This is a genomic window from Streptosporangium minutum, assembly GCF_002149035.1.
Taxonomy (GTDB): Bacteria; Actinomycetota; Actinomycetes; order Streptosporangiales; family Streptosporangiaceae; genus Streptosporangium; species Streptosporangium minutum.
In genome coordinates this window covers 1-43054 of the sequence record NZ_NGFP01000046.1, presented here as the reverse complement: position 1 = coordinate 43054, position 43054 = coordinate 1, and the positions used below count along the sequence as shown (strand labels likewise).

Below are 43054 nucleotides of genomic sequence, written 5' to 3'. Positions count from 1 at the left end.
CTCCCGTACGGCCTCCACCCGGTCGTCGGCCACCAGCGCGATCGCCGACCCGCCGAACCCGCCGCCGGTCATCCGCGCCCCCCTGGCCCCGCCCCGGACCGCCGACTCCACGGCCACGTCCAGCTCGGGGCAGGACACCTCGTACTGGTCGCGCAGCGACAGGTGGGAGGCGTTCAGCAGGGCTCCGATCTCCCGCACGGCCCCGGCCCGCAGCAGTCCGATCAGCGCCTCCACCCGGTGGTTCTCGGTCACCACGTGCTGGGTGCGCCTGCGCTCGTCGCCGCTGAGCCTGCCGAGGGCGCCCGCCAGGTCGGTGACGTCGCGCAGCGCGTCCACTCCCAGGTGCTTGGCGGCGTTCTCGCAGTCCTGACGGCGCCGGGCGTACTGCCCGTCGGCGAGCTCGTGGTGGACCCCGGTGTTGATGATCAGCAGTTGGAGGCCGTGCTGGGCCAGGTCGAACGGGATGGTCCTGGTGCCGAGGCTCCGGCAGTCCATGAACAGGGCCTTCCCCTCCTCCCCGAGGGCCGAGGCGGCCTGGTCCATGATCCCGCACGGCATGCCCACGAAGTCGTTCTCGGCCCGCTGCGCGGCGAGGGCGATCTCCATCCTGGTGAGGCCCAGGCCGTACAGCTCGTTGAGCGCCGTCCCGACCACCACCTCCAGCGCCGCGCTCGACGACAGCCCCGCCCCCTGCGGCACGTCTCCGTCGATCACCAGATCCGCGCCCCTGACCGGGTGGCCCGCCTCGCGGAGCACCCAGAACACGCCGACGGCGTATCGCGCCCAGCCCTCGGCCCGGTCGAGGATCTCGACGGTCTGCGGCTCGCCCGCCTGGAGCGACCGCAGCCGGACGACGTCGTCCTCGCGCGGCGCGACCGCCGCGGTGACCCCCCACGGCACCGCGAACGGCAGCACGAACCCGTCGTTGTAGTCGGTGTGCTCGCCGATGAGGTTGACCCGCCCCGGAGCGTGCCACACCCCCTCGGGCTCCACGCCGAACGTCTCACGAAAAGCTTCAATAACGCGCATGATCCAACACTCCTCAACAACGTCCCCTCGTAGGTTAGCGAGTCGGCGGAACGCCGGTTCCGCCGTCGAAGGTCACATCTTGAACGCGTACCGCCCGGTGGATGTGCGAACAGGGCCGACCTTTGGTTGAATGCGGCAGTACGGCGTGCGCACGAGGGGCGGTAGCTCAGCCGGTTAGAGCAGGGGACTCATAATCCCTGGGTCGCGGGTTCGAGTCCCGCCCGCCCTACCTCTCGTGATCACACGAAAAGCGCCCTCGACCTGCATGTTCGCGGTCGGGGGCGCTTTCGTCATGTCGGGCTGTCCACGGTTGCCACTGATCGTTCGCGGTCGGCCGTGCCGAATGCCACGGTGTACTTCAACTACGTGACCGACCACGCCTGACCTGAAACCCAGCTCTGATCGTCGTGTCATCAGCCAAGGAGACGAGTGATCGACCACGGTCACTCACGACCGGCCCGACGCCCACGTCCACGCTCCCACGAGCCGTGATCCATGCACTTCACGAGCTGATGTCGTGACCGAGTGAGCAGGACATCACGCAAGGGTCGATCACGTGGCGGCTATGCCCCCGATTCAGATCGACTTCACCCAGGACCGGGCTTCATCGGCGGGCATCGCGAGTTCGTTCTGGACGAGAAGTACGGCCGCCTCCTCCTGGCCCCGGACTTTGAGCTGTCGTACGCGGCCGACGATGTCCATGGCTCTCATTGGATCCGTGTACTTCAGCACACGGCGTTGCCTCAACATCTTGATCAGTGAAACCACGAAGAAGACAAGTAAACAGATGAAAAGTCCGATGAAGAGGGCAATGGACAGGGCGGTGAGCACGGTTCCAAGCACTGGATGATCATAGGGTTCGGCTCATCTTCTTTCGATGGCCCGTTGCACTTCCAGTTGCGGTCCGAAGCCGTTCCAAGCGGCTCGAGACGGCCCGTCGCGGGGTGGGTGGCATCTGTCTCCGTTGCCGTAGACGATCTAGGATGGGCGCCTCCTTCCATGATGAAGCGGCGGCACTCTTGCTTCCATTACCGCAGATCCCCCCGCGCTGGGGGACACCCCTGTTGACCCTGGCGGCTCTGGCGGCACCCGCATCGCGTACCGTCTGGTGGTACTTCCCAGAAGGGCTGACTTACACAACGGAAGGATTCACCTGCCCCCTCAGCGCCGAGCCGTACGTCTTCCAGGACATCGGCTGGCTGATAGAGACCAACTGGCGGACCATTTCCGCGGAGTTGAACGGCTGGCCCACCGTCGTGATGGCGCTTGGCTTGAGTGCGGTTCTCGCCCTTCGCGGGAGATGGAGCACGATCGCCGGCTGGGTGACGGCGGTACTGTTCGTGGTGATCGCCGTGGTGTTCACGATCCCCTTCGCAATCGAGATCGTCACCGATGAATGCCGGGAAACGCTTCATTTCGGCGGATGGGACATCGTCAAGACCGGGCCGATCATGCACTATCTGGCCGGCGCAGTGCTGGTCGTATTCCTGTCGTTGCTTCGGCGTGATGAGACGGACCGCTATGCCTCGGTGAGGAGGACGCCGGGTCCGATTGAATGGAGCTCATGACGGCTCATGATGTGGCCCGGCTGTTGCCCGGCATCCCGGTGCTCCGCGGCTTGTGCCGGTCCATGGCGGTGCTGGAAGCGATCCTGAGCCCGGAATGGTCCAGCCGCCACCACTCCTTCGACGCGGGCTGGGGCCCCGGGGAGGAGATGGCCTCGATGCGGAACGGGTCGGGAGACGAATACTCCATCGTCTTTTCGACGGCGGGCGCGTACATCCGCGGTTTCGATCACGAGGCGGTGATGAGCCCGTACGGGAACGACGGGCCGTGGCAGGGGGTGCTCGACTCGGTCCCCGAGCTCTTCCGTCACTGTGTGGAGGGGCCCGCGTTCTGCGATGGGGACGGCATGCCGGTCGTGACCGCCTGCCTGTGGCGCGAGACCGGCGACGACCGCTGGCGGGTGGGCGAGATCGACACCATGAAGGACCTCGCCGAAGACCTCGCGACATCCCGGTATCCATCCGATGTCGGCTGAGAAGCGGACGGTCCAGTTGTTGCGCTGCCGGACAGTTGCCGAATTGTTTTTATGGGTTATTTAAAGAGGCGCGAGCTTGACCGTGGTATTCCTTCGTCGCGTCTTGACCGAAGTTCGGAAAGATCGACATAGTCGGGTGAATGACGTATGAGGAACTGGCCTTCGGGGATGGTGACCCGGACCGGGAGCCGTGGTTGCGCTCCTGGGTGGCGGCGCATGTCAGGCTGCTGATCGTGTCGCTGGCAGTGGCCGGCCTGGCCGGCGCCGGCGGCTGGTACCTGTACGAGCGATCCTGGCTGCCCCAGCCTCCGCCGGATATCGCGCTCTCACCGTCATTCGAGTTCAAAGTGGTCATGTGCGGGTGCGATGGCATGGGTGCGGCGACCGTCGAGCAACGGCAGGAGACCGAGGCCATGCTCCGGGCGATGCCCCAGGTGACCTCGGTCGAGGTGTGGAGCGGCCAGGAGCTGGCTGACCAGTGGCGCAGAAGCCACAGAGGGATCGGGGACACCGAACGGGCGCAGCTTGCGTCGTCCCGCTTCGGCGACGTCCTGCATGGCGTGCTCCGGCGCGCTGAGGACTTCCCCGTCATCGTCGAGAGGATGAAGTCGGCGCCGAGGGTCTCCACCGTGTCGCGGTCGGGGGTGAACTTCTGGGCGGGCAAGGCCGAGGCCCGGATCTCCCTGTGCGGGCAGGATTTCATCTCCCAGAACGCACCCGAGTGCCGGCGGAGCAAGCGCGCGGGTGCGACGGGGACGGTCACCGAGGAGGAGAAGGCGGCTGTCGTCGCCCGGCTGCGGGACCTGCCCGGAGTGGAGACGATTTACTTCCAGGACCCCGGCCACGCCCTGAAACTCGTGAAGCTCTCCTATCCGGACTACAAGCCGGATGGGCCCTTGCCGGGTTCTTTCTATGTCAAGTTCTCCGATCCGGCCCTCGCCCGTGCGATCACCCCCGCCATCGAGCCGTTGCCCGGCGTCCGGACGGTGGAGCCGGTCCTGCCGAAGGAATGACGGACCCGGGTGACGGTGAGAGGTTTTCAGCGTGATCTGGTGTGGAATCCCGGGCGTTCACGCCCGGGAGGAAACGACAGCGCGGGAGGGCCGCCAAGGCTTGAGCGGTGTGGTGACCGGTAGGCCGTCGAGCGGCTCAGCCCGGACGCTTCTGGTTTTCGATGTACTCCTTGATGATCGGTAGGGGTGCGCCGCCGCAGGAGGCGGCGAAGTACGACGGTGACCAAAAATGGCCGCCCCACAGGTACGTGCGGACGTGAGCGGGTACTCCTTGCGCAGTAGCCGGGCAGACACGCCCTTGAGCTGTTCACCAGCGTCGAGAGGGCGACCTTGGGTGGGTAGTGCACGAGCAGGTGCACGTGATCCTCCTCGCCGTTGAACTCGACAAGCTGGGCGCCGAGGCTGCCGCACACCTCGATCGTGATGTCTTTGCAGTGGCGCAGCGGTTCGCCGGTGAAGGCCCCGCACCGATACCTGGAGGTGAAGACCGAATGCGCGTGCAGCGTGTGGACAACGGTTCGGCCCCGGCGGAGGTCGGAGTCGGGTTCCCATCACGATGACATAGACCAAAGGATAGTGTGGGCGATGTGAAGCTGGTGGTGCGGGTGAGACTCCTGCCGACGCCTGAGCAGGCGGCGGCGCTGGAGGCGACTCTGCGCGCGGTCAACGACGCGGCCACCTGGGTGGCGGCGCTCGCCCACAGCCAGCGGGTGTTTCGCAATTACGACCTGCGCAAGCACGCCTACGGGCAGATCAAGGACAACTACGGGCTGGCGGCTCAGGCCGCGCAGCACGTCATCAAGAAGGTCACCGACGCCTACGCCACGCTGCACGCCAATCTCCGCAACGGACAGGTGGGCAGGCCCGGCTCCGCGCGGCGCGAGCGGGCCCTGGCCACGCCGATTGTCTTTCGCCCCAGCGCGGCCCAGCCGTTCGACGACCGCTGTCTGTCCTGGCAGATGGATGCGCGGACGGTGAGCATCTGGACCACGCGCGGGCGGATGAAGAGCGTGGCGTTCACCGCCTCGGCCGATCAGCTCACGACGTTGGCCGCCTACCGCAAGGGCGAATCGGACCTGGTATACCGCGATGGCAGGTGGTTTCTCATCGCCACCTGCGATATTCCCGACCGGCCGGTCGGCGCCCCGGACGGATTTTTGGGGGTGGATTTGGGGATCGCCAACCTCGCGACCACCAGTGGCGGGGTTCGCCACAGTGGCAAGGGTCTGAACGCGGTCCGCCACCGTCACCGCGAGCTACGCCGCCGCCTGCAGGCCAAGCAGACCAGGTCCGCGAAACGGCTGCTGAAGAAACGCCGCCGCAAGGAAGCGCGTTTCGCCGCGAACACCAACCACACCATCGCCAAACGCATCGTGACCGAGGTGACACGCACCGGGCAGGGGATCGCCCTGGAAGATCTCCAGGGCATCCGCGACCGGGTACGGCTCCGTAAGCCCCAGCGGGTCACGCTGCATTCGTGGAGCTTCCACCAGCTCGGCCGGTTCATTGCCTACAAGGCGGCCCGTGCCGGTGTCGCCGTGGTCTACGTGGACCCGGCCTACACCTCGCGAGGCTGCTCGGCCTGCGGGCACGTGGACAAGAAGAACCGGCCCGACCAGGAAACCTTTCTCTGTACGTCGTGCGGCTTCGCTGAGCACGCCGACGTCAACGCAGCTCGTAACATCGCCGCACGCGGTGTCACAAGCTGGGCAGTGAGTCACGCTGCCTGACGCGGACCAAACCGTCGAAGCCACCGACGGCGAGGAGCTGCAAGCTCAGTCCTTCAGGGCTGAGAAGCTGACAGCTGACGGGCCATCGGCGCGCGAACGGCCTGCGCGCGAATGGCCTGCGCGCGAACGGCCTGCGGGCGGCGCCGACGGGACGCCGCGCGACCGGGCGGTCAGGTGTCGATCAGCCGCTGGATCGAGTCCCCGTATCGGGCGACGACCGCGCTCCGGTCGGCCGCGAGCAGAACAGGGTCCTGCACCACATGCATGCTGGTGAGCAGCCCGCCGAGCTGCGCGGCGATCAGATGGGCGCGCAGCTCGGCGTCGCCGCCCTCCAGGCGCCGGACGAGAGGCTCGGCGAAGACGTTCTCGATCGTTTCCCGCAGGGTCCGCTGCACCTCCCCCCGGTCCGAGGCCCGGAACAGGGCGGCGAGAGCGGTCACGGCCAAGGCGCCCGGCCTGGATGACGGCAGGCACACCACGTGCTCCACGATCGCTCGGCCCATGCCTTCCAGCGGGCCCTCCATGACTTTGATCGCCGGCAGGTCGACCGTCATCGCCTCCAGGAACAGCTGTTCCTTGGACCCGAAGTGACGGATGACGAGGGCCGCGTCGACCCCCGCGCGGGCGGCGACGGCCCGTATGCCGACGGCGTCGAAGCCCTCGTTGCGGAAGAGCTCGTGCGCGGCGTCGTGGATGGCCTTCCGGGTCACCGCCGCCGGCTGCCGGGGCCTGACTGCGCGCAGGCGTGTGGTCATGGTGGACGTGCTCCTCGGCGGGGGCGGATCGGTGGGGTCGGGACGATAAGTCATCATAGATGACCTACGCTGGTCATCAATGTTGACAAAGCCCGCGGTCAGCCGCGGGAGGAGTGGGGGAGCAGTCCATGGATCGCCTGAAGGACAAGGTCGCGATCATCACCGGCGCGGGCAGTGGGATCGGCCTGGCCGCGGCGGAGCTGATGAGCCGCGAGGGCGCCCGCGTCCTCGTGGCGGATTACGACGCCGCATCGGCCGAGAGTGCCGCCGGCGCCATCGTCGAGGCGGGTGGCCAGGCGGTGCCGTGCACGGTGGACGTCACGGACGACACGTCCGTGGGCGACATGGTGGAAGCGGCCGTGCGCGAGTTCGGACGGCTGGACGTGCTCTGCAACCACGTGGGCGGGACGGACCCGCGCAAGGACCTGGACCTGCTCCGCCTCGACATGGAGGAGTTCGGCCGGGCCGTCGACCTCAACGTCCGCTCCACCCTGACGGGCTCCCGGCACGCCGTCCCGCACATGATCCGGGCGGGCGGTGGCTCGATCGTCAACACCGCCTCGGTGGCCGGCCTGGTCGGCGACGTACTTCAGATCTCCTACGGAGCGGTGAAGGCGGCGGTCATCAACATCACCAAGTCCATCGCCGTCCAGTACGGCCCGCAGGGCATCCGCTGCAACGCGGTGGCCCCGGGAGCGATCATGACCCCGGCGCTTATGGACAATCTTCCCGCCGAGGTGATCGAGGCGCTGAAGGGATACAACGCGCTTCCCTATCTCGGCGCTCCCGAGGACATCGGCTACACCATGGTCTTTCTCGCCTCCGACGAATCCCGCTATCTGACCGGACAGCTTCTGGTGGTGGACGGAGGAATGACCAGCCAGTCTCCCGCCGTTCCCGGACGCCGCGCGATGCTCCCGACGGCATGACACCTCTCCGCCGGATCACTCCCGGTCCGGGGATCACTCCCGGTCCGCGGATCAGGCATGATCCGCGAGAAAGGACGTGGACGAGTAAGTCCCAAGTCGTTTTCGGGCATCAGCAGTGCGGGGCTCGGCGAGCAAGGCCCTCGGGGGCGGTCATCTCATCCGCGGTATCGCTCACACGGCCGGTATCAGGAATTCCGTGCCTGTGCGACGGTGGCAGTCATCCGGCGGCTGTTCTCCACCCGCTGTCCGAAGCGCGCGGGCAGCGAGTTCGAGAAGCTTTCCGACCGGTCCACGCTGATGGAATCCCCGGAAATCGATGTCGCCCCACCGGCGCCACCGCCGATGGTTTCACCTCTTACGTCTCCAGAGCTTGCCCGTCGCCAGGTCGAGGTAGTAGACATGCTCGCTCATGGAGCCGCGGACCAAGAAGGGGCCCTGCTTCGACCAGCCGAGGCCGAGGCCGAGGAAGTCGTCGCCGGGGAACACGGGAACGACGCCGGACACGCGCCTGCCGGTCTCCGGGTCGAAGGTCTCGACACGCATCTCATGACCTCGGATGACCACCAGGCGCCTTCCGTCCGGCCGGAGGTGGTACGTGTCCTCGGGCGCGTCCTTGATCTTCCTGAGGGGAAGGCTCATCCGTGTCTTTCCCCGGTGGTCGAGCACGAGCACCCGAGAGGCCGTCGTGACCACGATCCCGCTCTTGTTGAGATCGTGGACCTGTCGAGCGCCCGGGATCGACACCGTGGTCCAGGTCGTGGTGTCGGTGATCTGCGTGCCGTCCCTGACCAGGCTGACATACCTGTTCTGGCCGGCGAACGCGGGCGCGGGCACCTCGGTGTCGGCCAGGCGGCCGGTGAGGTGATGGACGCCCTCGGAGTCCTGGTACACCATGCGGCGATCGCGCTTGTCCAGGTAGACGACGGCCTTCTTGTCGGGGCTGCGCACGAACGGCGCCCGCTGGGGTGCCCCGCCCTTCCTGATGATGTACGGCGCGGCCTGCGGGAACGGCTCCCCGTTCACCAGCCACGACCGGCAGGGGTCGTCCATCTGGTCGAACCACGGGCAGGTGGGCTCCTTGTATTTCTTCACCGTGGTGAACACGGCCCTGTGCTCCGGGAACGACGTGGGCATCGAGTATTCGGGCAGTCCGCGCTGTGGTGGCTGCCCGGGAGTGAGCAGCGCGCCCGACAGCACGATCGCGGTTCCCGAGAGGTAGAGGGTCCGTGCCGACCATCGGCGGATGGCCAGTTCGGCCCGGGTCGTGTCATCCGATGCTTCGGGTGCGGGCCGGGCGGCCAGGTTCCGGACGGCAAGCGGTACGGCCGCCGCCACGGCGATCACGATGACGGCATGGGCCAAGCGCGCCGGAGTGACGCCCTGGTCGGTCAGCAGATAGCCGCCCGCCACCACGGCGCCGCCCAGACCGAGCAGCCATGCCCCCCGATAGATCCGCGCGTCGTCGTGGGCATGCGACACCGGGGCCGGCAGCCGTACGTCGCGGAAGACGGAGACGGCACACCAGCCCAGGACCAGATAGAACGGGTCATCGGTGAAGCACGCCAGGGGGGCGGCGACGGTGAGGGCGATCAGCCGCCACCGGCGCAGGCCCGCGAAGTGGTCGATGACCTGGCGGGCGTTGGCCGCTGTGACGGAAAGGTCAGTCAGTGTGGCGAACCTGGTGAGCCGCTCGCCCGTGACCGGCACGGCCGCTGCCAGCACGGTGACCACGGCGGCTACCCAGAAGATCAGCGGGGGTATCGTCACGAAGTGCCACCATATATGGTTCTAGATCGTGAGTTCGGGCGATATATGGCAGCAATTCGGCGTCGCCACGTGGCGCGCCCCGCATGGGCGATCGCTGTTATCGGTCGTGGTGTCCAGTTGCCTTTCGCTGGTGGTTATCGCGGCGTCCCTGTGGTGGTCAGGGGCGATAATCCCGCACATCCACTGGGATCCCGACGGTTTCTTCCTCCGAACCGAGGTGGACGAGAATGGCGTCCTATCCGCCGGCTTGCCCATCGAGCTTGAAAACGAGGGGATGGCCTCCTTCACCCTCACCGGTATCTCGGCGGAAATACCGGGCCTCCTCTTGCTCCCCGCCGACGAGGCGAAAAAGGAACATCCCGTGATCACCGTGGAAAGCGGTGTCATGAAGACCCTGAAGGCGCGCATCGTCATCACCGACTGCGCGGCGGTGCCACACGAGCCCCAGCCGGTCACTTTCACCTACAGAACCTGGATGGGCTCCGGGTCGGCGGAGGTGACGTGGGACTCATGGTGGCTGGAAGGACCCGAGGGAAGACTTCCGGTCGCCTGGCAGCGAGGTCTCGCCGGCAAGATCTGCAATGACGCGGTGAGCCCGGATTGGCCCTGACAGTCAGCTCGTCCGTGGACAACGGCACACCTGGAAGGCTGAGGCGCGTGCGGCCCGTCACAAAGATCGCCACCGGTTTCGTCTTCGCCTTCGGAGCGCTCCGGTTCAATGGCTTCGACCTGCTGCTCAACCCCGTCGGCTGGCTCGTGTGCGTGTCGGGGCTGTCCCAGCTGCAGCGATCCGCCGACGGCCCGTTCAGCCGGGCCAGATCCTCCGCCATCGTCATGGTCTGCGTCTCGCTCGTCGCGATGGTTTCGCCCGGCGAGCGATCGGACTACCCCCTGATGGTTCTCCTCGTCAAGCATGTGATCGACATCGCCGACACGGCCGGTGCCCTGATCGCCGTCTGGCTGACCGTCGACGCCGTCATCAGAAGGATCCGTCCCTGCGGAGACATCTCCAGGGCCGTCCTCCTCGACGTGCTGCGCTGGGCCGTGGTCGGCCTGGGAGCGCTCGGCACGCTGGTCGGGTACGGCTACACCGACCTGGACCCCGTCCTGATCATCGCCTGGTTCGCGGCCGTCGTGGCCCTGATCGTCGTGCTCTACCGCTCGGCCCACCTGCCGTGCCTCTCCCCGATATGGGGACCCGTGGTGAGTTAGGCACGGGTGTCCCGCCCGCGACCGGGTCGCGGGCGGGATCATCGGGGGCCGTCCCCGGATGCCAACAGGTCGTGGAGGGTCCTGGCGTGCCGGAGGATGCGGCTGGAGCCCTTGCGTGCCGCGAAGGCGGCCAGGGCGGGGATCCGCCCCCGGGCCTCCGACCAGCGGGCGAGGCGGGCCGCCAGGGCGACCAGGTCAGTATGGGCGGCGGTGGGACGGCTGCCCTGGGCGGGGAGCAGGAACGGCAACGCCGCGGTGAGAGCTCGCCACATGTGGTGGTGGGTGCCGTTCGCGGCCTCGGCTTCCACCGTGTCCACCAGGAGCCGCAGCGTGATCTCACCCCGGAGCACCCGCTGGGCGAGTTCCGTACCGAAGTCCTCGGCCGGGAGATCACCGGCGGCGGCCAGGCTCCGGAGCGCACGGAAAGCGGGAGTGGTGCCGTCGTGGGTGAACGGTGCGGGGAAGATCCGGTGCGCGAGCAGGATGGCGACGGCCTGTCCGGCGGGCCCTTCGGCGGTGCTGAGATCGACCAGGCGCCGCGAGTGCATCGCCGCGCTCCAGGTGGGGATCGGCTGGTGCGGCAGGAGATGGGCGGCGACCACCTCCCGGTGGGAGGGCAGCACGGCGGCCCACCACTCCATGAGGTCCCCGAGGTGCCCGCCGCACACGGGATTGACGTGCCGGGGCTGGTCGGCGAGCAGCTCGTCGATCAGCGGCAGGCCGGTGGGCGCGGCCCGCACGGTGGAGGTCATCCAGATCCGCGACCCCAGGCCGTCGTCCTCCCCCGACCAGGCCACCCGCACGACCGGATCGGGCAGCCCGCCGTCGGCCATCCAGCGGGCGGCCCGGCGGCCCGCCTCCGACCTCAGCGCCGCGGCCCGCACGGCCACTTCGGGGTCGATCCGCCGGGGCAGCCTGAGCAGCGCCTGCTGGAAGTCGGCGGGCAGCGGCACGGCGTCCGCCGCCTCCAGGGTCTCCAGCCTGGCCACCAGCTCGGCCGGGTCGAGCCGGCCGTTGGACAGGCTCGGCGTGGCGAGCAGCAGCGGCGGCAGCGTCCCGGCCCTCAGCGCGGCGAGGATCTCCGCGTGGCGGCGCAGGATGAAGCGGTGCAGCGGCGAGACGCGGTTGGACCTCGGCAGGCGGTCGGTCTCCTCGACCGCCACGGGTGGGAGCCCGCGCTCGCGCCGGACGTGGTTGACGAACGCGCTGTGATGGCTCTCGTGTACCCGTCCGGGGTCGACCAGCTCGGCCGCGAAGGCGACCATCCAGTCACCGGGCTCTCGCCATTCCTCCGAGATCAACCGCCTCTCCTGGCGCTTGACGAGCGGGGCCAGCTCCGCGCGCAGCGACTCCCGGTCCTGCGCGGCGAGCCGGACGAAGGAGGCCAGGCAGCGCTCGGCCGCCCGCCAGTCGCCGTCCAGATACATGTGGGCCAGCTGCCAGGCGGTGCTCGGCGGCGCGATGGCCGGGACCGGCCGGGGCGGGGCGGGCAGCGGCCGCGGGACGAACACCTCCTCGGGCTCGGGCTCGGGTTCCGGCTCCTCGACGGGCTCGCCCCCGACGACCGCGGCCAGCCGGTTGTGCAGGTCGGGCGGGAGCGTGCCCGTGCCGCCGCGGAGGACCTCGGCGCCGAGCGGGGTGAAACGCCCGGCGTGCCGGACCGCCAGGCGCACAGCACGTTCCTGTACGGCTCGCGCCTCGTGGCCGAACGCCATGGCCAGGGCGGGAGCCAGCTCGTCGGCCCGATCGGGCGTCTGCCGTACGGACTCCTCCAGCCAGCTCAGACCGGCGCGGACCAGCCCTCCCTCGGCGCGGAACAGCAGTCCCTCCAGCGCCTCCACCACGTCCGCCGGATCGAGGCCGGTCAACCGCCGCAGGTGCTTCAGCGCCAGCTCGGCCACCGGCCCCGGCGCGGTGGGCAGGAGCCGCAGGTAGTCGATCGCGTGGGGCTCGACCTCGGCGGGGGTGGGTTCGAGCAACTCGTGAAGGCGGGCGAAGAACCGCAGGTCGGCGCCTTCACCGCCGAGCAGGAAGCGCCGCCGGCAGCCGTCGAGCAACAGCTCGCGCGGCACCCGGTCCTCGGCCGCGAGAGTGCGGAGAGCGCCGAGCCAGGAGGTCGCGCCGGCCGGGTCGGGCCGCTCGTCCCGCAGCGCCCGGCCGACGCCGTCGGCCTCGAAGAGGCGCGGTAGCAGGTGGTCGAGCAGCGGATCGGTCCGCAGCTCGCTGAGCCTGGCCTCCCGTGACACCCACCCGACCACGAGCGGGTCGTGCGCGGGCGGGGTCACGCCGGTACGGCGGAGCAGGGCGAGCGCCGGCGCCAGGTTCTGATCACCCGGGTTCCGGCGGCGCCGGGGACGGATCCGGAGCGCGAGCCGTACGGCCAGATCGGCCTGCCACTCGGCGGGCCGTGCGTCGATCACCTCAAGCAGCGGCTCCAGGTCGCCGGTCACCATGTCGCCAACCAGGCCCCAGCGGTCGACGTCCCAGCGGTCGAAGTCCCGGCGGTTGATCCAGGTCACCACGGCCGCCGCGCCGCTGATCGTGCCCGCGCCCGCGATCCGCATCGGCTCGATCCAGCCGTCGGTTCCGGGCCGGGCCTCCCAGTCGTCGTCGTGCCAGGTCATCGACCACATCTGGTTGAACTGGTACTCGGAGATCTCCCCGGCGTCGTGCAGCCGCTGCGCCTCCGTCTGCCGGGCCTGCCGGACCCGGTCGCGTTCGGCCTCGTAGTCCGCCAGCGGCTGCCACGCCTTCTCCCGCGCCACCGTGACATATCCGGGCAGCTCGCGCGCCACCTCCCGCCGTCCGGCGTCGTCGAGCGCCGTCACCGTCTTCACGATCTTGGCCACGTCGCCGGTGTCGACGAGCTCGCGCACCTGGTCCCAGGCGGTCAACCGCACGTGCTTCGGTCCCATGTCACAGATCTCCAAGATCAGATGTTCGGCCGGGATTGGAGATCTTTACAGAACCCGCCGACATTTCCGCAGTCGGAGGTGCCCGGGTGCCAACCTGTATGAGGTGTCCGGGGACAAGCGGTCCAGGACGTGGGTTCCGGTTTCTCGAACGCGGGGGAGCCCGTACGCGGCTGGCCGGGGCGATCGCCGCCGGACACCGATAATGGGGCGTGCCCTTCACACTGAGCCATACCGTCGCCATCCTGCCGCTGCGACGGCGGCTGCCTCCCTCGGCGCTGGCGGTCGGTGCGATGGTGCCCGATCTGCCGTACTACGTGCCGTTGCCCTTCTCCTCGAACACCACCCATGGCTGGCTGGGTGGGCTACCGGTGAACCTGCTCGCAGGGGTCGCGGTGCTCGTCGTGTTCCACCTGCTGCTGCGCACGCCGTTGACGGCGCTGGCCCCGGAGGGACTGCGCGCACGGTTGCCCGATCGGGCGCCGTCCGGGCGCGGGATCGCGGTGATGGCCGCGCTCCTGACCGGTGTCGCCACGCACCTGGTGTGGGACGGCTTCACCCAGGTGGGCGGCTTCGCCGTGGTGCACTGGCCAGCGATGCGCGTCTCGGTGGTCGGGGCGCATCGGGTGTTCAACGTGGTGATGTATGTCAGCTCGCTGGGCGGCCTCGTGGTCCTGGCCGGCTGGTTCGCCCTGTGGTATCGACGCGCCGCCGTACGGCCAGGACGCTGGCCCGGGGTGACAGGACGGCTGCGCGGGTGGGTCCTGGCCGCGGGCGTGGGTGCCGCGGGTGTCGGCGCGGCCGTGCTGGGGAGCAGCGACCGTGCCGCGGTGAGCTTGTATGACCTGGTGCGTTGCGTGATCCTGGGCGGCATGGGCGGCTGCGGCGCCGTCATGGTCTGCTACACGGTCGTCTGGCATGTGTGGTCGGCGCTGCGCTTCCGGCCGGCCGGGCCCCGGCGGGGCGGGCTCCGGACGGGTCACGCAGAGACGAGCGAGGCCGGCGGCCGGAACAAGGACGGGGTCAGGTCCTCGGGCGCCGGCCTTTGAAGGTCCACGCTCGGCGCGGGGAGCCGTACGTGGACGGGTCATGAGGGCAGGCGGTCAACGGCCGTCGCGCGGCCCCGTGGGAGACCCGCGAGGAGGCCGGGTGGGAGGCCCGTGGGGAGGGAGGGTTCACTCGCTGCAAGGTTGTGCGCATGCTCGTGTCCCGGACCCCGCATCGAGGACGCCCGCTCGCGGGCGGACCTGCCCGGCTATCTTGGGAGGGGTGGATGAGAACCGGGCACGGCGGGTCGTCGACGCGTTGCGCGAGCGTGGCATAGACGCCCATCTGGCGAGGGTCGGCGTCTACCAGTTCGGGGTGCGCGTGTTGCTGCCCGGCGGCCGTGAGGCCGACTGGGACACCGACGGTACGGCGGGCCTCGAAGCCCTGGTGATGCGCAACGGGATGATGGTCGGCTTCGTACCCGTGATCGAGGGGTCCGAGGACTTCGACGAGCAGCAGGTCGTCGACGCCATCGCGCGGACCGACTACGACCGGCCCATCGCCCGGCAGCGTGCGGTGGCACCGCCACCGGCCGAGCCCCTGCCCCGCGTGGGCGGGGTCTTCCGCCGCTTCCTCGACGGCTTCCGCTACCGGTAACGACGCCCTGCACGCGGGTCACGGAGCTCACGGAGATCACCGCGTGACGACATGGAGCAGCCGCGGGTCCAAGCCTCTCATCGGGTAGCCCGTGGCGCCGGGGTAGAACCAAGGGCTTGGCTCGCCCGCCTGGAGCCGGTCGATGGCGACGACCGCGTCGGCGGCCGACTTGCAGCGATGCGCCGCGGCGAAGGACGCGATGCGGTCACGCTGGGTGGGCAGCCAATCGGCCAGAACCTGCGGGTCCCCGTCGTACCACCAGGTGAACAGGTCCTCCTCCCACAGCAGGGCGGTCGACCAGTGGCAGGCCAGCCGTACCAGCCCGGCGTCGGCCTCGTGACCGACCAGGCCCGCGAGGCGGTCCAGCCAGGGCCGCAGATCCTCGGTCGCGTGGGCGAGGCCTTCCACGAGCTCGGCGACGCGTTCGGCGGGCCGTCCGTCGGTGAGCGCCGCGGCGAGCAGGGCGGCGAAGGCCTGCTCGGTGGCGGCCCGCTCGTGTGCGGGCCAGCCGGCGAAGCCCGCGCCGTAGGAGGCCAGGCCTCGAAGTTCTCCGGCAGGGTCGCCGTCCGGAGCGTCCGACGCCAGGTAGCGCAGGACGCGAGGCATCAGGCGGCGCCACAGCAGCGGGTACTGGTCCTCGTCCCAGTGGTCGACGCCCTTTCGCATGAAGCTCGCGACGAGTTCGTCGGGCACGGCTGCGGGATCGCCGCCAAGCATGCGCAGATCCTCTTCGGTGTGGCAGCGGGTGCAGCCGCCGACCTCGCGATCCAACGGCGGCACCGCCGCGAACACCCGGTCCACCTCGTCCAGCCAGCCCTGTTTCACGGCGCGGTGTCCAGGGCGTCGCGGACGTCCATGAGAGCGAAACCGAGCAGGTTCAGGCCCCGCCAGGTGGCGGGGGAGGCGGCGCGTCCGTCGTCGGCGGTGAGTCCGATGCCCCAGATCCGATCGACGGGGCTGGCCTCGACCAGGACGCGGCCACGGGTGCCGAGCAGGAAGTCTCTCAGCTCCGGGTGCTGGCCGAACTTGGCGATGTTGCCGCCTACCACGATCTCGTAGCGGTGCTCGTCCCACACGGACTCGTCGAAGCCGCGGACCTCGCGGCCGAGCTTCTTGGCCTCGCCGGGATGCCCGGCGGCGAGGATCCGCGCCGCGGTCTCGCCGTCGCCGAACAGCCACGCCTTGTGCGCCATCATGTAGTGCTCGGCCGACCGGAAGAGGTGCCCGTCCACGGTGAAGGTGACCTCCCACCACTGACTGAGGCACCCGGCGCCGACATCGCCGCCACGGGACGGCTGATGGCCCCAGAAGAACAGGTAGCGGAGCCGTCGTCCTGCCTGCTCGGCGGTGATCGCCTCCTCGACGGAGCGGGGCAGCCTCATGATCTCGGACATCGTCCTACAGTGCCATGTGCGGATATGAACGGGCTATCCGATATCGCGTGCCCTCTGTGGGATCTGCACCGAGGCGGTGGAGATCATCCCAGGACGGTTGGCAGGGGAGGCGTTCCCCGAACTCATGGCGGAACTGGCCGCCCTGCTCCGCCAAGAGGGAGAAGACGCCCTGGCCATATCGATGGGCGGCCTGCGCGTGCATTCCGCCTGTCCCTGCAGGGACGACTTCTGCAAGAGCTTCTACACCGCCGTTCCGCCGGACGGCGCCTACGGGGACGGGCACCGGAACATCATGCTGGAGCCCGTCGAAGGGATGCTCATCCTCGACGTCGTGGACGATGAGATCGTGTTCGTCGAGTCCCTGCGCGCCTCCCCGCACCTGAACGAACCTGAGACCGTCGGGCTCTACCGCACCACGAGTGACCTGCTGAAGTCCGATGCGCTGTCGCCGAAGGCGTCGCTACCCCTTCTCGCCACGATCGCGGAGGATCTCTCATGAACAAGAACACCCTCGCCCCCGCATGGATCGAGACCCAGCTCCACGACGCCCGCTGGCAGACCAGCAGCCTCAGCAGCGGCGGTACCAACTGCGTTCAGATCGCCTTCCTGGACCAGGGCATCGTGGCCCTGCGAGACTCCAAGAACCCGGAAAAGGCCCCGCACCTGTTCACCGACGCCGAGTACGACGCCTTCACCGGAGGCATCGAACGCGGCGAACTCCGACGTCCCTGAACGCGCGGGCTCATTTGAACGAAGTGAAGCGACGGTAATCGCTGACCTGGGCATATGCGCTAACAGCGATCCTCAGGTAACCGTCACCGTTTTGAACACTTGGGAATGAGTCCGAGGTCCGGTTGGCGGGGTCCGCCGCTTCGCCACCATTGGTGTTCCGGTGAGACGGAGCGACTCAAAGCAGGTCACGCACGTGCTGGATGAACCTGGGCCATTCGCCGGGCCGGGAGCTGCTGTGCTTGTTGTCCTTCAGGGTCAGTTCCAGGGTCTTTCTGAGGGGGACCGGCGACTGCATGATGGCTTCGTTCCGCTGTGCCAGCCTGGTCATTTCCCCCGGTGTGGGCGGCCGGTTGCTCTTTTGGCCGTTGCACCGCGCGTGCGTGGGGGCCAGGTTCCAGATCGCGTCCAGGTCCGGCGTCGTGCCCTGCTCATCGAGGCGGAGAAGCCTCATGAACGAGTAGGGGAACACGTGGTCGACGGCGATGGTGTCCTCGGGAGTGATGAGCTCCGCGCAGATCAGGCAGGGGCCGTGCTGGAAGCCGATGACCGCGTCCGTGACGCCGGCGACCGATCGGCGGCGCTGCCGATCGGTGATCTGCAGGGTGGTCATGTCCACGGCCACACCCTCACGGATCAGGCTCTGGCCGATCCCGGCGGCGAAGGACGTCTCCACGATGCTCCAGCGGGCTGACAGCTCGCCCCGCAAGGTCGCGGCCTGTTCCGACTGGGCGATGTCGCGGAGTTCCCTGCTCAGCAGGACGACCCGTTCGTGGGAGCGGCCGGTCACCTCGTAGAAGCGATGTGGCACCCCCGCTCCTTCGCCGCGCAGGTTGTGGAACTTCCGCATCACCATCTCGGGCATGGACTGGATGGCCGCCGCCAGCAGTTCCTCGGTGGGGCTCCCGAGCCTGAGCGACTCCGCGGCCTCTCGCTCGGCCACCGAGAGGAAGTCCTTCTCTCCCCGTTCGCCATTCTGGGATACCTGCGGTGCCTGGCCGAGATGCCGTACCAGCCCCATCGCGTACGGCACCGCCAGGTCGCGGAGAAGGATGTCCGGTTGGCCCTCGGCGGCGGCGTCCAGGAGGGCGGCGCCGAGGGCGAACTTGTAGGTACGGGTGTTCGCCCCTACCAGTACGGCCATGCGCCACGAGGAGCGCGCGCTCTGTTCCCAATGAGAGAGATCCAGCCCCATATGACGACCGCCACCCTTGGTGTGGAATTTGCCGAAATACAGGCTATTTTCACCGCTCGTGCGGGGGAACGCGCGTGGCGGAGGAGCCCGGTAGTCTCTGGGCTTTCCGAAGGAAGCCGTACGTGCGGGAAGGGGCGGCCTGAAGTGGGGAAACTCGTACGGGATCGGATTCCGGAGATCATTCGGGAGCACGGCAGGGAGCCGGTGGTGACCGTGCTCGGGGAGGCCGAGTATCGCGGGGCGCTGCTGGAGAAGCTGTTCGAGGAGTCGGCGGAGCTGCGGGAGGCCGCGGCGACCGAGGTGGCGGAGGAGATCGCCGACATGCTCGAAGTGCTGCGGGCCATCGCCACGCTGCACGGGCACGAGTGGGCGGACATCGAGAAGGCCGCCGAGGTCAAGCGAGCCGAGCGGGGGGCGTTTCTCGAACGCGTCTACCTCGAGGGATGACGTGATCGGGGTAATCCGTGGTCCTTCCTCCCGTCCCTGACACGGCCCTCCGGAGTCCGGCGAATGATCAAAAATGGGTTGATCTTCTCGGTAGGGTGGACACAGGTGCCGGTTCGAAACTGAGCCGTTCTGCGTAGGGCTGTAGCGCAGTTGGCCGTCGCGCTTTCTCTCAGAGGGAAGAGGACGCTGGTTCGAATCCAGTCGGCCCACCCCCCAGGAGGATGACGTGGACTCCGAGACCGTCTGGACGGTCCTGCGAGCGCTTGGCGAGGCCAGGAGGCTCCCGCTGGACGATCCGGATCGCAGGTGGATCGCGCACGCGGCGCTCGCACTGGTCCGTGACGGGCAGCGGCGCCGCAAGCAGGACCGTGATCACGTCGCGAAAGAGGCCGACGCCGCGGTGCTGGCGGCCACCCCGATGGGCAGTCCAGACCGGGTGATCGACGTTCCCATCTCGGAAAGACCAGTGGGGGAGCCGGCCGGAGAGCTGCGCAGGGCGCGGCGTTGCTACGTCTGCAAGGAGCCCTTCACCCGGGTGGGCAGCCTGTATCACCTGCTCTGCCCCTTGTGCGCGGCGTCCAACGCCGCGCGCCGTACGGCCCGTACCGACCTGTCGGGGCGGCGGGCGCTGGTCACCGGGGGGCGGACGAAGATAGGGCACCAGCTCGCGCTGAAGATGCTCCGCGACGGCGCCCATGTCACGGTCACTACCCGCTTTCCGGCCGACGCCGTCAGGAGGTTCGCCGGAACCGGCGACTGGGCCGGGCGTCTGGAGGTCGTCGGGATCGATCTGCGCGACCCCCGGCAGGTCATCGCGCTCTGCGACCGGTTCCTGAGTGCCGGGGATCCGCTGGACATCCTGGTCAACAACGCCGCGCAGACCCTGCGCCGGCCGCCGTCGGCCTATGCCGCCCTGGCTGAGGGGGAGCGGGCCGGGCTGCCGCCGGGGGCGGCGGCGGTGCCGGGGTTCGTTCCGGGTCTTCCGATGTCGACTCCCGATGACGGGGTCTGGGGTCTTCCGGTCTCGAATCCCGGGGACGCGGATCGGGATCCGCCGGGTCTTCCGGTCTCGCCTTCTGGTGGCGCGGTCGGGGACCTGCGGGGGCTTCCGTTGTCGCGTCCTGATGACGTGGCCCTGGGGTTGCCGGATGCGTCCGGTCTGCTGCCGGACATGTCGGTGCGGAACTCGTGGTCGGCCCGGATCGGTGAGGTGGATCCGGCCGAGCTGCTGGAGGTCCAGCTGGTCAACGCGGTCGCGCCGTTCCTGCTGATCGACCGGCTGCTGCCGTTGCTGCTCGCCGCGCCTTTCCCACGCCGGTACATCGTGAACGTGTCGGCGGTGGAAGGGCAGTTCGCGGTGCCGAACAAGACCGGCCGTCACCCGCACACCAACATGGCCAAGGCCGGACTGAACATGCTCACCCGTACCAGCGCCGCCGATCTGGCGCGGCAGGGTGTGTACATGTGCAGCGTGGACACCGGATGGATCACCGACGAGAACCCGGTGCCGGTGCGGGAGCGGCTCGATCGCCGGACGCCGCTGGACGTCATCGACGGTGCCGCGCGGGTCTACGACCCGATCGTGCGCGGCGAGGCGGGCGACCCGGTGCAGGGCGTCTTCCTCAAGGACTACGCGGAGGCGCCGTGGTAGGCGGACCTCATGACCGGGACCGTAGGGAGGTGCCTCTGGACGCGGACGGGCTCGCGATGCTCGTTGACCGGGGTGCTGCCCGCCGGAGGTACCGGGCGACTGTCCGTCAGTGGCGATCCTCTGGGCCCGGCGGGTGCCGGGGAGCCGGCGAGGCTCATGCCGAACATCTCGGCCACAGACTCGTTGGACAGCCGGGAGGCCACTCGGGCGGCCTGGACGCTGGGTGAGAGGCGTTGTCGTGATTGTCGCAGACGTCATCACCCCGTAGCTCGCCGTTATCGGAGACGGCGGCTCCGTACTGTGTGCCGCGCATCCGGGGCGGATCACCGCCACCGGGTTCACCGACGAACATCACCCGGCGGCTGCTCGGTGACAACCGGGACTACGACGGGAAGCCTTCAGTGCCTGCGCTTCCTGCCGTGGCCGCTGGGGCGGCCCCGTGAGCCGGGCGCCGGTTTCGGTATGAGGCGCAGCCGGCTGTTCCGGGCCAGCATCGGCTCGTACACCAGCGTGCGCAGCTCTTCCAGGGCCACTCGCGCGGGATGCCCCGAATCGAGCGCCTCCGCGACGAGCTCGGGCGCGCCCCTGCCCGCCGACTCGCCGAGCTGCTCCATGACGGCCTCGGGACCGCCCAGCTCAAACAGGAGGATCAGTCCCTCGGCCAGCAGCAGGGAGTGCTCGTCGGCGGTGAGGTCCTCGGGGCGCAGCTCTCCCGCCTCCAGGAGGGCGGTCAGGACGAGGGGTCCCAGCACCGGATCACGCCGGAGTCCCGTCTGCGTCGACCAGCCGCCGGGGAGTCCGCTGGGGAGTGTCCTCACCAGGGTGGAGAGCATCGCGGAGGCGCGGGTACGGAAGGGGCAGGCGCGTATGGCGTCCAGAAGCGGCTCGACGTCACCTCCGTGCGCCGCCAGCCAGCCTTCGAGCTCGACCGCAGCCGTCTCCGGGGGGTAGTGCTGGGCGAGCACGCCCAGCAGTTCGCCCGCCGTGGCGTCCGCCAGTTCTCCGAGCAGCGGGGCGTCCCGCCCGTCGGCGAGCATCCGCTCCCGTACGGCGCGCGTGCCCAGGGGCGTCAGCCGTACCAGCGGGCCCGGCTCCGCCAGGCGCGCCAGGAGCCGGGCACACGCCTCGGGCGGCAACGGCAGGTCCTCCTCGGTGAGCTCGAACTCGTCGAAAGTGCCGGGACGCAGGTCACTGGAGTACAGCTCGTCGGGCACGCCGTGGCTCAGCTCGACGGCACCGAGGCCGGAAAGGGCCTCGAACACCGCCAGCAGCTCCCGCTCGACCTGACTGCGCCAGAGGTCCCGGCGGAAGCCGTCCTCCTCGGGGTCGAGCACGAAGTACTCCTGGCAGGCCAGCCACACCGTCTCCTGCAGCCGGGCCACCGGGATCGGGATCGGGAGGCTGTACATCGTGTTCAGCACGTCGGGCAGCAGCACGTCGAACGCCGTGACGAGCATCGAGGAGGGGTACCACCCGGAAGCGGGCGTGCAGATCGCGGCGCCCAGCTCGAAGACCGCCTCGAACGCGCGCCGCCACAGCGCCTCCGGGTCGCGCAGGACGGGGGCGGCCTTGGCCACCGGGACCAGGCGTCCCTTGCGCACCCGCACCAGGCCCGTCTTCTTCGCCCACGCCAGCAGGAGGCTCACCTGGGGCATCTCGGCGGAACTGCGCACCCGCAGATCCTGCTCCCCGGAACCCAGCAGCGCCGCCAGCTCGCGGGCGTCGGCCAGCCGCAGATTTCCGGTCTTGGTGAGAGGCTGTCCGTCCGTCCCCAGCCAGCCGGTCAGGGCGGTCAGCTGCCGTACGACCTCGCTCCGGGCGGCCTCGGCGGCGAGTTCGGCGGCGGGAGGGATGGTGACGGGACGCTGGGGGAAGGCCCGCTCGTCGTCGGGGTCGGCGCCGGCGAACTCGGCTGCGAGGAGCTTGTCGAGCACGTCGGCGTCGAACCGTATCCGGCCCGCGTCGACGTCGCGCTGGAACCTGGCCACCGCCTTTTCGTCGTCGAGGACGACGCCGTTGTCGAGGGCGGTCTGGGTCCAGAACTTCCCGATGCCCTGCCGGGCCGGGTCGGCCAGCGCCGCCGGATACTCCCCCTCGGCCTCTGCCACGGCCGCCTCCAGCTCCGCCGGGGAGGCGCCCCGAGGGTCGCGCAGGCCGGACGCGGCGAGGTAGCGCAGGAGTGTCAGCACGCTTTCCGGCGCGGTGGCGAGGACCTCCCGCTCGGCCACGAGGTGCCGGGGAATCCATTCCAGGAGGAAACGCCGTACCTGCCGCGCGTCCCAGTACGCCAACCGACCGTCGCGGCTGTGGTGCCGCGCGTCCAGGGCCGCCGCCAGCATCGCCCCGTCGGCCCGCATGCCGTGCTCACCCGCCCAGGTGAGGCAGCGGCGAACCAGCAGATCCTTCGCCGACTCGAACTCCTCGGTCTCCTCCGGATCGAAATGTGTCCGCATCTGCACCCCCGTACTCGTGCTGCCGCGACCAGGTCGTTTGGACCAGCGTGATCCTCACGAAGGCCGAGTCTGCCAGTAGGGTCGCGGTACAGGTTTTGTTTTTTCCGCTCCGACGCCGACGGATCGCCGGACGCTTTCCACGATTGACGGCCCCGCCCCCGAAGGCTCGGAGTGGATCGAGGCCTACCGGCACTGGGGAGGCTGACGATGAGCGAATATCAGTACTACGAGTTCCTGGCGGTGGACCGTCCCCTGGACGCCCGTCAGCAGGCCGAGGTCCGTGCGCTGTCCACCCGGGCCCGGATCACCGCCACCAGCTTCACCAACGAATACCACTGGGGCGACTTCCGCGGTGATCCGCGCCGGATGATGGAGCGCTACTACGACGCCCATCTGTATCTGGCCAACTGGGGCACGCACCGGGTGATGCTCCGGCTGCCGCGTCTCCTCCTCGACCTGGACGTCGCCGAGCGGTACTGCGTCGGGGAGCAGGTATCGGCAGGGGTCTCGGGCGAGCATCTCATCCTCGACCTGACCAGCGAAGACGAGTCGGGCGAATGGGATGAGTACGCGGAGGACTCGCTGTCGGCCATCGTCGGGGTCCGGGCCGAACTCGGCGCCGGTGATCTGCGGCCTCTCTACCTCGCCTGGCTGTCGGCCTTCGGCGAGTGGGAGCGCGACGAGGACGCCTTCGACGACGCCGACGAGGACGGGCTTGAGCCCCCGGTGCCGGCGGGGCTGGGGTCGCTGAGCGCGTCCCAGCGGGCCCTGGCCGACTTCCTCCGCCTCGACGCCGATCTGCTCGCCGTCGCGGCCGAGGCGAGCCCGGCGCCGGCCGTCGTGCGGGACGATCCGCGCAGGCTGGCCAGGGGCATCGCCGAACTGACCGAGACCGAGAAGGACGGCCTGCTGCTACGGGTCGTCCAGGGTCAGGAGGCTCAGGTCCGGATGGAGCTGCTGCGTCGGTTCCGCGGCGGACCAGGGAGTGACGATATCGATCTTCCCCGGCGTAGCGTGGCCGAGCTGCTGGACGCCGCGGCGGAGCGTCGTCAGGGACGCGAGCGCCGTGACGCGGCCAGGCGCGCCGAGGAAGAGGCTCGCCGCGAGCAGGAGCGGGCACTGGTCCGGGAGAAGCGGCTGGCAGTGCTGGCACAGGACGAGGACGGGGCCTGGCTGCGGGTCGACGCGATGATCGGCGCCAGGAAGGCGAGTGAGTACGACGCGGCCGTCGAGCTCCTGAAGGATCTGCGGGCCGTGGCCGAGCGCGCCGGCAGTCTCGGTGACTTCACGCGGCGCTTCACGCTCCTGCGCCAGGACCATCTGCGCAAGCCCAGCCTCATCGAGCGGTTCGACCGCGCCCGGCTCGACCATCCGCCCAGCGGGTGACGGACCGCCCGGCGTCTTCGGGGGCGGTAAGGGGAGCCGGCCGCCGCGGAATGCGGCTGCCCTCGCCGGGGAGAACGACAGCGCACCGTCCGCCCTCGGCCGCGTCGTCATCGCCGGGACGGGGGCGCCTCCCGTACGGCATGTGCCTGGTCGTGGTGGGGCGTTCAGCCTGCGGCCCCGCAGAACACCTTGACAGCGATGCCCATGACCTCTTGCGTGGACGGGTTGCGGGTCGAGGGGTTGATCGACATGGTGAGGGCCTTGCCCGAGTCGGCGCGGAACGCGAAGGTCTGGTAGCCGATCAGCTCGCCGCTGTGGCCCCACACCGTTCCGCACGGCAGGGTGTACGCCTGCAGGCCCAGCCCGTAGCCGAATCCGGCCCCCGTCTTGACGGTCGTGCGCATGGCCCGCAGCGACGCGGCGCTGGTCAGCTTGCCGCTCAGCAGGGCGGACATGAACCGCTCCAGATCCGCCGTGGTCGAGATCATCTCGCCCGCCGCCCAGTCGAGCGAGGGGTTCATCCGCGTGGCGTCCACGAGGCCGGGCATCGGCTCGTACCCCTTGGCGTGCGGCGACGGCACCCCCGCCCGATCGCCCGGCACCACCGTGTGGCGCAATCCCAGCGGGCGCAGGACGCGGCGCGCGACCTCCTCACCGTAGGCCCGGCCCGTCAGCTTCTCCACCAGCAACCCGAGCACCACGTAGTTGGTGTTGGAGTAGTGCCACAGGCCGTCGTCGGGCAGCTTCTTGGCGAAGGCCACCTCCAGCAGCTCCCGCGGCTGGAAGGAACGGAACCGCGCGTCGCCGCGCCACCGGTTGGTCGAGTACCCCGGTTCGCTCATGTAGTCGTACAGATGGCTGGTGTGGTTGAGCAGGTGGCGGACCGTGATGTGTTCCCCGTCCGGCACCAGGCCCGGCAAGTACTGATCGATGGGCGCGTCGAGCCGCACCTTGCCCTCGTCCACGAGTTGGAGCACCACGGTCGCGACGAATGTCTTGGTGACACTGCCGATCCGGAAGTACCCGTTGGGCGAGGGCTGCCCGCCGCGCCTGACGTCGCGCACTCCCACGGCGTCGGACCAGGTCCGGTTGCCGTCGGAGACCCGCGCCAGAGCGGCTGTCGCCCCGTTGCCCTCCACGATCCTCTCCAACTCGGGTCGTACCCCGGCGCCCTGGCCACCCGCCGCGACGGTTACCGCTACCAGTACGTTCATCATCGTCTGCATCATGGGCTCAACGCTACGGAGAGCCGACCCGCGGCTGAATGGGGTGCGCCGCCCGTTCCTCCTGCGGGAAACCACAGCGCGAGGTCGGCAAGCGGCAATCATGGCCTTGGGGACCGGCAGGCGTCGATGGCCGAGTGATCGGGATTCCGGCCGGTCGGCATGCCGGCCAGCGCCTACCGGTGCCGGGCGGCGGGCGCTGCGGCGGGGACGCCGTCGTGCGTGACGGAACAGGCGACCGGACCGGTCAGGAATCGAGAAGCGCCGGCGCCCACGCCCTGATCTGTCCCCGCCGCCTGCCCGGCCCGGCCGCCGATCACGAGACGGCCGCCGCGCCTCGCCGGCCATGGGGGGCCGGGTATCGCCGCCGCCGAACGGATGCGTACGCTTCGTGTCCACCGGGCCCACGAGACGGGCGGTGTGCGCGAGGCCGTCAGGGCGCTGGAGTCCGTGGCGTCCGCGCAGCCGGCAGTCCCCGTGAACCGGCCGATGACCGACGGAGCCCCTCCCCGGAGGGAGGGCTCTCCACGATGTGACTGGAGGAGACGATGACGGACGCGCCGCCGCGTGAGCTTGAGGAGAGGCTGCGGGACACCCGCGCGAAACTGGAGAGCGACGTCGATCTCTGGGTCGCGACGCCGGGCTCCTCGGGCGACGTCCACCTCATCCCGCTCTCGTACCTCTGGGACGGGACCGCGTTCCTCATCTCGACGCCGCGTGCCTCGGTCACCGGCCGCAACCTGCTGGCGGACGGCCGGGTGAGACTCGGCCTCGGGCCGACGCGCGACGTCGTCGTCGTGGACGGCACCGCCGAGCCGGTGGACCTCGCCGACCTCGCCCCGGAGACGGGCGACGCGTTCGCGGCCAAGACCGGTTTCGACCCGCGCGAGCTCGACGAGCCCTACCAGTACTTCCTGATCCGGCCGCGACGCGTCCAGGCCTGGCGGGAGGCGAACGAGTTGCGGGGACGCGATCTCATGCGCGACGGCCGCTGGCTCGGCTGAGCGCCGCACGGGAACACACCCGCCCCGTCCGTGTCACCCGGTCCCGTCGGGGCCGCTGGTGCGGTACCGCTCGACCTCCGACCACGCGGACGACATGCCGGCCAGGCATCGGTCGAAGACCTCGGAGTGCCGGAGGTAGGCGGCGCGGCCGGGGCCGGGGCGCACGCACAGGTCGTCTCCGTCGTTCACCGACCAGGGCTGGACGTCGTGGCCGAGAGCGCCGGGCAGCAGCGAGGCGACTCCGCGGGCTCCCAGCTCGCTGGTGAGCTGGCGGCGGACCGGCCGCCCCAGCGCGTCGGCGAAGATCTGCGCCCAGACCTCGGACCGGGCGCCTCCGCCGGCCAGGCGCCAGGGACGGTCGCCGATGTCGGCTCCGCTGGCCAGGACCCGGTCGAGCTGGACCCGGTGGTACTGCGCGACCCCCTCGATGACCGCGCGGGTGAGATGCCCGCGGCGATGCATGCCGGAGATGCCGAGGAAGGTTCCCGAGGCCGCGGGGTGTTCGGGGGCGCCGTTGACGAAGGGCAGGAACAGCAGGCCGTCCGCTCCCGGCGGCACCGTGGCCGCCTCCTTCAGGAGATCCACCGCGGGGACGCCGCCGACCTGGCCGTGCGGCACCGACGCGGACGCCAGCCATTCGAGGTTGGCGGCCGAGGTCGGCGCGACCTCCATGGCCAGCATCGTGGTGGGGTCGGGCATCAACGCGCTCATCGTGACCTCCGGCGCCGGGGTGCGGGCGGGCACCACGACACCGTTGATGGCCCACGTCCCGACGATGATCGTCACATCCCCCAGGTCGCGTCCCCCGGCGCCCAGCGTCGCCGCCACGCAGTCCATGCAGCCCGCGATCACCGGGAGCCCTTCGGGGAGTCCGGTGCGCGCCGCGGCCCGGGCGCTCAGCCCGGCGACCACGTCGCTGGACTGCCGCAGCGGGGGGAACCGGTCGAGGTCGGTGGCCGGCAGCCCCACCAGCTCCAGCGCCGTCGCGCTGTACGCACGGGTGTCGAGAGCCACCATGCCGAAGGCGCTGGCGTCGCTGTAGTCGGCGCTCGCGACACCGGTGAGCTGCGAGGTGACCCAGTCCTTGCAGGACAGGGCCCACCGGGTGGCCTCGTAGGCCTCCGGCTCGAAGTCGTGCAGCCAGCGCAGGAGCACGCCGGGCTGGGCAGCCCAGGGGATGGAGCCGGTCTCCCGGGCCAGCCGCCGGGCCGCCTCCGGCGGGATCGCGTCCACGATCCGCTGGGCCCGGCTGTCCGACGACGCGATGGCGGGCCCGACCGGCCGCAGGGAGGCGTCGACCGGATAGAGGCCGTTGCCGTGGGCCGCCACGCCGATGCCGGCCGGAGCGTATCCGTCGGCGGCCAGCTTGCCCGCGAGCTCGCCCAGCAGCGACATGACCGTGTCGGCCAGCCCGAGCATGTCGACGTCGTGACGGTGCGCGGTCACGCTGGTGCGGGGCGTACGGGCGTGGACGACGCCGAGTTCCCGCCCCTCGACGTCGAAGGCCGCGGCCTTCGAGGCCGTGAGGCCGATGTCGACACCGATGTAGCACGTGGCCGGGGATGTCACGGGATCCTCCTGTCGCTGCTCCGTTGTGACGCCGAAGCGGTCAGCGCCCGTGGCCGGTAGCGCCGCAGCTCGGCTCGGTAGTCGGCCAGTTCGGTGCGGGCCCGCTCGTCGTCCCAGCCGAGGTGACGAACGGCGATGTCGGCGCAGGCGGCCGCCGCGCCGAGGCCCATGTCAGGGCCGAGTCCGATAAGCGTACGTCGCAGAAGTATGTCGCCCAACGTCACGGCACCCTCGTCGCGCACCGCCATGATCACCTCGGCGGCGAGCGCGCCCGACTCCTCGTGGACGACCTCGGCGAGCGCGGCGTCCGTGGCGGCGATCTCGAGAATTCTGCGTGCCCGCACGCCGTAGATGTCGAGCAGCCGGCGCGACTGCGCCCGGGTGAGCGGCGACGAGCGCATGAAGTCCTCGGCGAAGGCCCGCCAGTCGGTGGTGTCGGCGCCCGGCAGCGGCCGCTCGCGGGTGAGGCATCGCCGGGGCGCGCGTCCGAGCACCCGCAGCACCTCGTCGGTGACGTCCTCGGCGAGGGCGCGGTGGGTCGTCAGCTTGCCGCCGATGACCGTGAGCAGCCCCGGGTGGGCCGGAGCATGGCTGTGAACCGTGTGGCCGCGACTGATCTTGGCGTTGTCCGAGACTCCGGCGGTGTAGGGGAGGGGCCGGATGCCGGCCACGCTGTACAGGACGTCGGCGGGTGTGAGGCCGGCGCTCGGGAAGATCCGGTTGGTCTCGGCGAGCAGGTAGTCGATCTCGGCGTCGCCGGCGACGACCTCGTCGAGATCGCCCTCGTAGGTCAGGTCGGTGCTTCCCAGCACATAGCGGCCCTCCCAGGGGAAGACGAAGATCGGCCGCTGGTCGGCGGCGGCCTCGAAGAAGATGCAGGTGCTGGGCGCGCCCGGGAACGGGTCGACGATGACGTGGCTGCCCTTCGTACCGCCGTTGAGACGCCGGCTGGCCACCTGCCCGTCGAGGATGTCGTCGATCCACGGGCCGGCCGCGTTCACGGTGACGGCGGCACGGATCTCCGTCCGCTCGCCGGACCGGTTGTCCAGGGCCCGCACGCCGGCGACGCGGCCACCCTCGGTGATCAGATCCGTGACCGTCGTGTGGGTCAGCACCCGCGCGCCGAACCGCTGGGCGTCGAGGAGGAGTTCGACGCAGAGCCGCTCGGCCCAGGGCACCTGCGCGTCGAGGAAGAGCGCGGCCCCGCGGAGCCCGCTCTTCGACAGGGCGGGCCACCGCCGGGCCAGCGAGCGGGCGGAGACGCTGCGGCTCCGCCCGTGCGCCCGGCCCACCGCCATGACGTCGAACGCGACCAGCCCCAGGCGGATCAGCAGGCCGGGCCTGCTGTTGCCCACGTAGAAGGGGATGAGCATCGGATAGTCGTGAACGAGGTGCGGGGCGTTGCGGAAGAGGAGGTGCCGCTCGCGGATGGACTCCCTGACGAGCTTGAAGTCGTAGCGTTCGAGGTATTTGAGGCCGCCGTGGATCAGCCGGCTCGACGTACTCGACGTGCCCGAGCCCACGTCGGCGCGGTCGACGACGACGACGCGCAGGCCACGGGCGGCGGCGTCCCGGGCTACGGCGAGCCCGTTGATACCGGCTCCGATGACGGCGAGGTCGACGTCGTCGTCAGGTCCGGTTCGGTGATGCGACATGGGTGCTCCCGGGGATGACGGGGGCGGGTCCCGGCGATCTCGCGCCGGGACCCGCCCCCTCGGAGGGGTCAGGATGTTGCGTTGCCGGCCGACCGCTCCCTGAAGAGCTCGTAGGCTTCCTCGGGCTTCACGTCGTCGTGCACGACCGCGCGGACCGCCGCGAGCATGGCGGCGGGGTGCTCGCTCTGGAAGATGTTGCGACCCATGTCGACGCCGGCGGCGCCTTCCTGGATCGAACGGTAGGCCATCGTCAGGGCGTCGAGCTCGGGCAGCTTCTTACCGCCCGCGACGATGATCGGCACCGGGCAGCTCGCGGTGACGGTCTCGAAGCCCTGGTCGACGTAGTACGTCTTGACGATGTGCGCGCCCATCTCCGCGGCGATCCGGGTGGCCAGCCGGAAGTACCGGGCGTCGCGGACCATGTCCTTGCCGACGGCCGTGACGCCGAGTACGGCGACGCCGTGCCGCTGGCCGGCGTCCACGAGCGTGGCCAGGTTGGCGACCGACCGCGACTCGTGCTCCCCGCCGACGAACACCTGGATGGCCACGGCCGCGGCGTTGAGCCGTACCGCGTCCTCGATGTCCAGGGCGATGTGCTCGTCCGACAGGTCGCGCAGGATGCTCGGGCCGCCGCTGGCGCGCAGGACGATCCCGGCGTCGCTGTGCGAGGGGATGCTCGTGCGCAGCGCGCCCCGGGTCATCATGATGGCGTCGGCGTCGGGCACCAGCGGGGCGATGTTGGCGTCGATGCGCTCCAGCCCCGCCATGGGCCCGAGGAAGTACCCGTGGTCGAACGCCAGCATGACCGTCCGGCCGGTGTCCCTCCTGAAGATGCGCGAGAGGCGGTTCTGCAGGCCCCAGTCCTGGGCGTGGGCGCCCTTGACGTGGAAGCCGCCGGCCACGGGGGCGGTCGCCTCGAAGTTACGGGCCTCGAGCAGACCGTCGGTGTCAGCCATGGGTGTTGTCTCCTGTTGTTGTGGTGGTTGCGGCCGCTGGTCGCGGCCGTCTTCTGAAGCGGGAGGGCGTGCCGGCGACGCGGTCGCCCCCACCGGCGAGAAAGAGGACCAGGAGCACGAGACCGCCCTTGAGGAGGTTCTGTGCCGCCGTGCTCCAGCCCACGAGATTGACCAGGCCGTCGAGCAGGATGAAGAAGAGCGCGGCTCCCCAGACTCCGACGGGCACGGCCCGTCCGCCTGAGATGAGCGTCCCGCCGATGACGACGACGGCCACGGAGTCGAGCAGGTAGCGGGTCCCGAGGTCCGCGGAGGGCGCGATGTAGGCGGCCAGCAGGGAGCCGGTCAGGCCGGCCAGCGCGCCGCTCGCCAGGTAGGTCGTCGCGATGATCCGCGCCACGGGGATGCCGGCGCGCTCGGCGGCCCGGCGGTTCTGCCCGACCGCGATCAGCGACCGCCCGTAGATCGTACGGCGCAGCAGCGCGATGACCAGCGCGGTCACGCCCGCGACGGCCACGGCGAGGAGCGGTACCCCGGCCGGCCGTACGTTGAGCAGTTGCCGCAGTCCCGCATCCGGCACGGCGGTGAAGCCGTTGGCCAGCGACAGCGTGACCGATGAGGCGATGAGCCCCGCGGCCAGAGTGGCGATGATCGGCGGGACGGACAGGCCGAGGATCGACACGGTGCTGATCAGCGCGACGACGACGCCCACGCCGATCCCCGCGAGGACCCCCACGACCGCCGAGCCGGTGGACGTGGTCACCGCGACCGAGACGAACCCGGCGAGGGAGATGATCGGCGCCACGGAGACGTCGATGTTGCCGGGACCGGCGGTGATGACGAGCATCTGCCCGAGCCCCACGACGACCAGGTAGGGGGCCAGGGACAGGGCGAGGGAGACCGTCTGGCCGCCACCCTGACCGGAGATGATCACGATGATCAGCCAGACGAGCACCGCGGCGGCGAAGCCCCAGATCCACGGGCGCGAAAGGAGTGCACGGATGTTCATCGCAGTACCTTTCCGACCACTACGCGGCCGGCGAGCACGGCCAGGACGATCACGCCTTGAACGGCCGACTGCATGTTGGTCGGCACGTCGAGCAGGCTCAGGACCACGCTGACCAGGCCGAGGGTCACGCCGCCGACGGCCACGCCCCAGGGCACGGCGCTGCCGCCGTGGAAGGAGCCGCCGCCGAGGATCACCGCCGCCACCGTCATGAGGGAGTAGCTGGAGGCCGACGACACGTCCCCGCCACCGGTCTGGGAGGCCAGGACGAGACCGGACAGCACGCCCAGCGCGCCCGCGGTGGCGTAGGCGATGACGCGGGATGCCAGCGGGCGCAGGCCGGCCCGCTCCAGCGCCACCGGGTTGCTGCCCAGGCCGCGCATCCGGACTCCGAGGGTGCTGCGCGAGGTGAGGAGGTAGACCACCGCGGCGACGGCGAGGATCGGCAGCAACGGCGCGGGGAAGCCGGCCGGCTGCCAGGTGCCGAAGGACGCCAGCCACTCCGGGGTCGTTCCGCCGGGCGTCGGCAGGGCGAACAGGCCTAGGCCCAGCCAGACGAACGACGCGCCGAGGGTGGCGATGAGCGACGGCACCCGGCGGAGGTGGATGAGGGCGCCGAGGACGGCGTAGGCCGCGACGAGCGCGAGCAGGATCAGGGCGCCGGTGGCCGGGGACGACACCAGCGTGGTCGCCGAGACCACGGTGACCAGGCCGACGAAGTTGCCGATGCCGAGGTCGATGTCGCCGACCGACATCAGCGTCATCTGGGCCTGGGCCGCGATGACCAGGGGTACGGTCGCCGAGAGGACCAGCGAGAGGCCCGCCACGGTCAGGACGTCCGGCTGCAGCGACGCGCAGACGGCGATCATGATGATCATGGCGACCGCGCTGACCACGGCCGGGGCCGTCCTGCGCATCCGCGCCCGGGTCGGCAGGGCCGGCAGGGCCGGCGCGAGGAGTTCACTCATGGCTCTGCGCTCCGTCGGATCGGTTCCGCGCTCCGTCGGGCCGGTTCCGCGCTCCGTCGGGCTCGGCGGACGGACGGTTCCGCGTGTCGTGGGACTCGGCGGACGGACCGCCCGGCTCTCCGCCGGACTCGGCGGGCGGACCGCCCGGCTCTCCGTCGGACTCGGCGAACGAGACGGCGATGATCTGCTCCTCGGAGATCTCCTCGCCGGCGAGTTCGGCGACCACCCGCCCGGCGCGGAAGACGTAGACCCGGTCGCAGTGAGCCATCTCGGCGTTCTCGCTCGAGTACCAGACGACGCTCCGGCCCTGCGCCGCCTCGTGGCGGATGAGCCGGTAGAGGTCGGTCTTGGTGTGCACGTCGACCCCTCGGAAGGGGTCGTCGAGCAGCACGAGGTCGGCCGCCGAGGCGAACGCGCGGGCGACGATGACCTTCTGCTGGTTGCCGCCGCTGAGTTCGGTCATCGCCGCGTCCGGGCCGCCCCGGATCGACAGACGCTCGACCCAGCTCCCCACGGCCGCGCGCTCCTCGGCGGGGCGGCGCAGGCCGTGGCGGGCGATGCCCCGCATCGCGGTCACGATGAGGTTCTCCGCCACCGTCCACAGCGGCAGGACGCCGGAGCGCTGCCGGTCGCCCGGCACGTACGCCCGGCTGCCGTGCACCTTGGTGTCGCGCCGGGCGGGTCGCCACAGGCGTTCGAGCACCTCCTGCTGGCCCTGGCCCGCCAGGCCGGCCAGGCCCACCACCTCTCCCGCGCCGACCCGTACGGAGACGTCGTGCAGTCCGGAGCCGGTGGCCCCGCGCAGCTCCGCCATCACCGGGCGGTCCGCGGGCTCTCCAGCGGCGGCCGCGGCCGGTCCGCTCCCGGCCCGGTCGGCGACCTGAGCCCCCATGAGGGCCAGCACGTCGTGCTCGCCGAGCCCGGCCGCGGGCCGGTCGGCGATGACGGCCCCGTCGCGCAGTACGGCGACGCGATCGGCCACCGAGAGGATCTCGCGGATGCGGTGCGAGATGAGCAGGACCGCGACGCCGCCGGCGGTCAGGCGGCGGACGTAGTCGTACAGCGAGCGCGCCGCGTCCGGACCGAGGGACTCGGTGGGCTCGTCGAGGATCAGCAGATCGAGCCGGTCGACCAGGCTGGCACGGGCGATCTCGACCATCTGGCGCTGGGCCAGCGACAGATCCTCGATCCTGTCGCCGGACGTCACCCCGTGGCCGGGGAACATCTCGCCGAGCCGGCGCCGTACCGCGTCGCCGGCCGCACGCCGCCACCTCAGCCGCGGCAGGCAGTGGCGCGAGGACACCCAGATGTTCTCTGCGACCGTGAGGTCGGGGCAGAGCGACGTCTCCTGGTAGGCCATCCGCACCCCGCGGAACTCCGCGGCCCGCGGTCCGGCCTCACCCGAGGTCTCCCGCCCGCCCACCGTGACCGTGCCCTCGTCACAGGCTTCGAGCCCGGCGAGGACGCGCATGAGGGTGCTCTTGCCGGCGCCGTTGTGGCCGACGAGGCCGAGCACCTCCCCGGCGCGGACCTCGAGGTCCACCCCGGTGAGGGCCCGGGTGCGCCCGTACGTCTTGGTCACGTGTCTCGCGACGACGACGGGCTGTCGATCGGACGATCCCCGGTCCGCTCCCCGCGGAGCCGCGAACGGCTCCGCGGGGAGGTTGTGGACGTGCATGACGCGACCTCCTCCGTGCCTTCCCCGCTCAGCCGGCGGCTGTCGGGATCGGCGGCTGCACCGGCTTGCCGCCGGTCTGGACGGCCTTCACCTGCTCGCGGAACAGCTCACGCGTCCAGGGCCAGGCGGCGTACTCGTCGGGCTTGAGAACGCCGGCCCACGCGTCGCGGTCCTTCTGCTCGACGAGGACGATCGGGAAGGTCATGTGCTTGGGCACATCGCGCTTCTCCAGCAGGTCGAGCGCCTCCCACAGCGCGGCGACCGACTGGCCGGGGTCGGACATGACGGCCACCGAGCCGTTGTCGATCTTGTTGTCCTTCCAGTAGTTGAGCGCGCGGCCGTTGGTCTCGAAGGTCACCGCGGGAACGGGCTTGCCCGCCGTGGCGAAGGCCTGGGCGACGCCGTAGCCGTCGCCGCAGCCGATGACCCCGTCGACCTTCGACACGCTCGAAAGCACGCCGAGCACGGCCTTCTGCGCGGTGGCGCCGTCGCACATCCCGTTCACCGTCGCGGCGGTCTTCACGCCGGGGTACTCGCCGAGGATCTTCTTGGTGGTGTCGAACATCTCGGACTCGGGCTGCGAGCCGACGACGCCCCGGCTGACGATGACGTTGCCCTTGCCGTCGATGCCGTCCAGCAGCGGCTTGGCGGCGTACGTGGCCCAGTCGACGAAGCTGTTCTGCAGCACGTACGCGCACTCGGATTCGATCGCGGAGTCGAAGACCACGACGGTGACGCCGGCGGCACAGGCCTGCTGGATGACCGGCTTGAGCGCGGTGGGCGAGGACGGGTCGATGAGCAGGGCGTCGGGCTTCTGGAGCAGGAGGCTCTTGATCTGGGCGACCTGCTCCGTCGCCGAGTTGTCGCCCGGCGCGTTGACGACCTTGTACTTGCTGATCAGGCCGTCGGTCCGGGCCTGCTTGGCCGCGGCCTCGAACTTGGCGATCATCGTCTGGCGCCAGCCGTTGCCGATGAAGCCGTTGCTCAGGGCGATGAACGGCTTGTCGCCGTCCGGCTTGGCGTCGGGGGTGGCCGCGGAGCTGCAGCCCGCGGCCAGGACCGCGAGGGCGGCCAGCGATGCCACGGAGGCCGTGCGCCAAGGCCGGGGTGTGGGACGGGTACGCATCGTGGTCTCCAGAGAGAGCAGGTCCGCCGGAGCGGTGGGGATCGAGGCCGCGAACGCATCGCTCACAGGGAGCATGGCCGCGCAGTCATTACAGACCTGTAATGACAAGCAAACTAAATCGCGGTTACGGGCATGTCAAGAGTCACTTTTCTGGCTGATCTTTCCGGCGGATGGTGGATAATCATCACGATGGGCCCGCAGACCTGTCATTACAGGTCTGCGGGCGTGGCATGCTTTTCTGGACGCTGCCGCCGAGGAGGTTTCCGTGACGATGACGTACCCGCGCCTCAACCGGGATGGGGCCGAACCGCTGTGGATGCAGCTGATGCGGGCGTTGCGAACGAGGATCGACTCCGGCGAGCTCGGCCCGGATCAGCCGCTGCCGTCCGAGGCGGAGCTCAGCGACATGTTCAGCGTCTCCCGCACCGTCGTCAGGGAGGCCCTGCGCGAGCTCGTGCAGCAGCGTCTGATCTACAAGGTCAAGGGGCGCGGCGCCTTCGTCTCGCCGCGCAAGACCGAGCTGCGGTTCATCGGCTCGATGTCCGGCTCCGCCGACGACCTGCGGGAATCAGGCCGTCGCGTGACGACCCACACCGTCCGCCAGGCCCTCGGCGAGGCGGACGAGCGGGAGGCCGCCCTGCTGCAGATCCCCCTGGGGGAGCAGGTCGTCAGGATACGGAGACTCCGGCGCGTCGACGGGCAGCCGTGGCTGCTCGTCGACACCGCCCTGCCCGCCCGCCTGGTGCCCGGTCTGGAGCGCGCCGTACTGGAGAACCAGTCGCTGTACGACGTCCTGCGACGGCGGTACGGGCTCGAACCCGCCGCCGCCGATCGGTGGATCGAGGCGGTCTTCCCCGACCGGGAGGACGCGTCGATGCTCGAAGTCTCCACCTCGACACCGCTGCTCGGCATCGAATCGGTCGCGTGGCTGGACGACAACACGCGCTTCGAGGCCTACTACGCCCTCCACCGCAGCGACCAGACCCGGTTCTACGTCGGCATCCGCTGACCGCCTCCCGGCGGCGTGCCCACCCGGACCGGGCATCCGTCGGCCCGGCGGGCGGGGCGGTGAGCTGTCCGGCGGGCGAACCGGCCTGCCGGCCCCGCGCGGCCAGCGTTTTAGGCTTCTGACACCAGAAGGACTTTTGACACCGGAACGGGAGAGCCCGGCCGCCGTCGCCGGCGACCGGGCCCTCTGCCTGGGACTCCCGGTGATCAGGCCGTCATGGCGACCAGGATCCGGCGGGCGCCGGTGAACGGCTCCCGGCCGTGGGCGCACAGCATGTTGTTGATGATCATCAGGTCGCCCCGGCGCCAGGGGAACCCGTAGGAGGCCTCGTCGTAGGCGGCCTTGACCGCGGCGAGGTCGGCCGGGTCGATCGGGGCGCCGTCGGCCAGATACGCGTTCCGGGGCAGGTCGGCCTCGTCGTACAGCGACAGCAGGGCCTCGCGGACCTCCTCGTCCAGGCTGGTGACGTGGAACAGGTTCGCCTGGTTGAACCAGACCTGCTCCCCGGTGAGCGGCTCGGTCTGGTGGGAGGGCCGGTGGTGCCTGGTGCGCAGGCCGTCCTCGGTCCACTCGAACGTCTGCCCGTGCTGCGCGCAGTACTCCTCGACCGCCGCGGGGTCGTCGGTCTGGAACGACTCCTGCCAGGACAGGCCGAGCCCCTCCCGGAACGCCCTGGCGTACACGACGCCGTCGGCGAACCTGTCCCGCACCTCCTGGGGGATCAGGCGGAACACCGCGCGGCTGTTGGCGATCGGGGTGGCCCCGCCCGTGGCCGCCGCGGTGTCGCAGTAGAAGAACAGGTGACCCGGCCAGCTGTCCGAGTAGGAGTTCTCGTTGTGCATCGGCAGCGGCTGGTCGGCCGGGTACTCGGTGGAGGTGTAGATCGACTCGGTGACGGACGTGCGCGGGGTGGAGCGTTCGGTGTAGCGCAGCGGGTCACCGCCGACGACCCGGACGATCCGGTCGAACAGGTCGAGGTCGGCCGGCAGGTCGCGGAGCAGGACCGCGCCGTGCTCGGCCAGCGCGGCCCGCAGGCTGTCACGGTGGGCCGCCACCCAGTCGAGATGGTCGGTCATGTCCGGCCCCAGACCGTAGACCACGATGGTGGTGTGGTCGTTGCCGTCGAGCTGTCCGGTCACCGGCCCGAGCTGGGCCAGTTCCTCGGGAATGACACCCGTCATGATGCGGTGGTTCCTTTCAGGCGGCGTTGCCGTTCCTGCATGCCGATGAGGTCGTCGGGGAGCGAGTCGGGCACCTCGGTGTCGAAGCGCCGGAGCAACCGGATGGTGGACGCGCCGATGGTGATCGCGGCCATCATCAGCGCGAAGACGACGTAGGTGAAGCCCACGCCGCGCCCGTCCCCGGTGCCGATGACCGCGCCGACCGAACCGGCGAGCGCGCCGTCCGGCTGCAGCAGGGGGTTGAACAGGGAAGTGGCCAGGGGCGCCAGCACGGCGAAGCCGAGCGGCAGGGTGGACCACGAGATGGCCTGGTTGAGCGCGAGCACCCGGCCGTGGAAGCGCTGCGGCACCTTGACCTGGATCAGCGTCACGTAGATGCCCTGGGAGACCGTCATCGCCATCGCCATGCAGAAGACGCCGGTCGTGACCACGACCAGGGACGGCTGCAGGCCCATCACCAGGCATCCGGCGGCCATCCCCAGGTTGCCCAGGAACACGCCGATCATCCGGCGCTTCCTGGGACCGCCCCAGAGCGCCATGATCACTCCGCCGGCCACCGCGCCCAGGGCCTCGGCCACCGCGACCTGGGCGACCTGGTCGACCGTGCCGAAGGAGAGCGTCAGCGGGACGGTCAGCACCAGGGCCGGGCCCAGGAAGATGTTGGCGACGGCGAAGTAGATGACCATGGCCCGGAACCCGCGCAGGTTCCAGGAGAACCGCAGCCCCTCCGCGATCGCGGTGACCAGCGGCTCCTTGCGGCGGAAGCCGAGCGTGTCGGGGAAGCGGACCACCAGCAGCACCGCGAGGGCGAACAGGTAGCTCGCCATGTCGATGGCGATGATGCCGGGCAGGCCGATCGCGACGTACAGCCCGGCGCCCAGCAGGGGGGCGAACAGCATCGCGAACCCGTTGGTGAGCTGGGTGAGTCCCACCGCGTGTCCCAGATAGCGCTTGGGCACCAGCTGCGGCACCGCGGTCTGGAAGGCCAGCCGCTGGTAGGTGCCGGCCATCGAGTTGAGTGGCAGCAGCAGGTAGATGACCCACAGGTCCAGCCGTCCGGTCCACAGCAGCAGCGCGATGCAGAGCTGGACCGCGCCCGAGATGCCGCTCGCGGTGATCATGACGCGCCGCCGGTCGAACCGGTCGATGAGCGGTCCGGCGATGGGCAGCATCGCCACCCCGGCGACCAGCGTCAGCGCCCACAGCAGGCCGAGGTCGGTCACCGAACCCGTCCGGTCGAACAGCCACACCGGGATGGCGAAGCCGGTCAGCGCCGACCCGGTCGCCGAGACGAGCTGCCCGATCGCGACGCTGAGGAACCTGGAGTTGCTCGGCTCCACCGCGGGCGGTCCCGCGGCCTGTCCGGGCTCGGCCGGGTAGTGCGTGTCCTGAAGCACCCACGCGGCGTCGGGGCCCCGCCCGGCTGGGCCGTACTCGGCGGTCTCGCGCCGGGCCATCGCCGGGTGGATGCCCGTGACGATCTCGGCCAGCTCCTCCGCCCGGTGCTTGAGGAAGAAGTGCCCGGCCTGGTCGAGCACCACCAGGCCGGTGGTCTCGGTGAGGAACTCCCACTCCCGGTACCGCTCGGTGTGGTAGTCGGTGACCGGGTCCTCCGAGCCGACCACCGAGATGATCGGAGCCGACATCGGCTCCGGCCGCCGGTCGAGCAGCTCGGTGAAGTACTCCTCGGCCGCCCGGGAGTCGGCCCGCATGTTGCCGATGATCCGGTCGGCCTGCTCCGGGTCGAGCGCGTCGGTGTCGACGCCCATCCCCTTCAGCCAGTTGGCGGACTCGCGGTTGCTGCGCAGCTTCTCCAGCCGGGTGCGGACCGCGCCGATGACGCCCTTGAGCCGGGCGAACGGGAACATGGCGCCGATGTAGATCGCGTCCACGTCCCGGCCGGCCTCGGTCAGCTTCCGGGCCACGCCGACCGCGATGGCGCTGCCGACGCCGCAGTGCCCGTAGAGGACCAGCGGGCCGTCCACCCGTTCCCGGACCTCCGCCACGATCCGGTCGACCAGCTCGTGGAAGGGGAGCCCCTCCTCGGTCAGGCCCACGTCGTGGCCGGGGATGGCCACCGAGTACAGCGCGTGCCCGGCGGGGAGGGCGTCGGCGAGCGGCTGGTAGACGATCGCGCTGCCGCCGCCGTACGGGACGCAGACGTAGGACAGGGTGCGCTTGCCGGCCGTCTTCGGGGTCAGCTCGTACAGCAGCGGCTGCGGCCCGGTCGCCGCGCCGGCGCCGGCGTCGATGAAGACGGCCAGCTCGCGGATGGTGCGGTTCTGGAACAGGTCCATGACACCGACCGGACGCCCCGAGCCGTCGGACGCCTTGCGGATCCGGGCCACCACCTGGGTGGCGAGCAGGGAGTGGCCGCCGGAGTCGAAGAAGTCGTCGTGGACGCCGATCTGCTCCAGGCCGAGGACCTCGGTCCAGATCTCGGCCAGCATCCGTTCCGTGGGGGTCTCCGGCTCGACCAGCTCGGCGGTGGCGTCCCGGGTCGCCTGCGGGGCCGGCAGCGCCGCACGGTCCAGCTTGCCGTTGGGGGACAGCGGCAGCGTGTCCATGGTGACGAACGCCGTCGGCACCATGTAGTCGGGCAGGCCCTGCTTCAGCGCGAGCCGCAGCTCGGTGACGTCGACGTCCGTCTCGGCGGGGGTCGTCAGGTAGGCGACCAGCCGCTTGTCTCCCGGAGTGTCCTCGCGGACCACCACCACCGCCTCGGTGACGTCCTCGCGGTCCCGCAGCGCCGTCTCGATCTCGCCGAGCTCGATGCGCAGGCCGCGCAGCTTCACCTGGTGGTCGATGCGGCCGAGGAACTCCAGGTTCCCGTCGCGGCGCCAGCGCGCCAGGTCGCCGGTGCGGTACAGCCGGGCGCCCAGGTCGCCGCCGAAGGGGTCGGGGACGAACCGCTCGGCGGTGAGCGCCGGGCGGCGGTGGTAGCCCCTGGCCACCCCGACCCCGCCGATGTGCAGCTCGCCGGGCACGCCGACCGGGGTGGGGCTGCCGTGCCTGTCGAGCACGTACAGCCGCATGTTCGCGATCGGGGCGCCGATCGGCAGGGTGACCGCCCCGGCGACGGCCTCGGGGGGGCAGTGCCAGGAGGTGACGTCGATGGCGGCCTCGGTGGGACCGTACAGGTTGTGCAGCTCGCAGCCCGGCAGCACCGCCGTGAACGTGGCCGCCGTGGCCACGGGGAGCTCCTCGCCGCTGCAGATCACCCGGCGCAGTCCCGTGCAGTCCCCCGCTGCCCTCTCGTCGTCGGCGAGGAAGACCGCCAGCATCGAGGGGACGAAGTGGGCGGTGGTCACGTTCTCACTGATCAGCAGGTCACGCAGGTACGCCGCGTCCTTGTGCCCGCCCGGCTTGGCGAGCACCAGCCGCGCTCCGGTGAGCAGCGGCCAGAAGAACTCCCACACCGACACGTCGAAGCCGGCGGGGGTCTTCTGCAGCACGACGTCGTCGTCGCCCAGCCGGTAGGTCCGCTGCATCCACTGCAGCCGGTTCACGATGCCGCGGTGGGTGTTGGGCACGCCCTTGGGCCGGCCGGTGGACCCCGAGGTGTAGATGACGTAGGCGGCGTTGCCGGAGGTGACCGGCGGCCGGGGATCGGCGGTGGACCGTCCCGCCCACTCGCCGGACTCGTCCAGGTCCAGGATGGTCGCGTCGGTGGCCGGGACGGTCGCCCGCAGGTGCCCCTGGGTCAGCACCACGGGCGCGCCGGCGTCGTTGATCATGAAAGCCAGCCGGTCGGCCGGATACTCCGGATCGAGCGGCAGGTAGGCCGCTCCCGCCTTGAGCACGCCCAGCAGCGCCACCACGAGCTCGGCCGAACGTTCGGCGTAGACGCCGACCAGGGTCTCCGGCCCCACTCCCAGCTCGCCCAGCCGGTGCGCCACCCGGTTGGCCCGCTCGTTCAGCTCGGCGTAGGTGAGATGACTGCCCTCGAATGTCACCGCGACCGCGCCGGGGGTACGGGCGGCCTGATCCTCGATCAGGCCGTGCAGCGTCGCCCCCTCGTCCAGCGTGGCGGCGGTGTCGTTCCACACGTCCACCAGCAGCGTCTGCTCGGCGGCGTCCAGCATCGGGAGCTCGGACACGCGGGTGGCGGGGGCGGCGACGATCGCCCGCAGCAGGGTGACGAAGCGGGTCGCCATGCTCGCCACGGTCGCCTCGTCGAACAGCGCCGTGTTGTAGACGAACTTGACGATCAGCCCGTCCGGTATCTCGATGACGTGCAGCTCGATGTCGAAGCGGGTGGCCCGCAGGTCCATCGGCAGCCACGCGATGCGCAGGTCCGAGCTTCCCGCGTCCGCGATCCTGCCCATCTGGTAGTTCTGCAGCGCGAACATCGCCTGGAACACCGGTGACCGGCTGACGTCGCGGGGCACGCCGAGCGCGTTGACCAGCTGCTCGAAGGGGACCTCCGCGTGGTCGAAGGCGTCGAGCACGCCGACCCGGGTGCGTTCGAGCAGTTCGTCGAAGGTGGGGTCGTCGCCGAGCCGCGCGCGCATCGGCAGCATGTTGACGAACATGCCGACGACGTTCTCCAGCTCCGCCAGCGACCGGCCGGCCGAGGAGGAACCGACCGCGAAGTCGTCCTGGCCGGAGTGCCGCGCCAGCAGCACCTGGTAGGCGGCGAGCAGCGTCATGAACAGCGTCGCGTTGCGTTCCCTGCAGAGCCGGTTGACCGCGTCGGTGAGCTCGGCGTCGACGTTGACGATGTGCCAGTCGCCGTCGAAGACCTGGGTGGCGGGCCGGGGCCGGTCGGCGGGCAGCTCCAGGGCCGGCACGCCGGCGAGCCGCTCGCTCCAGAACGTCAGCTGACGCTCCAGCTCGGGACCGGTCTGGGTCTGCCGCTGCCAGTGCGCGAAGTCGCCGTAGGAGATCGGCAGGCCGGGGAGCGTGGCCTGCGCGCCGGCCCGCAGGGCGTGGTAGGCCGCGGCGAGGTCGCGCAGCAGCAGGTCCACCGACCACCCGTCGCCGACGATGTGATGGGTGCTGACCAGCAGCCGGTGATCGTCGTCGGCCAGCCTGATCAGCAGGGCGCGGAGCAGCGGCCCCTCGGCGAGGTCGAACGGCTCGGTGGCCACCTCGTCAATCAGCGCCTGGGCCGCGGACTCGTCGTCGGCCGTCACGAAGCGCAGCGGCACCGTGACGGCGGGCTCGACCTGGACGGTCGGCCGGCCGTCGGAGTCGGCGGGAAAGCGCATCCGCAGCGCCTCGTGCCGGACCGGGAGCGTCTGCAGGGCCTGGTCCAGCAGTTCGAGGTCGACCTCGCCGGTCAGGCGCATCGGGATCGGGATGTTGTACTGGCTCGTGCCCGGAGCGAACTGCTCCATGAACCAGACCCGCTCCTGCTGGTAGGACAGGGGCGGGGCGGTGCCCTCGGGGC

General features: G+C 70.4%; 35 protein-coding genes, 2 tRNA genes and 1 pseudogene. 18 read left to right on the top strand and 20 right to left on the bottom strand.

All coding sequences use genetic code 11. The annotated features are described in order from the left end of the window. On the bottom strand, window positions 1–1029 hold a 1029-nt coding region (gene galK / locus CA984_RS12935; protein ID WP_086571627.1), incomplete at its 3' end, for a galactokinase. A gap of 155 nt (window positions 1030–1184) precedes the next feature. On the opposite strand from galK, the gene CA984_RS12930 reads away from it, so the two are divergent. Beyond that, window positions 1185–1258, top strand: a tRNA-Ile gene (locus tag CA984_RS12930). A 347-nt stretch (window positions 1259–1605) separates the two neighbouring features. On the opposite strand, the gene CA984_RS12925 is transcribed toward CA984_RS12930, so the two are convergent. Next, on the bottom strand, window positions 1606–1872 hold the full coding sequence (locus CA984_RS12925; RefSeq protein ID WP_242675914.1) for a hypothetical protein: 267 nt from the start codon (window positions 1870–1872) through the stop codon (window positions 1606–1608). A gap of 140 nt (window positions 1873–2012) precedes the next feature. Between CA984_RS12925 and CA984_RS12920 the strand changes: the two genes are divergently transcribed. The 3 genes from CA984_RS12920 (at window position 2013) to CA984_RS12910 (ending at window position 4083) form a co-directional block, all read left to right on the top strand. Further along, window positions 2013–2597: a hypothetical protein gene (locus CA984_RS12920; RefSeq protein ID WP_086571611.1), complete on the top strand. Its 585-nt coding sequence runs from the start codon at window positions 2013–2015 to the stop codon at window positions 2595–2597. Next, on the top strand, window positions 2594–3070 hold the full coding sequence (locus CA984_RS12915) for a hypothetical protein (RefSeq protein WP_086571623.1): 477 nt from the start codon (window positions 2594–2596) through the stop codon (window positions 3068–3070). Before CA984_RS12920 ends, CA984_RS12915 begins: the two co-directional genes overlap by 4 nt. A 140-nt stretch (window positions 3071–3210) precedes the next feature. Further along, window positions 3211–4083: a permease-like cell division protein FtsX gene (locus tag CA984_RS12910; protein ID WP_086571609.1), complete on the top strand. Its 873-nt coding sequence runs from the start codon at window positions 3211–3213 to the stop codon at window positions 4081–4083. A 136-nt stretch (window positions 4084–4219) separates the two neighbouring features. On the opposite strand, the pseudogene tnpA reads toward CA984_RS12910, so the two are convergent. Beyond that, window positions 4220–4586, bottom strand: a pseudogene (tnpA, locus tag CA984_RS12905) (IS200/IS605 family transposase). A gap of 75 nt (window positions 4587–4661) precedes the next feature. Between tnpA and CA984_RS12900 the strand changes: the two are divergent. Further along, entirely contained in the window at window positions 4662–5813 is a 1152-nt protein-coding gene (locus CA984_RS12900) for an RNA-guided endonuclease InsQ/TnpB family protein (protein ID WP_086571607.1), read from the top strand. A gap of 170 nt (window positions 5814–5983) precedes the next feature. Here the strand turns inward: CA984_RS12900 and CA984_RS12895 are convergent, their stop codons facing one another. Further along, complete coding sequence (locus CA984_RS12895; protein WP_086571605.1) at window positions 5984–6568, bottom strand: TetR/AcrR family transcriptional regulator; 585 nt, start codon at window positions 6566–6568, stop codon at window positions 5984–5986. 128 nt (window positions 6569–6696) lie between these two features. On the opposite strand from CA984_RS12895, the gene CA984_RS12890 reads away from it, so the two are divergent. Continuing rightward, the gene (locus CA984_RS12890; protein WP_086571603.1) at window positions 6697–7497 is read left to right on the top strand and encodes an SDR family NAD(P)-dependent oxidoreductase; all 801 of its coding nucleotides are present in this window, start codon (window positions 6697–6699) and stop codon (window positions 7495–7497) included. A 348-nt stretch (window positions 7498–7845) separates the two neighbouring features. On the opposite strand, the gene CA984_RS12885 is transcribed toward CA984_RS12890, so the two are convergent. Beyond that, window positions 7846–9264, bottom strand: coding sequence for a hypothetical protein (locus CA984_RS12885; RefSeq protein WP_086571601.1), 1419 nt, complete (start codon window positions 9262–9264; stop codon window positions 7846–7848). Window positions 9265–9292: 28 nt separating this feature from the next. On the opposite strand from CA984_RS12885, the gene CA984_RS12880 reads away from it, so the two are divergent. After that, window positions 9293–9874, top strand: coding sequence for a hypothetical protein (locus tag CA984_RS12880; protein ID WP_086571599.1), 582 nt, complete (start codon window positions 9293–9295; stop codon window positions 9872–9874). Window positions 9875–9921: 47 nt separating this feature from the next. Next, complete coding sequence (locus CA984_RS12875; protein ID WP_086571597.1) at window positions 9922–10476, top strand: hypothetical protein; 555 nt, start codon at window positions 9922–9924, stop codon at window positions 10474–10476. Window positions 10477–10514: 38 nt separating this feature from the next. Here the strand turns inward: CA984_RS12875 and CA984_RS12870 are convergent, their stop codons facing one another. Next, entirely contained in the window at window positions 10515–13391 is a 2877-nt protein-coding gene (locus CA984_RS12870) for a DUF7824 domain-containing protein (protein WP_086571595.1), read from the bottom strand. A 209-nt stretch (window positions 13392–13600) separates the two neighbouring features. Here CA984_RS12870 and CA984_RS12865 point away from each other — a divergent pair, with 209 nt between their 5' ends. Both CA984_RS12865 and CA984_RS12860 read left to right on the top strand, forming a co-directional pair. After that, entirely contained in the window at window positions 13601–14437 is an 837-nt protein-coding gene (locus CA984_RS12865) for a DUF4184 family protein (protein ID WP_086571593.1), read from the top strand. 220 nt (window positions 14438–14657) lie between these two features. Then, window positions 14658–15032, top strand: a complete 375-nt coding sequence (locus tag CA984_RS12860; protein ID WP_086571591.1) for a hypothetical protein — start codon at window positions 14658–14660, stop codon at window positions 15030–15032. 36 nt (window positions 15033–15068) lie between these two features. On the opposite strand, the gene CA984_RS12855 is transcribed toward CA984_RS12860, so the two are convergent. Further along, on the bottom strand, window positions 15069–15857 hold the full coding sequence (locus CA984_RS12855) for a hypothetical protein (protein WP_086571589.1): 789 nt from the start codon (window positions 15855–15857) through the stop codon (window positions 15069–15071). Further along, window positions 15854–16426, bottom strand: a complete 573-nt coding sequence (locus CA984_RS12850; protein WP_086571586.1) for an NADAR family protein — start codon at window positions 16424–16426, stop codon at window positions 15854–15856. The genes CA984_RS12855 and CA984_RS12850 overlap by 4 nt, the downstream gene beginning before the upstream one ends. Window positions 16427–16502: 76 nt before the next feature. On the opposite strand from CA984_RS12850, the gene CA984_RS47115 reads away from it, so the two are divergent. Then, entirely contained in the window at window positions 16503–16925 is a 423-nt protein-coding gene (locus tag CA984_RS47115) for a hypothetical protein (protein ID WP_207620844.1), read from the top strand. Continuing rightward, a complete protein-coding gene (locus tag CA984_RS12840) occupies window positions 16922–17158 on the top strand; it encodes a DUF397 domain-containing protein (RefSeq protein ID WP_086571584.1) in 237 nt (78 codons plus the stop codon). The genes CA984_RS47115 and CA984_RS12840 overlap by 4 nt, the downstream gene beginning before the upstream one ends. Window positions 17159–17333: 175 nt before the next feature. Here the strand turns inward: CA984_RS12840 and CA984_RS12835 are convergent, their stop codons facing one another. Further along, on the bottom strand, window positions 17334–18299 hold the full coding sequence (locus tag CA984_RS12835) for an HNH endonuclease family protein (RefSeq protein ID WP_207620843.1): 966 nt from the start codon (window positions 18297–18299) through the stop codon (window positions 17334–17336). Window positions 18300–18557: 258 nt separating this feature from the next. On the opposite strand from CA984_RS12835, the gene CA984_RS12830 reads away from it, so the two are divergent. The 3 genes from CA984_RS12830 to CA984_RS12820 all read left to right on the top strand — a co-directional run bounded on the left by CA984_RS12830 (window position 18558) and on the right by CA984_RS12820 (window position 20448). Next, a complete protein-coding gene (locus CA984_RS12830; protein ID WP_207620842.1) occupies window positions 18558–18797 on the top strand; it encodes a nucleoside triphosphate pyrophosphohydrolase family protein in 240 nt (79 codons plus the stop codon). 135 nt (window positions 18798–18932) lie between these two features. Then, window positions 18933–19007, top strand: a tRNA-Leu gene (locus CA984_RS12825). Between the two features lie 16 nt (window positions 19008–19023). After that, on the top strand, window positions 19024–20448 hold the full coding sequence (locus tag CA984_RS12820; RefSeq protein WP_086571578.1) for an SDR family NAD(P)-dependent oxidoreductase: 1425 nt from the start codon (window positions 19024–19026) through the stop codon (window positions 20446–20448). A gap of 398 nt (window positions 20449–20846) precedes the next feature. On the opposite strand, the gene CA984_RS12815 is transcribed toward CA984_RS12820, so the two are convergent. Beyond that, the gene (locus CA984_RS12815; protein WP_086571621.1) at window positions 20847–22901 is read right to left on the bottom strand and encodes a hypothetical protein; all 2055 of its coding nucleotides are present in this window, start codon (window positions 22899–22901) and stop codon (window positions 20847–20849) included. 207 nt (window positions 22902–23108) lie between these two features. Here CA984_RS12815 and CA984_RS12810 point away from each other — a divergent pair, with 207 nt between their 5' ends. Next, on the top strand, window positions 23109–24287 hold the full coding sequence (locus CA984_RS12810; RefSeq protein WP_086571576.1) for a hypothetical protein: 1179 nt from the start codon (window positions 23109–23111) through the stop codon (window positions 24285–24287). 164 nt (window positions 24288–24451) lie between these two features. Here the strand turns inward: CA984_RS12810 and CA984_RS12805 are convergent, their stop codons facing one another. Beyond that, on the bottom strand, window positions 24452–25516 hold the full coding sequence (locus CA984_RS12805; protein WP_165781221.1) for a serine hydrolase domain-containing protein: 1065 nt from the start codon (window positions 25514–25516) through the stop codon (window positions 24452–24454). Between the two features lie 542 nt (window positions 25517–26058). On the opposite strand from CA984_RS12805, the gene CA984_RS12795 reads away from it, so the two are divergent. Further along, window positions 26059–26514 carry a pyridoxamine 5'-phosphate oxidase family protein gene (locus tag CA984_RS12795; protein ID WP_086571574.1) on the top strand — a complete coding sequence of 152 codons (456 nt, stop codon included), beginning with the start codon at window positions 26059–26061 and terminating at the stop codon, window positions 26512–26514. Between the two features lie 33 nt (window positions 26515–26547). On the opposite strand, the gene CA984_RS12790 is transcribed toward CA984_RS12795, so the two are convergent. From CA984_RS12790 to CA984_RS12760, 7 genes are all read right to left on the bottom strand, one after another. Continuing rightward, window positions 26548–28083: an FGGY-family carbohydrate kinase gene (locus CA984_RS12790; RefSeq protein ID WP_086571572.1), complete on the bottom strand. Its 1536-nt coding sequence runs from the start codon at window positions 28081–28083 to the stop codon at window positions 26548–26550. After that, window positions 28080–29738 carry a glycerol-3-phosphate dehydrogenase/oxidase gene (locus tag CA984_RS12785; RefSeq protein ID WP_086571570.1) on the bottom strand — a complete coding sequence of 553 codons (1659 nt, stop codon included), beginning with the start codon at window positions 29736–29738 and terminating at the stop codon, window positions 28080–28082. The genes CA984_RS12790 and CA984_RS12785 overlap by 4 nt, the downstream gene beginning before the upstream one ends. A gap of 68 nt (window positions 29739–29806) precedes the next feature. After that, entirely contained in the window at window positions 29807–30694 is an 888-nt protein-coding gene (lsrF, locus tag CA984_RS12780; protein ID WP_086571568.1) for a 3-hydroxy-5-phosphonooxypentane-2,4-dione thiolase, read from the bottom strand. Continuing rightward, window positions 30687–31700 (bottom strand): ABC transporter permease, encoded by a 1014-nt coding sequence (locus CA984_RS12775; RefSeq protein WP_086571566.1) that lies wholly within the window; start codon window positions 31698–31700, stop codon window positions 30687–30689. The genes lsrF and CA984_RS12775 overlap by 8 nt, the downstream gene beginning before the upstream one ends. After that, window positions 31697–32665 carry an ABC transporter permease gene (locus tag CA984_RS12770; RefSeq protein ID WP_086571564.1) on the bottom strand — a complete coding sequence of 323 codons (969 nt, stop codon included), beginning with the start codon at window positions 32663–32665 and terminating at the stop codon, window positions 31697–31699. The genes CA984_RS12775 and CA984_RS12770 overlap by 4 nt, the downstream gene beginning before the upstream one ends. Next, window positions 32658–34343 (bottom strand): sugar ABC transporter ATP-binding protein, encoded by a 1686-nt coding sequence (locus CA984_RS12765; RefSeq protein ID WP_086571562.1) that lies wholly within the window; start codon window positions 34341–34343, stop codon window positions 32658–32660. Before CA984_RS12765 ends, CA984_RS12770 begins: the two co-directional genes overlap by 8 nt. A gap of 28 nt (window positions 34344–34371) precedes the next feature. Beyond that, window positions 34372–35535, bottom strand: coding sequence for an ABC transporter substrate-binding protein (locus CA984_RS12760; RefSeq protein WP_242675913.1), 1164 nt, complete (start codon window positions 35533–35535; stop codon window positions 34372–34374). 205 nt (window positions 35536–35740) lie between these two features. On the opposite strand from CA984_RS12760, the gene CA984_RS12755 reads away from it, so the two are divergent. Further along, the gene (locus CA984_RS12755) at window positions 35741–36478 is read left to right on the top strand and encodes a GntR family transcriptional regulator (protein WP_086571613.1); all 738 of its coding nucleotides are present in this window, start codon (window positions 35741–35743) and stop codon (window positions 36476–36478) included. A 206-nt stretch (window positions 36479–36684) separates the two neighbouring features. Here the strand turns inward: CA984_RS12755 and CA984_RS12750 are convergent, their stop codons facing one another. Next, entirely contained in the window at window positions 36685–37659 is a 975-nt protein-coding gene (locus CA984_RS12750; RefSeq protein ID WP_086571560.1) for a TauD/TfdA family dioxygenase, read from the bottom strand. Beyond that, the coding region (locus CA984_RS12745; RefSeq protein WP_086571558.1) for a non-ribosomal peptide synthetase/MFS transporter at window positions 37656–43054 on the bottom strand (5399 nt) is incomplete at its 5' end. The genes CA984_RS12750 and CA984_RS12745, both read right to left, overlap by 4 nt.

Excerpts from the sequence above, each read along its gene's own strand:
- CA984_RS12805 (WP_165781221.1), bottom strand. The coding sequence starts at position 25,516 with ATGATGCAGACGATGATGAACGTACTGGTAGCGGTAACCGTCGCGGCG.
- lsrF (WP_086571568.1), bottom strand. The coding sequence starts at position 30,694 with ATGGCTGACACCGACGGTCTGCTCGAGGCCCGTAACTTCGAGGCGACC.
- CA984_RS12795 (WP_086571574.1), top strand. The coding sequence starts at position 26,059 with ATGACGGACGCGCCGCCGCGTGAGCTTGAGGAGAGGCTGCGGGACACC.
- CA984_RS12850 (WP_086571586.1), bottom strand. The coding sequence starts at position 16,426 with ATGTCCGAGATCATGAGGCTGCCCCGCTCCGTCGAGGAGGCGATCACC.
- CA984_RS12755 (WP_086571613.1), top strand. The coding sequence starts at position 35,741 with ATGACGTACCCGCGCCTCAACCGGGATGGGGCCGAACCGCTGTGGATG.
- CA984_RS12775 (WP_086571566.1), bottom strand. The coding sequence starts at position 31,700 with ATGAACATCCGTGCACTCCTTTCGCGCCCGTGGATCTGGGGCTTCGCC.
- CA984_RS12870 (WP_086571595.1), bottom strand. The coding sequence starts at position 13,391 with ATGGGACCGAAGCACGTGCGGTTGACCGCCTGGGACCAGGTGCGCGAG.
- CA984_RS12785 (WP_086571570.1), bottom strand. The coding sequence starts at position 29,738 with ATGTCGCATCACCGAACCGGACCTGACGACGACGTCGACCTCGCCGTC.
- CA984_RS12890 (WP_086571603.1), top strand. The coding sequence starts at position 6,697 with ATGGATCGCCTGAAGGACAAGGTCGCGATCATCACCGGCGCGGGCAGT.
- CA984_RS12915 (WP_086571623.1), top strand. The coding sequence starts at position 2,594 with ATGACGGCTCATGATGTGGCCCGGCTGTTGCCCGGCATCCCGGTGCTC.
- CA984_RS12910 (WP_086571609.1), top strand. The coding sequence starts at position 3,211 with ATGACGTATGAGGAACTGGCCTTCGGGGATGGTGACCCGGACCGGGAG.
- CA984_RS12920 (WP_086571611.1), top strand. The coding sequence starts at position 2,013 with ATGGGCGCCTCCTTCCATGATGAAGCGGCGGCACTCTTGCTTCCATTA.
- CA984_RS12895 (WP_086571605.1), bottom strand. The coding sequence starts at position 6,568 with ATGACCACACGCCTGCGCGCAGTCAGGCCCCGGCAGCCGGCGGCGGTG.
- CA984_RS12810 (WP_086571576.1), top strand. The coding sequence starts at position 23,109 with ATGAGCGAATATCAGTACTACGAGTTCCTGGCGGTGGACCGTCCCCTG.
- CA984_RS12770 (WP_086571564.1), bottom strand. The coding sequence starts at position 32,665 with ATGAGTGAACTCCTCGCGCCGGCCCTGCCGGCCCTGCCGACCCGGGCG.
- CA984_RS12750 (WP_086571560.1), bottom strand. The coding sequence starts at position 37,659 with ATGACGGGTGTCATTCCCGAGGAACTGGCCCAGCTCGGGCCGGTGACC.
- CA984_RS12835 (WP_207620843.1), bottom strand. The coding sequence starts at position 18,299 with ATGGCCGTACTGGTAGGGGCGAACACCCGTACCTACAAGTTCGCCCTC.
- CA984_RS12765 (WP_086571562.1), bottom strand. The coding sequence starts at position 34,343 with ATGCACGTCCACAACCTCCCCGCGGAGCCGTTCGCGGCTCCGCGGGGA.
- CA984_RS12815 (WP_086571621.1), bottom strand. The coding sequence starts at position 22,901 with ATGCGGACACATTTCGATCCGGAGGAGACCGAGGAGTTCGAGTCGGCG.
- CA984_RS12840 (WP_086571584.1), top strand. The coding sequence starts at position 16,922 with ATGAACAAGAACACCCTCGCCCCCGCATGGATCGAGACCCAGCTCCAC.